This window comes from Aeromonas sp. s7(2024), assembly GCF_040907825.1.
GTDB lineage: Bacteria > Pseudomonadota > Gammaproteobacteria > Enterobacterales > Aeromonadaceae > Aeromonas > Aeromonas veronii.
Map to the genome: position 1 here is coordinate 111792 of NZ_JBFOCM010000037.1, position 54605 is coordinate 166396.

Consider the following 54605-nt stretch of genomic DNA (forward strand, 5'->3'; position numbering starts at 1 on the left):
TAGTAGAGGCGCAGATCCTCTTCGGCAGCCGCATCGACGATGAGCGGGAGCCCGTGGGTCTTGGCCACCTCGGCGGCCTCTGCCACCGACAGAATGCTCTTCTGCACGCAGTGGTGGGATTTGATGTAGAGGATGGCTGCTGTGTTGGCATTGATGGCAGCGGCCAGCTGGGAAGGGGAGCACTCGTTGGCGTAACCGGCTTCTACTACTTTGCCGCCACCCAGATTGACCATGGTACCGACCGGGGCGCCGAAGTTGACGTTATGCCCCTTGGGCAGCACGATTTCACTCGGCACCTCATGGTGATGGGCATGCAGGTGCTCGAGGCGATAGGGATCGCCGCGTACTATCATGGCGGCGACTGACTGGGCGATGCCGGCGCTGGCACAGGAGACCACCACCGCATCTTCCACATCCAGTAAACCAGCCAGATAGGCGCCGGTCTTGTTGACCAGATCCTTGACCTCGAAGTAGTGGCCCAGGCCAAAATTGACCGCATCGACCACCTCCTGCTCGGGGGTGGAGACGCCGAGTATGGTCATGCGCCCGGAGGCGTTGATCACCGGTTTGAGCTGATATTTCTCATAAACAGAAGGCATGGTGTGATTTCCCATAGTGAGTCAGAACCAGTTCGCCACCGACCAGGGCGGCGAGAGGCTGCAGTTGTTGGTCACCGCTGCGGGACTGGGCTTCGGTATCCATAAACAGGGTCGGGCCGCTGGCGACCTCGAACAGGGTCAGATCGGCATCGGCTCCCACCTCGAGCCACCCCTTGCCGGAAAGGCGCAGGGCATCGGCCGCTTGATGGGTGACGCAGGCGAGCACCTGCTCCAGCGTCATGCCGATGGCGAGAAATTTCGACATCACGTGGGCCAAACTGTAGACCGGCCCCTTGATGCGGTTCTTGCAGTAGATGTCTGAGCTGATGGTGCGGGGCAGGATCCCCTGCCGGATAGCCAGCTCCGCCACCTCGAAGCTGAAGCTGGCGCCGCCGTGGCCGATGTCGAGCAAGAGCCCCCGCTGCATCGCCTCGCGCACCGCGACCCGCAGCTCGCCAGCCGAGGTCAGGATGCGGTTCGGTTTGCCATTGAAGCAGTGGGTCAGCAGATCGCCATCCCCCAGCAGGGCAACTATCTCGTCCAGATCCGGCGGCGTGTTGCCCACGTGCACCATCAGCGGTAGCTGGCCGTGGGTCTGTTGCAGCGCCTTGGCCATGCGCAGCGGTTGTAGACCGTTTTCTCCGACCACGCTGCCGCTCATCCGCGCCTTGATGCCGACAATAAAGTCGGGGTGGCGGCGAATGGCTGCCGAGGCAAGATCCATATCCAGATCCCGGCTATCAGCCAGTTCGTTCTGGCGTAGCAGACCGATGCGGGAGATGTTGAGCAGGGCATGCACCCGGGTCTTGCAGCCCGCAGCGATCTGCTGGAAGTCATCCACATCGTCGGCTCCGGTGCTGCCGGCGTCGATGACGGTGGTGACGCCGGACTCTACGCCCACCTTGTCCGGCTCATCGTGATAGATGGGGGAGGCGGGGTAGCAGTGGGTGTGGCCATCGATCCAGCCAGCGCTCACATGCACCCGGCCGCTGAGATCCAGGATCTGCCGCGCCGTTGCCGTCTCCGGCAGGGAGCCGATGGCGGCGATTTTGCCCTCCCTGATGGCGATATCGACGAGCTGGCCATCTCCCAGCCGCCCCGCTTTGATGATGATGTCGTACATGCTGATAACCTCTGGCGAGCCGCCCCGCAGGGCGGCTGGTACTTACACAAGGGCGACCGGGAAGAAGGTACCCAGCAGCATGGCTCCCAGAATGGCACCGCCGGTGATGGGCTTGTCCCACACGTAGAACAGCAGCGCACCCAGCAGGGAACCGATACCGATGGGGATGGAAGCGCCCATGGCGGAGAGGATGATGAGGGGGCCGAGGAAGCGGCCAGAGCTGTTGCCAGCACCCATCATCACGTCAGCACCGTAAGTGGAGTTGCTCTGGTTGATGGTGAACTTGCGCGCCAGAATGATGACGTAGCCGATAGCCAGACCAATCCCCATGCCGGTTGCCAGCGAGGCGCCGAAGTTCTCCACCGGATAGACGATGCCGGCTCCCAGCAGCAGGGCTGGCACACCGAGGCCGACCCCGGTCTGGATTGCTCCGCCGATATCCAGAATCCCCACCAGGGATCCCTCGATGATGCGGGCGAACAGGAAGCTGGCACCGAACGCGGCTACCGCGCCGTAGGCACCCGTGTCCATTCCGGCTTTCAGCATGGCGACGAAGGCTACCTCGTTGAAGGCACCAACCCCGTACAGATAGAACATATGGGTACCTGCAAAGACCCCGGCCGAGAGCAGGCCGACGAAGATGGGGAATGACCAGTCGGCGTACCAGAAGTTGTTTTTCAGTTTCTCATCCATGGTGTGACCCCTTATTTGCCGCTCAGCAGGTTATGGACGTTTTCCAGCCAGAGGGGGACACCCATATGGAAGGATTCAATCAGTTTCATGTCGAAGCCGCGGAAGAAGCCGCTCAGCACGAACAGCAGGACGATGGCAGCCATCATCACCTTGGTGACATGGTTCCAGCCGCTCTCTTCCACGCCCTTGCCGATCAGGATGCCGAGCACCAGGCCCGGTACCGCGTTGCCCATGATGAGCTGTGCCAGACCGCCGAAGATGGTGGCCCAGAAACCGGATTTCTTGCCCGCCTCGATGGCAGCTAGCCAGAAGATCACCGGCATGACGGTGTTGACCAGCAGGTTGGCGGCCGGTACCAGCACCTTGACCGCAGTGACCTGCAGGGCGGCCGGGACAGCAGCCGCCGTACTGTTGAGGAAGGCGACCACGATGGCACCTATGATGCCGCCAGCGATGGCCATCTTTTTCGGGTCGTGCAGAGTGGTGGCGAGATCCCGATTTTTGAACAGCAGTGCCGCCGTGGCCCAGTGCGGGATGATGCGGTGATCCACATCCTGGGTGAAGGCGCCTGCCGCCACGGTCGAGGCCCAGGCGTTGAAGAAGAAGCCCAGACCAAACGAGAAGTGGGAAGCGGGATCCCCTTCACAGGAGTTAAGTTCGCCCAGGGTGCGGAAGGCACCCATGCCCTGTACGGTCGGGGCGTGGAACATCCGCGCCGCGCCGGCCCCCACCCCGACGCCAACCAGGCCGCCAATGATGAGTGACTTGATAAAAATGATTAGAAACATCCAACGTATCCTTCTTGTGGGGTTGTGCCTGCGCAGGCATCACACCTGGGTGAATGTCACCTTGGCGACATCCAGACTGGTGACCTGAACCTTGATCTCCAGCTGGACGCGGTATTCGCGGCGCTGGCGCGGCAGGAAGAAGAACAGGAACTTCTCCACCCGGACCGACTCCTCGGCTTTGAGCACCTGTACATCGACCGGCTCAATACGCAGCAGTACCTGCTGGTTGTCCTTGAGCAGTGTGGGTTGCACCTGGCTGAGGGCGGAGGCAAACGCCTGCTGGCGGGTCGTCCCCTTGCCGTTGACGATGACCTGGGTGGTGAAGTTCTCTTTCATCAGGCGCGTCCGTGCTTCTTGGCGAAGGCTTCGACCAGCTTCTGACCCAGCTCTTCCTTGTCCATGAAACCGAAGCCCAGCACCACGCACCCTTCGTTGATGGCGGTGACGCCCTCTTCAACAGAGCGCATGCCGTAGCGGCACTTGTAGCCGTATTTGGTCTGGGCGGTGATCGCCCCGGCGCCGCCGCTGCCGCAGAAGGAGATGCCGAGATCCGCCTGCTCCTTGTTCATCACGTCGCCGAGCTTCATGTCAGCGGCCATGCCGGGGATGATGGTCACGTTGGCCCCGGCAGCTTCCGCGCCTGCGCCCACTTTCTGACCCTTGCCGAGACGGTCTCCAATCACGAGTTTGATGGCTGTCATATCGATTTCTCCTTGAGTTACGGGTTCTGCACCGAGCTGAGTTCGTTTTCTTTGGCGACTTCAAAATGGACGGACAAGAGGTGTGCCTCCTCATAAGCAAGCTGATCCAGCCAGCTGACGACCTGTTCGGCGAGACGCAGTGAGAGGGGGGAGATCTCTTCAAACAGGCTGAGGTCAACTTCTGGCAGGGGCTCGCCGCTGTGGGAGCGCCACACCATGGCTTTGACATGGGAGGCCAGCATCTGCCGTTGCACCTCGTTGGGGATGATGCCCTGTTCGGCCAGCAGGGGATAAATGCGCGCGAGGATATGATCGGTCTGGCGCAGCAACTCCGGGCTGTTCGGGGTCAGGGTCTGGTCGTGAGTCTCTGTTTGCAATGTCTGCTCTCCAAGGCTGGCAGAAGGTATGGCGTTACCCTAAGCCTGCGCGTCGATGTGGAGGAGGCAGCGTTTTTCCGATTCGAAGCGGAAATTCCTGAGGAAATGGCCCCAAAGTGATCGTTTGGATACTGAAAAGGTAAAAAGAGTGCTTATTGAAGCTGGTTTTGTGTGATCGGTAGCGCACAAATCGGGGGGCGGGGGCAGGGCAAGCGTTGCGGGAAACTGTGAGTCATCTCACGGTAAGAGACGTTGCCGAGAGGGCAGATATGGAAAAGGGCGGTTTCCCGCCCTTCTCATAACAAGGAGTGACGCTAGCTGGCCGATGTGGCGCTCGAGCTGGCTGTTCTCTGCTGATAGCGCAGGTCTTCTTCTATGGTGACCACCACTTCCAGCGGCTTGCCGGAGCGGAATACCGAGATGGTCAGCTTGGTGCCGGGGCGGCTCTCGACAATCTTGTCCATGGCGCTGCGTACGCCACTGATGGCTTCTCCGTTGATCTTGAGCAGCACATCCCCTCGCTGCAGGCCGCCTTTGGCCGCCGGGCCGTTGGGATCCAGACTCTCCACCACCAGACCACGCAGGTCGCCGAGGTTCATCATCCGCGCGACTATGGGGTTGATCTCGACACTGGAGATCCCGAGGTAGCCGCGGATCACCCGGCCGTTGGCGATCAGCTCATCCATGATCCGTTTGGCCAGCCGGTAGGGGATGGCGAAGCTGATGCCGTAGCTCTCCTGATTGCCGTTGAGGTGATAGGTGGCGGTGTTGATACCCACCAGATCGCCACGGCCGTTGACCAGTGCTCCCCCCGAGTTGCCCTCGTTGATGGCGGCATCGGTCTGCAGCAGATCCTGACGGCCATTGCTGTCGGGCCCCATGCTGGAGAGGCCGGTGCGGCCGGTCGCACTGATGATGCCTTGGGTGATGGTCTGGCCGACGTTGTAGGGGTTGCCGATGGCGAGCACCACATCTCCCACTTCTGGCAGTCGCTCAGGATCTTGCGGGATCACCGGCAGGTTGTCTGACTCGATATAGAGCACGGCGAGGTCGGTGAGCTGATCGGTTCCGACCAGCTCGGCACTGAAGACCCTGCCATCCTGCAACGCGACGATGATCTGGTCGGCATCGGCGATGACGTGGTAGTTGGTCAGTACATAGCCGCGCTGGTTCATGATGACGCCGGAACCCAGCCCTTGCGGGCGCAGTTCCCCCTGATTGCCCTGATTGGGGGCAAAGCTGCGGGTGTAGATGTTGACGACGGCAGGGCCTGCCCGATGGGCGGCATAGGAGAAACTCAGTTCACGGGCATTGGTGATGATGCCGGGCAGTTGGGCACCACCGCGAAAATGGGGAAACAGCAGCAACAGCAGCGCCGCGACGGTCAATCCAAAACCGACAGACTTGCCCAAGTAACTGACTAAAGGGGGGATTTTCATGTCATTCTCATCCGTACAGGCTGCGCGCAGAGAATAACACTATCGATGGATAAAAATCACCCGCGGTGAAGGCCGCGGGTGATAGAGGGGTTGGCGAACAACTTGAGCGTTAGCGGATCACCAGATAGAGCGAGGAGTCACCGCGCTGGATGTTGAGTGCCAGCACGTCAGGCTTGTTCTTGAGCGCCTTGGTCAGCTCGCCCAGGGTGTTGATGCGCAGGCGGTTGACCCCGATGATGATGTCACCCTTCTGCAGGCCGGAAGCGGCTGCCGGAGAGCGAGGATCAATATCGGCCACCGCGACACCGGAGACCGGGTCGGTAGTGGTGCTCAGCTTGGCCCCTTCCAGTGCCGGATGCAGCGCACTAGCGCGTACTTCGCTGTCATCGGCCTGCTTCAGGGTCACCTTGGCTGTTTGTGACTTGCCATCGCGGATCAGTCCCAGCTCGACCTGCTTGCCAGCGCCCATGGTAGCGATCTTGGCACGCAGCTCACCGAAGGAGCGAACCGGTTTGCCATCGATGCTGACGATGATATCGCCGGCCTTGATGCCCGCCTTGTCGGCCGCCGAATCAGGCATGACCTGATTGACGAAGGCACCATCCTTCTTGTTGTAACCGAAGGTTTTGGCGATGTCGGAGGTGAGCTCGGTGCCGGTAATCCCCAGCTGGCCGCGACGCACTTCACCGTACTTGACGATCTGCTCGGTCAGATCCCGCACCATGTTGGAAGGGATGGCAAAGCCGATGCCAATGTTGCCGCCGTTCGGGCCCAGAATCGCGGTGTTGATACCGATCAGCTCGCCACGCAGGTTGAGCAGGGCGCCGCCGGAGTTACCGGAGTTGATGGCCGCATCGGTCTGGATGAAGTTCTCCAGATTCTCGATGTTGAGGCCGCTGCGACCCAGCGCACTGACAATACCGGAGGTGACGGTCTGGCCCAGACCAAACGGGTTGCCGATGGCCAGCGCATAGTCACCTACCCGCAGCTCGTCGGAGTCGGCGAACTTGATCTGTACCAGGTCCTCGGCCTTGATTTGCAGCAGGGCGATGTCGGACTGCTTGTCTTCACCAATCTTCTTGGCCGCATATTCACGACCATCCTTCAGGTTGACCTTGATCTCGTCCGCCTCGTGAACCACGTGGGCGTTGGTGATCACGTAACCCTTCTTGGCATCGACGATGACACCGGAGCCGAGTGCCTGGAATGGCTGCTCGCTCACCTGTTCATCGGGCATGTTGGGGCCGAAGAAGAACTTGAACTGTTCCGGCAGACGCTGACGGGTAATTTTTTTGCCAGAAACCGAGATATTGACCACCGCCGGGGTGACCTGTTCGAGAACAGGCGCCAGGCTTGGCATCTCCTGATTTGAACCTAACAGGGAAGGCAGTGCAGCCTGAGCAGGGGCCGCAGACATGGCGATACCGACACTGAGGGCTAGCACACTGAGCATGGAAAGAGGTTTACGCATATGAAAAACAGCTCCCAGAAAAAGTTGCATTGCAATCGTCAAGGTCAGACCACGGGACTGGCCAATTAGTTCCGCGAGGAACTAGTTTGGTTGCTTGAGCAGTCCGGAAGAGGCGCCAGCATAGTCGCGAGGCGGAACGCCCGGCTCTTCTGCCACATTGGCAGGGGCTTCTTCTACCAATGACTCGCGGAACAGCGGTTCCTGCGCCTTGGCCAGGAATTTGCTCTGCTCGGCCATGTGGCGATAGAGGGTCTGATACTGCTCGGCCAGTTGCTCCATCAGGGCGGCGCTGTCGGCGAAGTGGGTGTTGATTTGGCCCTGATAACTCTCGAGCTCCTTGTGGGCCTTCTTCAGTTCCTGTTCGAGACGGCCAGCATCGCGGCTACGCACCGAAAAACGGCCGAGAACGATACCGATAATCAAGGCCGCGACAGCCAGCAGGATCCCAGTTAACAGACTCATAGATGCTCCTTGTTACAGCTAAAACAGAGTGGGTTTATGCGGTCGTCATAACCGCCATGCCTTGATGGCACTATACCGTGCGTCCTGAGGCCGTGATACCATTTTGTCCTCGATTCAGGGACTTGGAGAGGCGCTCAAGGATGACACCGCAGCAAAAATACCAGCAGGATCTGCTGCGCCCCGGCTTTGTGGCCGACCCCGCGCAGGGGATGGCCATTAGCAGGCTGGAGCGACTGTATCAGGATTTGCTACGGCGCCCGACTCCGACCAGATCTCGAGGGCTGCTGGGTTGGCTGCAAAAGCCCAAGCCGCCGGAGCCCGTCCTCGGTATCTATATGTGGGGCGGAGTGGGCCGAGGCAAGACCTGGCTGATGGATACTTTTTTCGACAGCCTGCCTGGGACGCGCAAGATGCGCAGCCATTTCCACCGCTTCATGCACCGCATTCACGATGAACTGCAGGGGTTGAGCGGGCAGTCCGATCCCCTCAAGCTGGTGGCCAGCAAGCTTGCCAGCGAGACAGACATCATCTGTTTCGACGAATTTTTTGTCTCCGACATCACCGATGCCATGTTGCTGGGAACGCTGTTTCAGGAGCTGTTTGGTCACGGTGTCGTGCTGGTCGCCACTTCAAATATTCCGCCGCAGGATCTTTATCGCAACGGGCTGCAGCGAGCCCGTTTTCTGCCTGCTATCGAGCTGATCGAGCGCCATTGTGAGGTACTTAACGTGGATGGTGGTATCGACTATCGCCTGCGTACGCTGGAACAAGCCGAGATTTATCACTGCCCGCTGGATTTGCAGGCAAAAGCCAATCTTGACCACTATTTTCAGCAATTAACCGGCGGACACACGGCTTGCGAGGGGACGTTCGAGGTCAATCATCGTCAGCTGAGGTCGCTCGGGATGGGGGAAGGGGTGCTCTATATGGAGTTTGAGCAACTTTGCTGTACTCCCCGCTCCCAGAACGACTATATCGAGCTGGCCAGACTGTTCCATACCGTTCTGCTGGCCAATGTGCAGCCAATGGGCACAGGCACGGATGACGCGGCTCGTCGCTTCATTGCCATGGTCGATGAGTTCTACGAACGGCACGTCAAACTCATCATGTCGGCGGCTGTTCCCATGACAGAACTCTACGGCGAAGGGCTGCTGAATTTCGAATTCCAACGCTGTCTTTCACGGCTTCAGGAAATGCAATCGCACGAATACCTTGCCAGAGTGCACCTTCCTTAGTCACAATACCGCGCCTGCCAGTCGGATGGGCATCTGCGGCAGGTAGGGCCGGGCGACATTTGCTGGTTTCATGGCAGTGAAATTAGCAGGTGATATTTAAGGCAACTTCACTTATAATCGCCCGGCCCACGTTACAGCTGTCGATAAGACAGCAACACTTTAAGCTTTACTTGTATTCGAAGGGGTACAGGTAGGCCATCGTTTGTTGTTTGTGGGAGAGCCCCCATAAGCAATTGGGTCTGTAACAGGTAATTGGGTTTAACTTAATGAAAACTTTCGTTGCCAAGCCAGAAACCGTAAAACGTGACTGGTACATTGTGGACGCAGAAGGTAAAACTCTGGGTCGTATCGCAACCGAGATCGCTGCTCGTCTGCGTGGTAAGCACAAAGCTGAGTACACTCCGCACGTTGACACCGGTGATTACATCATCGTTGTAAACGCTGAGAAGGTACACGTAACCGGTAAGAAATTTACCGACAAAATGTACCACGCTCACTCCGGTTTCCCGGGTGGTATCAAGTCAATCAGCTTCGACAAGCTGATTCAGCGTAAACCGGAAATGGTAATCGAAGCAGCCGTCAAAGGCATGCTGCCGAAAGGTCCTCTGGGCCGTGCCATGTTCCGTAAACTGAAAGTTTACGCAGGCGCCGAGCATGCTCATGCTGCTCAGCAACCTCAAGTACTGGATATCTAATCGGGAACTGGCAACATGGCAGAAAATCAATACTACGGTACCGGCCGTCGCAAAAGCTCCACTGCTCGCGTATTTATCAAAGCGGGTAGCGGCAAGATCGTAATCAACCAGCGCTCCCTGGAGCAGTACTTCGGCCGTCCGACTGCCCGCATGGTAGTTCGTCAGCCGCTGGAACTGGTTGAGATGACCGAGAAACTGGACCTGTACATCACCGTTAACGGTGGTGGCATCTCCGGTCAAGCTGGTGCGATCCGCCACGGTATCACTCGTGCTCTGATGCAGTACGACGAAACCCTGCGTTCCGAACTGCGTAAAGCTGGCTTTGTTACTCGTGATGCCCGTAAGGTTGAGCGTAAGAAAGTTGGTCTGCACAAAGCTCGTAAGCGTCCGCAGTACTCCAAGCGTTAATTCGCTTTTGGTACTCACTCTTTCGAGTGTCAAAAAAGCCTGGCAACCGCCAGGCTTTTTTTATTGGTAATATTACCGACATCAATGCTAACCACGCGTCACAAAAGACAAAAAATTGTTTCTTTATTGTTTTCATTGCTCACCGCTCTTTCTTGTCAAGTTGTTATCTTTTCTTTAAAATTTCCCCTGTTTTCTGTGGCAATTGTAAATCCAGCTTCCGCCGCTGTTGTCACGGGAAAAATGGGGAACAGGGACACTATAAGAATGTGCGGAGTCCACATGGGAGAGTTTTTGGATGAGCAATGCGCCAGTTGATACCGGTCGCCGCAGATTTCTTACCTGGTCAACGGTTGCCGTTGGTGGGGTAGGAGCTGCGTTTACCGCAGTGCCGTTTATAAAGTCATGGAATCCGAGCGCCAAGGCCAAAGCAGCCGGTGCGCCGGTTGAAGTCGATATCAGCAAGTTGGAACCGGGTCAGCTCATCCGTGTCGAGTGGCGAGGCAAGCCAGTCTGGGTGGTGAAACGCACCAAACAGACGCTGGATGCCTTGGCTGCACATGATGACAAGCTGCGGGATCCCTCATCTGAAGAGCCGCAGCAGCCTGACTATGCCCATAACGGGTACAGATCGATCAAGCCAGAAATTTTTGTCGCGGTCGGTATTTGCACCCACTTGGGGTGTTCACCTTCCTATCTGCCTGACAGCTTTGGCGAGCAGGTGCAGGGCGTTACGTCCGGCTTCTTCTGCCCGTGCCATGGCTCCAAGTTCGACATGGCCGGCCGTGTGTTCCAGGGGGTGCCTGCACCGCTGAACCTGGTCATTCCGCCCTATCAATTCATTAATGACACCACCATCCTGGTCGGTGCCGATGGCAAGGAGGCCTGACCATGTTGAGTAAACTGATGGGCTGGATCGATTATCGATTCCCGCTCACGGCCATGTACAACGACCACATGGCCAAGTATCCGGCACCGAAGAACCTGAACTTCTGGTACTTCTTCGGCTCGTTGGCCATGCTGGTGCTGGTTAACCAGATCATCACCGGTATCTGGTTGACCATGAACTACAACCCCTCTGCGGAAGGTGCGTTTGCCTCCGTGGAGTACATCATGCGCGATGTGGAGTACGGCTGGCTGCTGCGTTACATGCACTCAACCGGTGCGTCTGCATTCTTCATCGTGGTCTATATGCACATGTTCCGCGGCATGATCTATGGCTCTTATCAGAAGCCTCGTGAGCTGCTGTGGATCTTCGGCATGCTGATCTTCCTGGTGCTGATGGCGGAAGCCTTTATGGGCTACTTGCTGCCTTGGGGTCAGATGTCATTCTGGGGGGCCCAGGTCATCATCTCGCTGTTTGGCGCCATTCCGGTCATCGGTGACGATCTGACCCTGTGGATCCGTGGTGACTACGTGATCTCCGGTGCGACCCTTAATCGCTTCTTCGCGCTGCACGTCATCGCGTTGCCGCTGGTGCTGGTGATGCTAGTTGCCATGCACATTCTGGCGCTGCACGAAGTGGGCTCCAACAACCCGGACGGTATCGACATCAAGAAGCACAAGGACGAAAACGGCTGGCCGCTGGATGCGGTGGCGTTCCACCCTTATTTCACCGTCAAGGACATGATCGGTGTGGCGGGCTTCCTGTTCTTCTTCTGCGCCATCATTTTCTTCAAGCCGGATATGTGGGGTTACTTCCTCGAGAAGCCGAACTTTGAAGTGGCCAACGGCCTGAAGACTCCTGCTCACATCGCGCCTGTGTGGTATTTCACCCCCTTCTACGCGATTCTGCGTGCGGTACCTGACAAGCTGCTTGGCGTCATCATGATGGGCCTCTCTATTGTGGTGTTGTTCCTGCTGCCTTGGCTGGATCGCTGCAAGGTGCGTTCTGTTCGCTATCGCAGCAAGCTGCACAAGCTTAACATCGCCCAGTTCGTGGTCTGCTTTATCATCCTGGGGGTGCTGGGTGTACTGCCGTCGACGCCGACCCTGACGCTGGTTGCCCAGATTTGTACCTTGGGTTATTTCGGTTTCTTCGTGCTGTTGTTCTTCTACAGCAAAAACGAACGCACCAAGCCGCTGCCGGAGAGGGTTACATTTAAATGAAAAAAATAATATTTGCAGTGCTGACCCTGCTGCCATCACTGGTGTTTGCCAATGCTGGGGCCGTGCATCTGGACAAAGCCAATTATGATCTGAGCGACAAGGCATCCCTGCAACGTGGAGCTGCCACCTTCATGAACTATTGTGCAGGCTGCCACTCTACCCAGTATCAACGCTACAACAGGGTTGCTGCCGATCTGGAGATCCCCGAGGAGTTGATGAAGGAGAACCTGATTTTCACCGGCGCAAAGGTCGGTGACCTGATGAAGAGCGCCATGTCAGAGAAGGATGCCGCCAAGTGGTTTGGTGCGCCGCCCCCCGATCTGACACTGGTTGCCCGGGTGCGCGGTGCAGACTGGATCTACACCTATCTGCGTTCCTTCTACGTGGATGAGACCCGTCCGTTCGGGGTGAATAACGCAGTGTTCCCGTCCGTGGGCATGCCCCATGTGCTGGAGCCGTTGCAGGGAACCCCCCGTGCCGAGTTCGCTACTCACACGGTCGACGGAGTGGAAACCCAGCAGGTTGTCAGCATCAAATCTGACGGTAATGGTGAAATGGATGACGAAGAGTATGATCAGACGGTACTGGATCTGGTAAACTTCTTGGTCTACTCGGCTGAACCGGTACAACAGGAGCGTGAACGCATGGGCTTCTGGGTGCTTGGTTTCATCGTGATCTTCTTCATCTTCACTGTGCTGTTGAAGAAGGAATTCTGGCGCGACGTTCACTAAGCGACCAGATCCGGGTAATATAATGCACGGCAATGAAGACCAAGATGCTTCATTGCCGTTTCTGCTTTTTAATGACGGGAGGGTTCAATGGCTGTAGCTGCCAATAAGCGTTCGGTAATGACGCTGTTTTCCGGTGCCAACGATATGTTCAGCCATCAGGTGCGTATTGTCCTGGCGGAGAAGGGTGTTAGCGTGGATATCTGCCAGGTTGATCCAGCCAATCTGCCGGATGAGCTGGCCGAGCTGAACCCGTACAACTCTGTACCGACCCTGGTTGATCGTGAGCTGGCACTCTACACCTCGCGCATCATCATGGAGTATCTGGACGAGCGCTTCCCGCATCCGCCCCTGATGCCTGTTTACCCGGTTGCCCGCGGTAACAGCCGTCTGATGATGCACCGCATCGAGCTGGACTGGTACTCCCTGGCCGACAAGATCATGGCCGGTACCGATGCTGAAGCAGCACGCAACGAACTGCGTGACAACCTGCTGGCCATCGCGCCGATCTTCGGTGAAATGCCCTATTTCATGAGCGAAGAGTTCGGTCTGGTGGATTGCTACATGGCACCGCTGCTGTGGCGTCTGCCGAGCCTTGGCATCGACCTGACCGGTCGTGGCGCCAAAGAGCTGAAGGCCTACATGGTTCGTCTGTTCGAGCGTGAGTCCTTCCAGGCTTCCCTGACCGAAGCCGAACGCGAGATCCGTGCTGGCGTATGAGCATGGAACCGACAATGACACCGAGCCGCCCGTACTTGTTACGGGCGTTCTTTGACTGGTTGCTGGACAACGATCTGACCCCTCATCTGGTGGTCAACGTCAACATTCCCCATGTGATGGTGCCGATGCAGTTTGCTCAGGACGGGCAAATTGTGCTGAATATCGCGCCCCGAGCCGTGATGCAATTTCACATGGATAACGAGGCCATCAGTTTCAGTGCCCGCTTTGGCGGCGTCTCCCAGCAGGTTTATATCCCGATGGCGGCAGTGCTGGCTATCCATGCCCGGGAGAACGGCGTGGGCACCATGTTCCCGCCCGAGCCGGGTTACGATATCTGGCTGGAGCAGGCTGAAGCGCCGGTGGAGCCTGAGCCGGAACCGCCGCGTCCAAGCGGTCGTCCGACCCTGAAGGTGATCAAATAAAAAACGCAGCCGATTGGCTGCGTTTTTTTATGTGCGGTCGGGCTTAGTTCTGGGCGAATTCGAAGGCCTTGATCACGCGCTTCACGCCGGTGACATGGCGGGCGATGTTGACTGCCTGCTCTCCCTCCTGGCGAGTCACCAGACCAATCAGGAACACCTCGCCGTTCTCGGTGACCACCTTGACCTTGGTGCTGTCGAAGTTCTTGGTGCCGAACATGTCGGCTTTCACCTTGGAGGTGATCCAGGAGTCATTGCTGCGGGTGGTGAAACTGGCAGGTTGGCCGATGCGCAATTCGTTGTAGACGTGGCGGACCCCTTCGATGCGACTGACAATTTTGCCCGCCTCAATCTTGTAAACGTCAGAAGGTGTCTGGCCGACCAGCAGGACGCGGCCATTGTTGCTGTAGACGCTGATCTTGCTGGCTGCGCTGAGGGGTTTGTTGTCGGCCAGCAGATTGGCCGCTTTCAGCTCGATGGTCTGGTCATCCCACTGCGCGCCCAGGGTTCGGCGATCGCCAGAGGCCTTGGCAGTCCCTGCGGCGCCGCCAACAACCAGGGCTGCGCAGCCTTGCAGCAGCAGGGTGCTAACCAGCAGACCGAGCAGGATAGTGTGCTTTTTCATGGTTTCAATCTTCCTGTTGCGGGAAAAGTGTCTGGTCGATGAGATCACACAGGCAGTGCAGGGTCAACAGGTTCACTTCCAGAATGCGAGGGCGACGGGCGGAGGGAACACGGATCTCCACATCGTTTGGGCCGAGCAGACCTGCCATTTCGCCACCGTCACCCCCGCTCAGCACCACTATGGTCATGTCGCGGGAGAGGGCAGCCTCGGCGGCCTTGATCAGGCTGCGGCTGTGGCCGGAGGTGGTGATGACCACCAGAATGTCGCCAGGCTGGCCCAGCGCGCGGATCTGCTTGGAGTAGACCTCTTCAAAACCGTGGTCGGTGGCGATGGCGCTGATGGTTGCCATGTCCGGGGTCAGGGCCATGCCGGGCAGGGAGGGGCGCTGGGTCTCGTAGCAGTTGACCAGCTCGGAGATAAACAGTTGCGCCAGTGCGGCAGAAGGACCGTTACCGCATGCCAGCACCTTGTGGCCATTGAGCAGGCAGATGGTGATCATCTGGGCTGCAGTATGGATGGCATCCGGCAACGCCTCGGCGGCGGCTATCTTGGTCTGGATGCTTTCGGTGTAGTTCTCTTTGATGCGGTCAGTCATAGGGTCCTCTTAAAATGCGTTCTGGATCCAGGCTGGTTGGTCGCCCTCGAACGCAATCACATCGAATCGGCAGGCCTGATTGGCCTCGTTGATGGCATGTTGCTTCAAATAGTGGCGCGCTGCCAGCATGATCTTGTGCTGTTTGCTGCGGGTGACCGAGCTGGCGGCCCCGCCATGGCTGCCGGTGGCCCGGTAGCGCACCTCAACAAACACCAGGGTCTGGCCCTGGTGCATGATGAGATCAATTTCACCGCCACGACAGCGGTAGTTGCGAGCTACCGGTTGCAGGCCCCGAGCCTGCAACCAGCGTTCAGCGACTTGTTCAAAGTGCTGTCCCTTGCTCGTTGGTGAGGGGAACAGGTTCGGCAACTGCTGGCGTATCCGTTTCCATAGTTCCTTCATTGGAGGGCTCCTCCAGTTGCTGAACGGCGTTCTCGTCGACCAGTTTGCCGTTCTGGTAAGTACCCCAGCTCAGCATCCGCACGATATTGCCCTGGGCATCCACGCTCAGCTGACCGCTCATGCCGGCCTGCTGCATGCCACCCACCTTGCGCATCTGCTGCAGGTTCTCAGCCAGGCTGACGGCATCGTAGCCCATGGCAAACAGACGCAACAGGTCACCCTGAGTCTGCGGCCAGAGCAGGGCGATTTGCTCGCGCTGTTTCTCGTAGCCACCCAGCAGCAGCGGCATATCGGCGATATGCATGCCGTTGAGCTCGGAGGCGACCTCGGTTGCGGCGCTGTCGTAGCCACGGGAGCTGGTGTAGATGGGCAGGCTGCCCATCGGATTGACCGAGATATCAACGTAGGGCTTGATCATCCGGGTTTCCAGGCTGTTGGCCACCACATAAACGGCATCGATGCTGCGCGGTGCGGCATCAGAGAGTTGCACCACTTCACCAGCTCGGGCGGTAGAACGGCCGCTCAGGGCATTCTTGACCATCCCCTGCACTTCGTTGCGGGCACCGAAGGTGGCAACGACCGGCTTATCCTGGCTCAGGGTGGCCCAGCTCTGCTCGAACGCTTTGATACTGCTGTAACCGATCCGCCCCTGAGCGGCAATCAGCAGCGGTTTGCGGTAGCCCTGGGTGTAGAGGTACTGGGCTGCCTGCGCGGCATCTGCGGCGGCAGAGAGGGAGAAGTAGTAGGTGGTGTCGTTGACGACCGGCTTGTCCAGCTCGTTGAGCGCCAGTACCGGCACGGTCGGATTGGCCTTGAGCAGCTCCTCGACCCGGTCTTTCAGCAGCGGGCCGATGATCATGTCCGCCCCTTCCTGAATCGCCTGCTTGTAAAGCTCGCCGGTCGACTTGCTCTGGGTGTCGTAGAAGTTCAGAGTGAATTGCCCCTGATTTTCCTTATAAGACATCAGCATACCGTTACGGATGGCGGCACCCTGCGGCTCCAGATTGCCGGAGAGGGGCAGCAGCACAGCGATCTGTTGCACCGAGGTGCTGGCAGTGGCCGCCAGATCGCCCAATCCTGCCGGCATATCCTTCTGGGCTGGATGGTTGGGGAAGTCGCGCTTCCAGCCTGCCAGCTGGCGGGCCAGCAAGTTCGGCTGGGCGCCAAACTCGTTGACCAGTGCCGCCAGTCGTAGCCAGCCGGTGGTCACATCAGGGGCCGGAGCCTCTTCCAGCGCTTGCAGGGTGGAGGGGGTCATGCTTTTGAGTAACGACCAGATCTGCTGATGGTTGGTCGCCTGCTCGCTCTGATTGAGGTAGGGCTCCAGTGCAATCAACGACTTGGCTGCGCCAAACTTGTTGTTGATGTCGAGCTGCAGCACTACGCGCTGGCGATACCAATCCTTCTGGGTATCGGCATCCAGCGCCACCTCGGGTTTGCCTTCCAGCAGGATCAGCGCCTGATTGGCGTGGCCTTGCGCCAGCAACAGATGGGCTTGCAGCAGTTGCAACTGCGCCTTCTGAACGGGATCCTTGGCCTGCTTCTGCAATTGCTGGAACAGTGCCGAGGCCGGTTTGGCCTGGCCCAGCGCCAGATAGCTGCGTGCCGCCAGCATCTGCCAAGTAAAGGCTTCGGCCGGCTTGGCCGGGTCCACCTGCTCAAGATACCACTGGGCATTCTTGGTCAGATTGGAGAACGCTGAGGGCATGCCTGACTGCCCTGACGGTTGATTGGGCTCCGACGCACAGGCGGCGAGCAGTACTGCCGCGAGTATGATGCCGAAGAGTCGTGATACACTTAGCTGCTTTGTAACCCGGTTCAAGTTCATTCCCCGACCAGTGTTGAAGTTCCCCATAGTGTAAACGGGCCAATATGGCGACACAATTGTCGGGGCACTCGGAGATCCCATGAGTGACATCCCAACCCTGTATATAGTCCCCACTCCGATCGGCAATCTGGCGGACATCACCCAGCGTGCATTGGACATTTTACGCAGTGTCGATCTGGTGGCAGCTGAAGATACCCGTCATACCGGTATCCTGCTCAGCCACTACCAAATCTCGGTGCCGACCTTCGCCCTGCACGATCACAACGAGCAGCAGAAAGCCGATGTGCTGATCGGCCGGATCAAAGAGGGTAAGAGTGTTGCGCTGGTCTCCGATGCCGGCACCCCGCTCATCAGCGACCCCGGTTATCACTTGGTCACCCGCTGTCGTGAAGCCGGGGTCAAAGTGGTGCCGCTGCCTGGGCCCTGTGCCGCCATTACCGCCCTGAGCGCGGCCGGTCTGCCCACTGATCGCTTTGCCTTTGAAGGCTTCCTGCCCGCTAAGAGCAAGGGGCGTGACGATCGCCTGCAAGCCGTTATCGAAGATACCCGTTCGCTGGTGTTTTACGAATCTCCGCGCCGTGTGCAGGATACAGTGGAAGCGATTGCTCGCATTCTCGGTGAGCGTCAGGTGGTAGTTTGCCGCGAGTTGACCAAGACCTTCGAGTCGATCCACGGTCTGCCAGCCTCTGAAATGCTGGCCTGGCTTGGTGAAGATGACAACCGCTGCCGCGGCGAGATCGTGCTGGTGGTTGCCGGTGCCAGTAAAGAGGAAGAGGAGCTGCCGGCCGAGGCGATCCGCACTCTGGGTCTGCTGGTTGCCGAGCTGCCGCTCAAAAAAGCAGCAGCGCTAACCGCCGAGATCCACGGCGTGAAGAAGAATGCCCTCTACAAGTACGGTCTCGAGCACTATTGAGCCGATGAAATAGTCTGGCAGACTGCTTTTTGACCTGTGCAATCCCTTGTATCGACAATTAGTCAGCCTGTAAACGGGGGCCAAAGCGCGATAAATGGCTGTAAACGGGAATTGCCGGTTTACCCCGTGCGTATCGCAAGGCTATAATTCGCGCCTCGGAGTTGGCTGGGCAATCGCTGCTTCGTCGTTGTGTCCCTCGGGACAGACGGGCGGAGGGGAGGAAAGTCCGGGCTTCACAGGGCAGGGTGCCAGGTAACGCCTGGGGGGCGTGAGCCTACGACCAGTGCAACAGAGAGCAGACCGCCGATGGCCCGCAAGGGATCAGGTAAGGGTGAAAGGGTGCGGTAAGAGCGCACCGCGCGACTGGCAACAGTTCGTGGCACGGTAAACTCCACCCGAAGCAAGACCAAATAGGCCCCTATTGGCGCGGCCCGCGTTGGGGGCGGGTAGGTTGCTTGAGCCAGCGAGCGATTGCTGGCCTAGAGGAATGATTGCTACCCGGGGAAACCCGGTACAGAACCCGGCTTACAGGCCGACTCCGACCTCATTCCGCGTGAACCGTCACGCTAAAATCCCGGTGCCTAACGGCACCGGGATTTTTATTATTCACGCCGAGATGCACCGCATGGCGGCTTTCTGGAATTTGTAATAAAGTTCTCACCCTTTTTGGTCGATATACGTCGGCTGGACTGTCTGTATCTATCACACTGCTGGCCTGATGAGCGACCCTGTGGCAATAAGGCGAGATGAAATGGTTAAGGTGGATTATTAATGTCATCAAGCAGCGCAATGCTCACACCTTCCCGGCTGCTTAGCGCAGAACGTGGCAGAACCCTGCCTCATTATGATCTGTTGGGTGTCGAGCGGCTTAATCACGCCCGCTTGAAGCAGGTCAATGGCCAGTTGAGCACATTTTCCCTGCAAGCTGCGAGTTGTATGGCCCAGCTGTTCAATAGTGCGGAGTGCGAACTGAATTATGGCGAGTTCGCCTTTTCCGGTCCGGCAGAGATAGATGACGCTCATATCTGGGTCGAAGCGAGAAGTCCGCTTGAACCACAGCGCGCCGTCTATTTCTCGATCGCACCTTTGGTCATCTATCGTCTTGCGGTCCTCTTTTTCGGCGGCACCTTGCAGCAAAAAGAGGAGCATGTTCAGTCTGGCAAAGGGTTGACCGATACCGAACAGCGGCTGTTATTGCGGCTTTGCCAGTATCAGGTTGATATCTGGTGTGCTTGTCTGGGGTTGGGGGATTTGAAGTGGCAGTTGCATGTCGTGCCGCGTGATTCCATCGCCCACCGTCAGCTCTGGACCACACAGGCAACCCTGCAGGCAGGTAACTGCACGCATCACTGGCAGATGTGGCTGCTTCCCCCCGAAGAGTCCATTTCTCAGGTCAGTCATTCCCTGCCGGAAGGTCAGCTGGAACAGGCTCTGACTCATGTCCCGGTTCGTCTGCGGGTGGTGATGGGCCAATTGTCCATGACGCTGGCAGACCTTGAGTGTCTCAAGGTGGGTGATGTGCTGTCACTCGATTTGCCTGAGGTGGTGCCAGCATTGATTGGCAGCCGTCCCTGCTTCAGTGGACGAATCGCAGAACACAAAGGCAGCCTGGTCTATCAGGTTGCGACGGTTGTAGAGGAGTAAATTGAATCATGAGCGAGCACAATATGAATGATCCGCTGGATCTGGATGGACTGGATCAACTGTTTGGTGACGACATCAGTATGCCTAGCGCCGCAGACTACTTGGCCCCCACCAGTAGCAGCAAACAACGGGATCTCTCCTTCTTTCGCCAGATCCCGGTCAAGGTGACGCTGGAAGTGGCCAGTACCGAAGTGCCGCTCGGCGATTTGATGCGCGTCGAGGAGGGGGCTGTCATTGAGCTGGACAAGCTGGCAGGTGAACCGCTGGATGTGCGGGTGAATGGCCGTCTGCTTGCCAAGGGCGAAGTCGTCGTCGTGAATGGCAAATATGGTCTGCGCCTGGTTGATGTCATCGATACCAACCTGCTGGGTGGCATGGACGACTGATGCGCTATCTGCTGCTGACGCTGCTGTTATTTTCGCTGCCCGGCTGGGGGGCGGACATGACCCTGTTCTCGGTATCGCCAGGCGCTTCAGGGGGCGAGGACTACAACATCAAGTTGCAGATCCTCTTCTTCATGACCCTGTTGGGTCTGCTTCCGACCTTGTTACTGATGATGACCAGTTTTACCCGGATCATCATCGTGCTGGCCATATTGAGACAGGCACTTGGCCTGCAGCAGAGCCCTCCCAACCGGGTGCTGATCGGCATCAGCCTCATCCTGACTGTGGTGATTATGCGTCCGGTCTGGACGGACATGTATCAGAATGCCTTTGTCCCTTATGACCAGAATGAAATAACCCTGTCAGAGGGGATCGCCAAGGCAGAAAAACCCCTGCGCAAATTCATGCTGGCCCAGACCCGTGAGCCGGATCTGGAGCAGATGCTGCGCATCTCTGGCGAACCAACAACGGTCGCCAAAGAGGATGTGCCTTTCGGGGTGCTGTTGCCTGCGTTTGTATTGAGTGAGTTGAATACCGCATTTCAGATTGGCTTTATGCTGTTCATTCCCTTTCTGGTGATCGATTTGGTGGTCGCCAGCGTCTTGATGGCGATGGGGATGATGATGCTCTCCCCGCTGATCATCTCGTTACCCTTCAAACTGATGGTGTTTGTGCTGGTCGATGGCTGGTCGATGACCGTCGGCACCTTGGCCGCCAGCTTTGGTGGGGGAGGCTGATATGACCCCTGAGCAGAGCGTTGCCCTGGTTGGTGGCGCGGTCAATCTGGTGGTGACCATGGTCTCGGTGCTGATTGTACCGGGCCTGATCGTAGGTTTGGTGGTCAGTATTTTTCAGGCGGCCACCCAGATCCAGGAGCAGACGCTCAGTTTTCTTCCCCGTTTTATCGTGACTCTGATGACCCTTATCTTTACGGGTAACTGGCTGTTGTCGCAGATCACCACTTTGTTTCAGGATCTTTTTCTTAAAATCCCCGGGTTTATCGGATGAATTCGCTGCTGTCCCTCAGTGCTGCTGACCTGACCGCATGGTTGGGACAGTGGTGGTGGCCGTTTATCCGGATCGGCATGGCATTCTGGGTGATGCCGGTCTTTGGGGATACCCGGGTGCCTGCGCAAGTTCGCCTGATGCTGGCGTTCATCATCAGCCTGCTGCTCGCCCCCATGATGAAGGATATGCCGGTTGTCGATCCTTTTAGTGCCGGTGCGCTGGTCCTGGCGGTGGAGCAGCTGCTGTTTGGTTTGCTGTTTGGTCTGTGTGTCCAGTTGCTCTATATGGTGATGACCACTGCGGGGCAGATCCTCTCCATGCAGATGGGGCTCGCGATGGCGGTGATGAATGATCCGGTCAACGGGGATTCTGCCCCCATCATCAGTCAGGTCATGATGGTGTTTTGCGCCTTGCTCTTTCTGGGGCTGAATGGCCACCTGGTGGTACTGGATATTCTGGTGCAGAGTCTGCGTAGCTGGCCGCCGGGTTCATCTCTGGATCTGATCGATATGAAAGGTGTGATCGGGTTGTTTGGCTGGTCTATCGGTGCCGCCCTGTTGCTGACGTTGCCTGCCGTTGTTGCCATGTTGATGGTTAACCTGACCTTCGGGGTGATGAACCGGACCGCCCCTTCGCTCAATATATTCTCCCTCGGTTTTCCCATGACCCTGTTGCTCGGGTTGCTCACCATGGCGCTCTCCATCAGTGGTGTGCCCTCCCGTTATCTGGATTTGGTGACCCATGTGCTTGAACAGCTGCGAGGCTTGACCCCGGCATGAGTCAGAACAGCGCACAGGACAAAACCGAAGAGGCCTCCAGCCAGAAACGCCAGAAAGCGAGAGATGAGGGGCAGATCGCCCGCTCAAAAGAGCTCAGTTCTGCCGGTTTGCTGCTGCTTGGCGGGTTGGTGATGCAGTGGATGGTGCCGGGGTTTGGCCAGTTCTTTGCCGAGTTGATGAAGCGTCCGCAGCGTTTTGACTGGCAAGGTGCCCGTGACCCGCAGATGATGATCCATTGGTTGGGTGAAGCGCTCATAAACATGCTGTGGGTGCTGCTGCCCCTGTTTGGTTTTCTGGCTCTGATGCTGGTGTTGCTCGGCATAGTGCCGGGCGGTATGGCGCTGACCTGGAAAAAGCTGCTACCCAGTGGCGAGAAGATGAACCCTTTGAAGGGGTTGGGGCGGATGTTCTCCAAGAACAGCCTGATGGAGTTGCTGAAGTCACTGCTCAAGGTGACGCTGATCGGCGGCACGCTGGCGTTGATGTTAAATCATCAATGGCCTTCCTTGTTGATGATGAACCGGATGCCCCCTCAGGCGGCCCTCGAACAGGCGCTACGGATCCTCTCCCAGGCATTTATTCTGCTGGGGAGCGTACAGATGCTGATTGCCGTGCTGGATGTGCCCTATCAGCGCTGGTCGCTTAACAAGCAACTCAGGATGACCAAACAAGAGGTCAAGGATGAGCACAAGAACAGCGAAGGGCGTCCCGAGATCAAGGCCAAAATCCGCCAGGTACAGGGAATGCTTGCTCGTGCGCGTATTGAGCAGCGGGTACCGCAGGCAGATGTGATTATCGTTAACCCGACCCATTATGCGGTGGCCATAAAATATGATGCGACTCGTGCCAATGCCCCTTTCGTGATTGCCAAAGGGGTCGACAGTATGGCCGAGCGGATCCGTCAGGTTGCCAAGCAGCATGACAAAATGGTGATGAGCTTGCCCGAGTTGACGCGAGCCATCTATCACTCGACCAAGGTGGATCAGGAAGTCCCCGCAGGGCTGTACACGGCAGTTGCCTATGTATTGAACCATGTATTGCAGTTAAGGGCGTATGAGGCAGGCAAGGGGAGGAAACCGACCCCTCTTGCCCCGTTATATGTACCGCCCGAGTTACGTCAACCTGAGAGGTAAGTTGTGAACTGGCGTGTATTCACCCAATCCTATACCGCAATTCCGCTGATGTTATTGGCCATTCTGGCCATGATGATCCTGCCTCTGCCCGGTTGGCTGCTGGATGCGCTCTTTACCTTCAACATCGTGTTGGCGGTTCTGGTGTTGCTGGTATCCGTCTCGGCCCGCAGACCACTCGATTTCTCGGTATTCCCAACCGTGTTGCTGGTGGCCACCTTGATGCGACTGTCGCTGAACGTGGCCTCTACCCGGGTGGTGTTGCTGCACGGTCACGAAGGGCATGAAGCAGCCGGTAAGGTCATCCAGGCATTCGGTGAAGTCGTGATCGGTGGCAACTATGTCGTCGGTCTGGTGGTCTTCGTGATCTTGATGATCATCAACTTTGTGGTGATCACCAAGGGTGGTGAGCGGATTTCGGAAGTATCCGCCCGCTTCACTCTGGATGCTATGCCCGGCAAGCAGATGGCCATCGATGCCGACTTGAATGCCGGCACCATGGATCAGCATCAGGCCAGGGCTCGCCGTGAGGAGATCGCACGAGAAGCAGACTTCTATGGTGCAATGGATGGTGCTTCCAAGTTCGTTCGTGGTGACGCGATAGCTGGCATGTTGGTGCTGATCATCAACCTGGTGGGTGGGTTGGCCATCGGTATCTTCCAGCATGCCTTGCCCGTCGCGGAGGCCTTCCAGCGCTATGCACTGCTGACCATTGGTGATGGTCTGGTTGCCCAGATCCCGTCCCTGCTGATGTCGACTGCTGCGGCTATTATCGTGACTCGGGTCAGCGATGAGGGTGAGATGGCTGATCAGGTAGGTCAGCAGATCCTGGCATCGCCTCGCGTTATCTATACCTCTGCAACCATCATGCTGATCCTGGGTCTGGTGCCCGGGATGCCGATGCTCGCATTCCTCAGTTTCGCAGCTGTACTGGCCTGGACTGGCTGGAGTGTCAGCAAACGAGCCGTCAATGTGCCGGATCTGGATGCAGCGCAAGAGCTGACTCGTCAAATGATTCAGCCTGAACAGCAGGCACTGGAGTGGCAGGATTTGCCGCCAGTCGATACAGTCGCTATCGAGCTTGGTTATCGTCTGGTGCCATTGGCTGAAACGGATAAAGGGGCTGAACTGCTTGCACGAGTGCGCGGGATCCGCAAAACCCTCTCCGAGCAGTACGGTTTTCTGCTCCCCGAGATTCGGGTGCGCGACAATCTGCAGTTGCAGCCGGATCAGTACCGGATCAAGTTGTCCGGTGTCGCGTTGGCGATGGGGAACGTGGATTGCCAGCGCTTGATGGCCATCAGCAGTGGTGAGACTTATGGCGCGCTAGATGGCGAGTTGACCCAGGACCCGGCCTACGGCATGAGTGCGGTCTGGATCTCCCCGGAGCAAAAGGCCAAGGCCCTTAATCTTGGTTACTCGGTGGTAGATTCGGCCACCGTGATTGCCACTCACGCCAGCAAGCTGTTGCGTGAACAACTTGATGCACTGTTTGGTCACGATGAAGTGGGCAAACTGGGCCAATATCTCGCCAGTCAGTCACCCCGGTTGGCTGAAGAGCTCAATCTGGCGCTTACCCAGATGCAGCAATTGAGAGTGTTTCGGCAACTGCTAAAGGACCAGGTCAGTCTTACCGATATACGAACCGTTGCCACGACGCTGCTGGATGCGAGCGAGTTGACCAAAGACCCTGTCTTGCTGGCATCCGATGTGCGCTGTGCCTTGAAGCGCCAGATTGTGCGGCAGGCTATTGGTAATCGCGATGTGTTGGCCACCTTTACGCTGGATGAGCGCCTTGAGCAGACCTTGCTGGCTGCAATGAATCAGTCACAACAGCAGGGCAAAATCCAGCTGGACAGCTTTCCGGTTGATCCACAATTGCTGGCCCAATTGCAGCAAAATATGCCGTTGGTGAAGGAGCAGTTGCAGCAGTTGGGACATGCCCCCGTATTGGTTGTTATGCCGCAACTGAGACCGCTTATGGCCCGTTATGCCCGGTCATTTGCAAAAGGCCTCAAAGTGCTTTCCTACAATGAGATACCTGAAGAGCTACGGGTGGAGGTAATTGGTACACTTGGTTAATTACTGTTGGATAAATATCCTGAAGGGAAGTGTTTTTTCCGCCCCTGCTTGAATTGCCGTATGAATACTATATGATGTGGCGAAAATTGACGCAGCAATGTGTGAAAGTTAAATAACAAAAACAATATTAATTGTGTTGCCACACGCTTAGCCCATCAGGCTGGGCGTGTTATCACATTGTAAGGGCAAACTGAACTGAAAAGTCAGGACGCAAAGCCTCCGGTCTAACAGCAGGAAAGCTAATGACAGCGGGGTTACCAAGGTGAGTTTGGATACAATTCCGTTACCATCTAGATACAAATTGCACTTTTGTAAGTGCGAATTTGTATTTCTCCTTTGTGTCTGATAATTCAGCTCTATTGATTGTTCTATCCACAATCACAGGTGTCGGACGTCTATGTCTTCGGGATTACCAATAAATACAACAATCGGGTTGTGTGGCGATAGCTTGGCTGGGCCCCATATATTATTGATTCAGCCGCTAATAGTTGCCGAAAATGAGGTTGAAAAAATCCTATCCAAGGAAGGCATCAGGGTATCAAGCGTTAATTCTGTTAAACAATCAAAGGGCATTATTGCTGATGGTAATGTCAATTTGATCCTGCTCGATATGGATGCTATGACCGAGCTTGGGCCGCGTATTCTGCGTGAATTCGAAGGACTTGATTGTGTCATCATGGTCAATGAGCACCAGGCCACCATTGCTGCGGAAGCTATGTGTGCCGGGGCTGTTGACTATATTGTCAAACCCTTCTGCCCCCAGCAATTGCTCGATGCTGTCCGTGGTGCTCTACGCCTTCGTCAGGCGATCCCCAATCTTATCGCTGTGTCGCCCATGAGCCTGCAGGTCTTGCAACTGGCCCGACGAGCAGCCAAAACCTCTGCCACCATTCTGATCGGTGGTGAGTCAGGAACCGGTAAAGAACGGTTGGCCCGTTATATTCACGAAATGTCTGCCAGAACGGAAAAACCATTTCTGGCGATTAATTGTGCAGCAATTCCTGAGGCAATGCTTGAGTCAATTCTTTTTGGCCACAATAAAGGTGCATTTACCGGTGCTGTTTCTGCCCAGCCCGGAAAATTTGAGTTGGCTCAGGGGGGGACCCTGTTGCTGGATGAAATATCAGAGCTTCCTTTGAACCTGCAGGCTAAATTATTACGGGTGCTGCAAGAAAAAGAAGTTGAGCGACTTGGCAGCAATCAAACGATTGCTCTTGATGTTCGAATCATTGCCGCCAGCAATAAAGATCTGCGCAAACTGGTTGCATGTGGGCTATTTCGTGAAGACCTTTTCTATCGTCTTGATGTATTGCCAATGAATTGGCCTGCATTACGTGAACGTCCTGAGGATATTATTCCGCTGGCCAACTACTTTATTGAGCGTTATGCGTCCCAACAGGGCTATCGCCTGAGTGAACGTGCCTGTCAGTTGTTGCTGTCATATGAATGGCCAGGAAATGTACGAGAGCTGGATAATGTCATTCAACGGTCATTAATAATGGCGCGTGGTTTGCATATACAGTCCGTCGATTTGATGTTGCCAAATTGTATTCTTCCCGAAGAAACAGTCGCAGCAGACACGTGGCATGCTCCCGAGGGGTTAAGTGAAACCAGGCGGCATGCCGAGTTCCAATTTGTATTAGAGACCTTGCGCCGCTTTCGTGGCCATCGTACCCGCACAGCCGATGCACTGGGCATGACAACCCGGGCATTGCGCTACAAGCTTGCGGCGATGCGTGAGCAAGGCATTGATATTGAACAGCAGATTCAAGCAGAGGGATAAAGAGTGAAGATTCAGATGATGTCATCACAGGTGACGCTACTGCAGCAGATGCAGGAGATGCAGCGTGTCGCAAGTCAGACCCCTTCTATCGAATCCAATGATCTGTCGGGAGCATCATTTACCGATGCCATGCGGGATGTGGTCGGGCGTGTCAATGAACAGCAGAATGTCGCGTCAAAATTAATGGCATCGGTTGATGCTGGGCAGAGCGATGATCTGGTGGGCGCCATGGTGGCGAGTCAAAAAGCCGGCTTGAGTTTTTCAGCCTTGATGCAGGTTCGCAACAAGCTGATGACCGGTTTTGACGACATTATGCGCATGCCGCTCTGAGGTAACAGATGACTGAACTGGTAACGTCTCCTCAGGGGGCAGCCCCTGATTCGCTCAAAATCAGGCTACAAGAGGGATTACGCAACTGGCGTACCCTCTCCCGTGACAACAAATCGATCCTGACCATTGCTCTGCTGGCTGCCATTGTGGCAGGCACCATAGTCGTTATCCTGTGGACCTCCAGCAAAAACTATGTACCCCTGTATGGCAAACAGGAGCTATACGATACCGCCAACATCATGGAGATGCTGGAGAAAGAGCAGGTGCCTTTCCGTCTGGAAAAGAGTACTGGTCAGGTACTGGTTCCTGAAAACCAGCTTGCTCATGTCCGGATGGCGCTTGCTGCACGAGGGGTGCGTGCAGCCATGCCGTCTGGTCTGGAAGGGCTGGACAACGTAACCGGACTGGGTACCAGCGAATTTATGGAAGGGGCGCGTTATCGTCATGCCCTGGAAGGGGAGCTGGCCCGTACCATCATAGCCCTCGATGCCGTGCGCAGTGCCCGCGTTCATCTGGCTATTCCGAAACGCACGTTGTTCGTGGGGCGCGATGAGGAGAAACCCAGCGCATCGGTAATGCTCGATATGCAACCGGGCCAATCCATCGAAGCGGGTCAGGTCGAGGCGATTGCCAACCTGGTAGCAGGTAGTATCTCCGGAATGAAGCCCGGTGCCGTCACTGTGGTTGATCAATCCGGCCAGTTGCTCAGCGCAGAGCTGGGGGACAAGGTCGGTTTTGGCAAGCAGAGCGTTCAACAGATGGAGTATGTCCGCAAGCTGGAACAATACATTCGTCAGCGTGCCAATGACATGCTCTATCCCATGCTGGGCAGCACCAATTTCAAGGTGCAGATTGCGGCAGACGTTAACTTCAACGCTGTCGAAGAGACCCAGCAGCAGCTCGATCCGCAAGGTGTGGTGACTCGCGAGTCCAACAAGTCAGACAAGACCATCGATGCGTTGGCGATGGGGATCCCGGGGGCGTTATCCAACCGCCCGCCTGAAACGGCGGCAAAAGATGAAAAGGCTGGTGCTGACAAAGGCAATGCCAATACCGCGACACAACAGAATGACACTCGTACCGAGCGTCAGGAAGTCAGCAAGCAGTACGAAAACAGTCGCACCATAGTGCACACCCGTTACCAGCAGGGACGTCTGGAACGAATTAACGTATCCATTCTGCTTAACCAGCAGATTGCTCCGAAAGGTGGCTGGAGTGCCGAGCAATTGGAACAGATCCGTCAGATGGTAGAGCGTGCAGTCGGTTTCGATGAGTCACGTGGCGATCAAATTAGTCTGCAGGCCTTCGATTTCAATGGTGCAGTACAAGTAGCCGCTCCCGAATCCAGTTGGTGGGAGACCCCTTACTGGCAAGACTCCCTGCGTTATCTGGTCGGTGGTTTGCTTGGCCTGACACTGGTCTTCTTCGGTATTCGGCCGTTGGTGAAACATCTGGTTCGCACCCAACAGCAGCCGGATATGGAAATGAGTGAGACTGAGGAAGATCTGGAGCCCACTGTCGGATTGTCCATGCGCAGGGATGACGATGATCCCCAGCTGACGTCTGCACTTTCAAATAGTCTGATCCGTACTGACAACAAGATGGAGCCCCAGTTCTCGTCACTCGATATGGAGTCGTTGCCGGAACCGGGATCCGAGCTGGAGGTTCAGCTCAAGCATTTGCAGTTGCTGGTTGAAAAAGATACCGCCCGGGTGGCGGAGGTTGTCAGAGCATGGGTGAGTGGCAATGAACAGCGTTAACTTGAATCAGAGTGCCGTTGATATCGATATCGACAACCTCGAGAAGGCCGCCATCTTGTTGCTGAGCATGGGGACCGAGTCTGCTGCCAAGGTAATGCAAAAGCTCTCCCGTGACGAGGTGCAGCGTTTGATTTCCAAGATGGCCTCTCTCTCTGGCGTCAGCTCGATGGAAGCCAAGTGGACGTTGCAGCAGTTCTTCAATCACTACCGTGAGCAGAGCGGAATTGGCAGTGCCTCACGGGAGTATCTGGAACAGACGCTGGATCTTGCTCTGGGGCAACGACTCTCCCGTAGTTTGCTCGACAGTCTGTACGGCGATGTGATGAGCCAGGATATCCAGCGCCTGCAGTGGGTGCCTGCCGATGTGCTTGCCCGTTTCTTCCGCAACGAGCATCCCCAGATGCAGGCTGTGCTGCTGGCCTTCCTGCCGCCCCAGACCGCATCAGCCGTGCTTGATGCCTTGCCCGGCTCGGTGCATGACGATTTGCTGGTGCGCGTCGCCAGTCTCAGCAGTGTCAGTGAACATGTGCTGGGCGAACTCAGGCTGACACTGGATCGCTGTCTCACCTACGTTGCAGATCAATCCGGTGCCAAGGTAAACGGGGTGCGCCAGGTAGCCGATATTCTCAACCGTTATCAGGGGGACAAGGAGCAGATGCTCTCCCTGTTGCGCGAACACGACGGTGACATGGCGCTGGAGATCGAGAAGAACATGTTTGATTTCATGGCGTTGCGCCGTCAGAGCGACGACACCTTGCAACGTTTGGTGCAGGAGCTGCCCAGCGAATTGCTGGCATTGGCTCTCAAGAACACCGAAACCAGCTTCCGCAAGGTGGTGTTGGGTGCCATGCCGAAGCGGATGGCTCAGGCGCTGGACGATCAGATCCAGAACCAGGGCAGTGTCTCTTTGCGCAAGGTCGAGCAGGCAAGGGAAGAGGTCATGCAACTGGTCCGCGAGTTGGTGGAGCAGGGCGAGATCGAGTTTCAGCTGTTCGAAGAGCCCACCGTCAGTTAACAGGAGGTATTCATGAGTCACAATGTGCGCAAATTGATGCCTGGGGCGACCCGTCTGTATCGTTTCCCTGCGCTCGGTCAGAGTGGGGAAGAGGCCCGGAGTCAGCAAGAACAGTTTGAATTCGGCTATCAGCAGGGGCTGGAGCAAGGTCATGACGAAGGTTATCAGGCCGGCTATCAGCAAGGGCTGACCAGCGGCCTGCAGGAAGGCGAGAGCACCGGTTTGCAACAAGGGCAAACTCGCGGGTTTGCTCAGGGCCTTTCGGAGGGACGCGCTGCCTTCGAACAGGCAATGGTGCCGTTTGCCAAGCTGCAAGAGCAGTGGGAGTCACTGAGCCGGGCCCGGATGGCCGAGCAGAAAGAGCTGATTGCCCAGCTGGTAGCGCAGGTTGCTAAACGAGTCATCATGGCGGAGTTTACCCTCAATCCGCAGCAGGTGATGAATCAGGTCGAGCAGGCGTTGGCTACCTTGCCGAGTGAGTCGGAAGAGCTGGTGATCTACCTCAACGAGGGAGACCGGCAGCGACTCGCCGAGCAGGGGGTGACTCGCTGCGAAGGGTGGCCATTGCAAGTTGATGCAGCACTTGGGGTAGGCGATGCCCGTATCGAAACGCGCGCTGCCGTCGTCGAGGTAAGCACCAGCTCCCGTCTGGCAACCTGCATCGAACAGCTCAACAGCTCGCTGGACGTGCCGCAAGATGCATGAAGCCTTGCAGCAGGCACTGACCAGTGCGCTGGATAATCTTGATGAACTGCCCGCGTTTCGTCGTTTTGGCCGGTTGGTGCGAGTGACCGGCTTGACTCTCGAGGTTGTCGGCTGTCAACTGGTGATGGGGCAGCGTTGTCGTGTCAGCACGGCAAGTGGAGCTCCTCTGTCGGCCGAGGTGGTCGGTTTTAACCGGGATATCTCTTACCTGATGCCGCTGCAGCCGATGAGTGGCCTCTTCGCGGGGGCTCAGGTCGAACCGATCGATGGAGAAGAAACTGTTCGGCTTGGTCGTCATCTGCTGGGGCGGGTACTCGATGGACTGCTGCAGCCCCTCGACGGGCAGCCGTTACCCGATGTTGGTGACAGTGTCCCCCTGTTTGCTCTTCCCCCCAATCCGCTATTGCGAACCCCGGTACGTGAACCGCTGGATGTCGGTATCCGCGCCATCAATGGCCTGCTGACGGTTGGCAAGGGCCAGCGTTTGGGGCTGTTCGCCGGCTCGGGGGTCGGCAAGAGTATGTTGCTGGGCATGATGACCCGCAATACCGCAGCCCGGATTGTGGTGGTGGGACTGATTGGTGAGCGGGGCCGTGAGGTGCGCGAATTCATCGAACACAGTCTGGGGGCCGATGGTCTGGCTCGCGCCGTGGTCATTGCGGCGCCAGCGGATCAATCTCCCCTGATGCGGTTGCGAGCGGCCCAGCTATGCCACCGGATTGCCGAGTATTTCCGTGAGCAGGGGCAGGATGTGCTGCTGCTGATGGATTCGCTGACCCGCTATGCCCAGGCACAGCGGGAAATTGCGCTGGCTATCGGTGAACCTCCTGCCACCAGAGGGTATCCACCCTCGGTATTCAGCATGCTGACCCAGCTGGTGGAGCGAGCCGGTAACGGCACGCATCCGGATGGCAGTCTGAGTGCTTTCTACACCGTGCTGGCGGAAGGGGATGACCAGCAGGATCCGGTGGTCGATGCGGCGCGCGCCATTCTCGATGGCCATATCGTGTTGACCCGTCGTCTTGCGGAAGAGGGCCACTATCCTGCCATCGATATCGGTGCCTCGGTGAGTCGGGTCATGCCACAAGTCGTGCCTGCCGAATGGCAAAAGCTGGCGGTCACCTTGCGCCAGCTGTGGGGACGCTATCAGCAGGTGCGTGAACTGCTGCCACTGGGTGGTTATCAACCCGGGGCCGATCCGCAGATGGATGAAGCTGTTCAGCGTTATCCGGGGATTGCGGCATTTCTGCAGCAAGGCTTGCATGAAGAGATGGCTTTTGAACAGGTGATGGTTGGTCTCAAGCAGGTGCTGGGGCAGGGATAAGGATTCGTTATGCTGAAGTCTTATCTGGGGTTGCAACAGGAAGAGCTGGAAAATCTTGGCGCCGAGCGTCGACGCTTGCGGGAGCTGGCGTTGCGGGAAGAGCAGCGAGCACACAAATTGCAGGAAGTGATCTCCTCGCTGCGGCCCGGTTCCGACAAGTTTCACCCTTTGCTATGGCAAAACAAGCAACAGATGGATGGCCAGTTGCGCCGTTTGCTCTCCCATCAGGTGCAGCAATCTGCGCTGGCCAGACTGGATCTGGAGCGCCACGAAGGGGAACTTGTCCGGCAGTTCGGGCGGGTCAAGGGGCTGGAGCTATTGCTGGCACGACGTGATGATGTTGCTCGCCAGCAGCAGGAGAGGCGGGATCAGCTACAGCTGGACGAGCTGGCGAGTTTGCGTCACCTGACCCGCAAAGAGTAAGGCGGAAGGTTAATCCGTAATGCTGTCCGGGTCGCGATAACCTGAATCTTGTCCCAACAGCGAATGAATCGTCTCCATCTGACCTGCCAGCAGGCGGCCATTGAGATCATTCTGGCGCAGACACTGATGCAGCAGCTGTTCAAGCTGTTGCCATTGATTGGCTACCGTGGTGCGCAGGGGAAGTGGCAGCTTGGCTATCAGGGTGGCCATCCCCTTCTCATCTGGTTTGAGGCCCAATGTCTGCAGCTGCTGGCAGCGTAACTTTGCCTGTTGTGTCACCTTGGCCATCAGTGCTGTCTGCTGCTCGTTATGGGCTTGCAGGCCATCGACATCATGGCTTGCCAGCAGTGAATGTTGGCGCAGCAACAGGGCGGTGAGTTCGGTATAGTGGCCGTAATCCTGCTGGATCCCGAGGATCAATGCCTTGACGGTGGCCTTGGTATCCACGCTCATCGGCGATGCATATCCAGAATGGCCTGACCCAGCGCATCCAGATCGATCTCCAGCTTGCCTTCACTGATGGCTTTGCGGATCTCGTTGACCTTGTCCATGTCGACGTCGGATGTGGTGGCCAGCTGGCTGCGGGCGTTGGCTACTGACTGCGCTGTGCTGCTGATCCGTGCTTCGGATGACTGTGCGGACCTGGTTTCCGGCTTGGTCGTTACATCCGGTTTGCGGCCAGGCTGGTTTTGAATATAGAGCGAGTCAGTACGGGTAATTTTCATAACATAAATTCCTGATGGTCTGTTTATGACAAGCGACCCAAGGCTTGTCGAACTTGAATCAAATTGCGATCTTGGTTCAAAAACGGGTTTCAACTTCCCCTATATCAGTCACCCATGCCTGTATCTGCTTGCCAGAGCTAAGATTTTTCACTCTGATCCCGTCGCCTATTCCGCCATTATCGAGGGCCTCCCCTCTGGTTGTGGCGGAGAACTCACCTTTCCCTGCGCGGATCAGTACCCCTTCCCCCTGTTTGACCGCCCAACTCTTTTGTAAGTCCAGCTCACCGATGAGTTGTCCGCTTCTCAGATGCCGGTTGCTTTTATGGCCCAGCAGGGAGTGATTGCTCGGGGTGAACCCGCGCTGTATGCGGCTGACATCCAACTCTTTCTCCACCAGATCGCTGGCGCTGATGCCCTGACCTTTTGCGATATCCCGTGCAGCAACCCAGACCGGCAACAGTAGCGAGACCTCTACCCGCCCGCGCACTTGCCAGGCGGGATCTGTGCATTCGATGAGATAGGGGCGTCGTCCCCAGGGTTGCCGATACTGGCCACCTGCTTGTAACGAGAGGGAATGTGAGGGACAGGGAGGAAGGTGCTCGGCGGAAGGGGCAAGCCAGACCCGAAACTCCCCTGAGGCTGCGGGCCATCCCTGCTGGGTGATGTAGTCATCAAGACTCTGGCGGGCATCTTGTTCAAGCAACTGTTCAAGCATGGCGCTTTGCACCTGCGGGGCACCGTGCGCGAATGCGCTCAGCAGTAGCCAGAGGATGCCGCTCCATTTCCACACGGGAAGTCGCACTTCCTCATTTTTCATCTGCTTGCGGCGGATGGTGCATGGTAACCGCTTGAAACTAGGTATCTTCATGGTTGGCATGAGTCTTGATAAGGGTAACCCCGGTCTGAGTGAACGATAAAGGATGAAGCATGAGTATCTCATTTGACAGCGCCCTCGGCGTACACCCTTATGCCCTCGATGTCAGGGCGGAGCGGGCGCGTATTCTGGCGGGAAATCTGGCCAACGTGGATACACCGGGCTACCTGGCTCGGGATGTCGATTATAAGACGATTCTGGGCCGTGTCGCGCAGCAAGTTGCTGCGGGCGAGGAGAGTCAGGCCATCAGCCAGGGCGCCATGCGTGACGATATGCGTCACCCCCTCTATCGCATTCCTTATCAGGTCTCCATGGATGGCAATACCGCCGAATTGGGGGTTGAGCAGGGCAAATTTGCCAACAACGCCACCGATTTCCAGACCAGTCTCACTTTCCTCAATATGAAGATTACCGGGATCGCCAAGGCGATCGAGGGCCGTTAACCATGTCGTTTAACAAGATTTATGACATCGCCGGCAGTGCCATGCGAGCCCAGACCGTGCGGCTGGATACCGTTGCCTCCAACCTGGCCAACGTGGATAGCGCGGCCGCCAGTGAAGACGCCGCGTTTCGAGCCATCAAGCCGGTTTTTTCCACTCTCTATCAGAAGATTCAGGATGCCGATGGCCTCGGCGCTGCATCGGTGCAAGTGGCGGGTATCGTGCAGTCCGACCGTCAGGTAGAGAAACGGCTGGAGCCGACCAACCCGATGGCCGATCAGGATGGTTTTGTCTACTACTCCAACGTCAACGTGGTGGAAGAGATGGCTGACATGATGAGCGCCTCTCGTGGTTTTGAAACCTCGGTGGAGGTGATCAACCGCATTAACAGCATGCAACAGGGGCTGTTGCGTCTTGGTCAGGGAGTCTAAGTCATGAGTTTGCCACAGATCAGTAGCCTGGATACGGCGCGCGGTACAACACAGACCAATACCGATCCCAAGATCGCCAGCAATGGCAGCGGTGCTGCTCAGGATGTGCAAGCCAACCAAAATGGTGGCATGCAACTGCGCAATGAATTTCTGCAGATGATGGTGGCGCAGATCCAGAACCAGGATCCCACCAACCCGCTTGATGGTGCCCAGTACGTGGCTCAGCTTGCCCAGTTCAGCATGGTTGAAGGGGTCGAAGGGCTGAAGAAGCTCCAGCTCCAGAGCAATACCAAGATGGATACCCAGCAGGTGTTGCAGAGTACCGCTTTGGTCGACAAAGAGGTCATGGTGCCTAGCAAAACCCTCAAGCAGCAGCAAGAGCACAAAATCCGCGGTCAGATAGAGTTGCAAGGTGCGGCGGAACAGGTGGATCTCAAGGTATATGACCAGCATGGCGTGCTGGTAGCGAGCAAGAGCTGGGGTGACAGCAAGGCGGGTGGGCTGGATTATGAATTGCCCCCTCTTCCAGCCGGGGAGTACCGCTTTGAGGTCAAGGCCTCGGCAGGCAAGACCCTGGTGGGGGCCAAAAATTATGTGGCGAGCAAGGTGGAACGTGTTGCCTTGCCCGGTACGGGAGAAATCATGCTGCAGGTTGCCGGTGTGGGCGATGTCCCGCTCTTCAGTGCAATCCAGTTCGGCAAATCAGCGTAATCAGAGAGGAGCGACACTGTGTCTTTCAGTATCGGATTGAGCGGCCTGCGCGCCGTAAACCAGGAATTGAGCGTTATCAGTAACAACGTTGCTAACGCCAGTACCGCAGGCTTCAAATCCAGCCGTGCCGAGTTTGCTGCCATCTATGGTGGTGGTCAGGCTGGCGGTGTCGAGATGAACAACGTCTCCCAGAACTTTGATCGCAACGGTGATGTGATGCGCACCGGGCGCGGGTTGGATCTGGCGATTTCTGGCAGTGGTTTCTTCGTGCTGAAAGATGGCAGCGGACAAACCTCCTACACCAGAGCGGGCATGTTCCAGCGTGATAGCGGTAACTACCTGACCACGGCGAGTGGTACCCGTCTGCAGGGTTATACCACGGATGACGCCGGCAAACTGCAATCCGGTGTGGTCGGGGATATTCAGGTCAAGGCGGGCAGCCTGCCAGCCAAGCCATCAGACAAGCTGGAGTTTGTGGCAAACCTGAAGGCTAATGCCACAGAGATTGATACCAAACCACCTTACGATTTTGATCCTAAGAAATCGGAAACTTTCAGTTATTCACAGTCCAGTAAGGTTTATGACTCTCTGGGCACAGAACATACCTTGACCCAGTATTTTGTCAAAACAGCCCCTAATGAGTGGGATGTGCATTACTCCTTCAACGGTAAACGGGAGGATGGGGTAGTTAATAAGATGGTATTCAATAAAAACGGTACATTGGAGTCAAAACCATTTCCTAATCTCGTTCTGAAGCCGGATGGCGCTACAGAAATATCACTTAAGCTGGACATGGGGCGTGTCAGCCAGTATGCCTCTGACTTCAACGCAACTCGCAACCAATCCAACGGTTATACCGCAGGTGACCTGACCGGTGTACGGGTTGATGCCGATGGCGGTGTCTATGCCACCTTTACCAACGGTCAGAGCCTGTTGCAGGGCCAGGTCGTGATGGCGAACTTCACCAATCCCAATGGTCTGCTGCAGACCAACAACACCACTTGGCAACAGTCGTTCAGTTCCGGCCAGCCGGTATTGGGCGCACCGGGAACCGGCACCATGGGCAAGCTGACCGCCGGGGCCTATGAGAGCTCAAACGTGGATCTGACCGGTGAACTGGTAAGCCTGATGACTTCTCAGCGTAACTATCAGGCCAACGCCAAGACCATCAGTTCCGCTGACAAGATGACCCAGGTTCTGTTCAATTCCTTCTAAGGGTAACCCGTGGAAAAGCTTATCTACACCGCCATGTCCGGGGCGCAGCATACCCTGATGGCCCAGCAAATCCGGGCCAATAACCTGGCCAACGTCAATACCGCCGGTTTTCGGGCTGACTTTGAGCGGGTTTCTGCTTATGCCCTGACGGGCGATGGTTACCAGAGCCGGGTAATGGCCCGAGAAGAGATGGCAGGTACCAACTTCAAAGCTGGCCCTCTGATGCAGACCGGTCGCAAGCTGGATGTGGCGATTCGTGGCGAGGGTTTTCTGGCGGTGCAGACGCCTGATGGCAAAGAGGCTTATACCCGCGCTGGTAATCTGGAGGCCGATGCCGACGGGCTGTTGACCCTCAATGGTCGGCCGGTGCTGGGGGAGGGTGGCGAGCTGGTGCTGCCCGCTTATCGTGACATCAGTTTCGGCAAGGATGGCACCCTGAGCATCACTCCTCCGGGTGGTGGCGCCCGGCTCGATGTTGGCCGCCTGAAGCTGGTCAATCCTGATCCGGCTGAGCTGGTAAAAGGCCACGATGGCCTGTTCCGGATGCGCCAGGGGGGGGATGCCGAAAGTAGCGAGCAGGTGGTAATGGCATCCGGCTTTCTGGAAGGGGCCAACGTCAATGCCGTGGAAGAGCTGGTCAGCAGTATGTCATTGACCCGCAATTTCGAACTGCAGGTCAAGTTGATGAAAGCGGCGGATGATCAGGCTCGTCAAGGGGCCAAATTGATTTCCGGTCAGGGTTGAGATTGACGGTATCGGGCTGATGTCCGGTATCTGGCCACTCCTTTATGGATTGGGCTTGATGAACAAGGTGGAATAACAATGCACGCAGCATTATGGGTCAGTAAAACAGGTCTGTCGGCACAAGATGCCAAGATGGCCAGTATCTCCAACAACCTGGCTAACGTGAACACGGTCGGTTTCAAGCGCGATCGAGTGGCGTTTGAAGATCTCTTTTATCAGGTGCAGCGCCAGCCGGGTGCTCAGCAAGATCAGCAGAATCTGGCGCCTATCGGCATTCAGATGGGTAATGGTGTGCGGGTGGTGGGTACCCAAAAAGTTTTTACTGAGGGAAAATTCGAGAATACCAACCAGGAGCTGGATATGGCGGTGGTTGGTGCCGGTTTCTTCGGCGTCGAGCGCCCGGATGGTGAGACGGCCTATACCCGTAATGGCCAATGGCATCGCAATGCCGAGGGGCTGCTGGTTAACGCGGATGGTTTGCCCATGGTGCCGCAGATCCAGATCCCCGATAACGCCACCAAGATCTCCATTGGTACGGATGGTACCGTCAGTGCATCTTTGCCCGGTCAGCAAGAGAACGTCGAGCTGGGCCGTATCACCCTGACCAACTTCTCCAACCCGGCCGGTCTGGAAGCGCTTGGTGGCAACCTCTACCGTGCAACCGGCGCGTCCGGTGAGCCCATTGAAGGTGTACCGGGTGAAGAGGCGATGGGGGCTGTCAAGCAATTCACGCTGGAGAGCTCCAACGTGAACGTGGTCGAGGAGATGGTCGACATGATCACGACTCAGCGGGCTTACGAGATGAATGCCAAGGTGGTCTCTTCCGCCGACCAGATGCTCAAGTTTGTCACTCAGGCACTGTAATGATGAAGTCGATGCTGCGTTATATCTGGTTGGTATTGTTGCTGGGCGGCTGTGCCACCTATGAGCTGCAGGCACCCGAGCCGGGTGACGAGAAATGGGCACCATCCCGTCCCAAGGTGACCGCGACTGCGCAGGGCGAAGATGGTGGCCTCTATCGTGGCAACTACATGATGACCCTTTTTCAGGATCGGCGTGCTTACCGTGTTGGTGACATTCTCACCGTGGTGCTGGAAGAGCGTACCCAGTCGAGCAAGAAAGCCAATACCAGCATGAGCAAAAACAGCAGCATGAATGTGCCGGCACCCTCTATTGGCGGTAAACTGCGCCCCGACTGGGGGGCCGCCCTCAGTGCGGATCGGGATTTTGATGGCGGTGCGACCTCCAGCCAGCAAAATACCCTGGCAGGTTCCATAACCGTGACTGTCGCGGAAGTGATGCCCAACGGTGTGTTGGGGATCCGCGGTGAAAAGTGGATCCGCCTCAATCAGGGGGATGAGTATATCCGCTTGGGCGGTATGGTGCGGGTCGAGGATATTGATCAGAGCAACCGTATCTCGTCCCAGCGCATTGCCGATGCCCGCATCACCTATGCCGGTCGTGGAGCCCTTGCAGACAGTAACCAGATGGGGTGGCTGGGCCGCTTCTTTAGCTCGGCGTTTGCGCCATTTTGAGGAATCACATGAACAGATGGTTTATCGCCCTGCTGTGTCTCTGCTTGCCCTGGGTTAGTCAGGCTGCCGCACCGGCCAAACGAGCCTTGCTGGATATTGCCGATGTGCAGGGGCTGAGAACCAACCAGCTGGTGGGTTATGGTCTGGTGGTCGGTCTCTCCGGGACCGGTGACAAAAGCCAGGTCAAATTTACCGGCCAATCCATGGCCAACATGCTCAAGCAGTTTGGCGTGCAGTTACCGGACGATCTCGATCCCAAGCTCAAGAACGTGGCAGCCGTTTCGGTCCAAGCCACGCTACCAGCCTTGGCTGGCAAGGGGCAGTTGCTCGATGTAACCGTGACTTCCATTGGTGATGCCAAGAGTCTGCGTGGCGGTTCTCTGTTGCTGACCCCCCTGCGTGGTATCGACGGTGAAGTCTATGCCGTGGCGCAGGGCAATCTGGTTGTCGCCGGGGTGAAAGCGGAAGGGCAATCCGGTTCATCGGTCACGATTAACGTGCCGACAGCCGGGATTATCCCCAATGGCGCCACCATCGAGCGAGAGGTGGTAAGCAATTTTGCCGAAAAGCCGGAAGTGACTCTCAATCTGCACCAACCCAACTTCAAGACCGCGCGCAATGTGGAGCGAGCCATCAACCATCAGCTGGGGCCGGTTGCCCGCGCGGTGAGTGCCGGGCGGGTTCAGGTTGCTGCTCCCAGGGACGAGAGTCAGCGCATCGCGTTTATGGCACTGTTGGAAGATATAAAGGTGGATCCGGGTCAGGAGCGGCCGAAGGTGGTCTTCAACAGTCGAACCGGTACTGTGGTGATGGGGCAGGGGGTCAAGGTTCACAAAGCTGCCGTCAGTCATGGCAGTCTGACGGTGACCATTGGCGAGAGTCAGACGGTCAGTCAGCCCAACGCCTTCTCCAATGGGCAGACCACCACGACCCCCAACTCCAAGATCCAGGTCGATCGGGAACGTAACAACATGTTTGTCTGGCCGGATGGCACTTCCTTGGAAGTGATCGTCAAGGCTGTCAATTCACTCGGGGCAACCCCCGATGATGTCATGGCCATCTTGCAAGCGCTCAATGAGGCTGGCGCCCTCGAAGGTGAGCTGGTGGTTATCTAAGGACTATCATGACCAGAATTAGCTCGGATCCCGGTTTTTATCAGGATCTCAATGAATTGCAGCAAATCAAAAGCAACCCGGATCAGCGTGCCGCGCTGGATGCTGCAGCCGGTCAGTTTGAAGTCAGTTTTCTGCAAACCGTGCTCAAACATATGCGCTCGGCGACGGATGCCCTGCAGGATGAGGACGACAAGATTATCAAGGGGCAATCCCTCTATCGCGATATGTATGACAGCCAGTTGGCGATGAGCATGGTCAAACGTGGTGGCATCGGTCTGCGGGAGCAGATGGTCAACCAGCTGGCTCCGTCATTAAAGAATCCGGACGGGGTGGTCGCTTCAGAGCAGCAGACCCTGGCTGCGTTCAGCCAGCCTCTCAACTCGGTAAAAATGAAGAAGGTTGACTGATGTCACTGCTCAATATCGGCGCCAGCGGACTAAATGCAGCCCAGATTGCATTGAACCTGACCGCCCAGAATATCGCGAACGTTAATACCATCGGGTATAGCCGTCAGGAAGCCATGATGGGCAGTCTGTCCGGTTTCGGGCGGTTGGATAATGGTGCCGGTGTCGAGGTGACAGGGGTACGCAGGGTAACGGATGACTATCTGGTTGCTCAACACTGGCGTAGCCGTTCGGCCACCGGTTCTTCTTATGCCTTTCATCAGTACATCAATACGACAGAGCAGTTGCTGGGCAGTGAGTCGATGAATATCGCAAAAGGGCTCGACAGCTTTTTTGCCTCGCTCAGTGCTGCGCTCGACAGTCCGGAAACCCCGGCACAGCGCAGCCAGATCGTCAGCTCGGCTGGGGCGCTCGCCAACCGCTTTACCCAGCTGGACGAGAGCCTGGTTACCCAGGAAAAACAGATCGACGATCAGTTGAGCAGCACTGTTTCCCAAGTGAACAGCTACCTGTCACAACTGGCCGAATTGAATGTCCAGATTGGCGATCAAGCAGCCAAGGGAGTCAATACCTCAGCGCTGGAAGATAGTCGCGAACAGGTTGTTCGTGAGTTGTCGACCTATATGGAAGTGCGGGTAAATCGTCAGAGTGACGGCGCTTTCGCGATCAGCCTGCCGCAAGGACAGCCGCTGGTGTTGGGGGGAAGCAGCAGTACTCTCGCGCTTGCTGGCGATAAACTCAGCCTCGCTTTCGGTGGTCAGACGTTTGAAGTTCCTAAATTGCACGGTGGTTCGCTGGCGGGTGTGATGGATTATCGCACCACAGTATTGCGACCGACCAGAGAGGCGCTGAATCAGATAGCGGGCAAGCTCGCAAAGGATTTCAATGATAAACAGGCCGGTGGTTTTGACCTTCATGGAGTAACCGGGAAACGGCTATTCGCTTTTGACGAAACAAAAGATATCCATGGTAACTACATCAATGCGTTGGGAACATTGCGGGTGGCTGATGGTTTTACCGGAGACGACCTGGCTTTTGCCAAGGCCGGTGGTGGCAAGGGCGATAACCGCAACCTGCAGGACCTGCTGACGATAAAAAATGGCCAATACGATGCCTATAGTGCCCTGCTTGGCAAGATGGCGGTGCAGAGCGGGCAGGCGAAAGCGAGCATGCAGGCCGATGCCAATATGGAAAAACAGATGGCGGCCAAGCTGAGCAGTGTCAGCGGGGTGAATACCGATGAGGAAGGGGTGAAAGTGATGGCTTACACCAAGGCTTATCAGGCCAATGCCAAGGTGATCAGCACCTCGGAACAACTCTTCAATTCCATTCTGAATATGTTCTGAGGAGGGTGACCATGCGCATCAGTACCAACCAGATCCAGCTCAGCATGCTAGACAACTTGCAGCATGGCTTCGGTGAATATGCCCGGCTTGATCGCCAAATCTCCACGCAAAAACGCATTCTTCAGCCCTCTGATGATCCTGTTGGTAGTGTGCAACTGCTGGGCTTGCAGAAAGAGCAGGTGGCAATGGCGCAGTACCAGAAAAATATTGCCAACGCCAAGAGCCAGCTCTCTCAAGGGGAACTGCAGTTTGAAACCATGACCAACATGCTGATGCGGTTGCGGGAGTTGACCCAGACAGCTGCAACAGGCTCTTTGTCGGATGCGGATCGTAAAGCGGTAGCCAGCGAGGTCGCCATTATCAAGGATGGTCTGCTGGATCTGGCCAATGCGCGTAACGAGAGTGGCTCCAGCCTCTTTACCGGTAGCAAGGTTGATCAGACTGCATTGGTAAAGCAGGCGAGTGGTGACTACAGCTACCAGGGGGACAATCTGGTGCGTGAGGTCAGTATTGCAAACGGCGTCACTGTGGGCTTGAACCAGACGGCTGACCAGCTGTTTCTGAAGCCTGACGATTTTTTCAAACGACTCGATAGCATGGTGACGGCAATTAATGACGCAGCACCTGACGCCGTCGATCAAGCCCGAGCCATGCTCGGCCGCAGCCAGATGCTGCAAGATAGTATCAGCCAGGCGGTGAGCACGATTGGTGCCCGGATCAATCTGCTGGATCAGATTGACGAGAGCCATGCCGAGAAAGGTGTCTATAGCAAGGAAGTGAGCAACCAGATAGAGTCGCTGGATTATGCCGAGGCCGCGACCCGACAGGCCCATGTCCTGATGGCATTGCAGGTGCAACAGCAAGCTTTTGCCAAGGTTAATGGCCTTAGCCTGTTCAACTACATGCCGTAACGAGCAGAGGAGTCATGATGCAGATCCAGCAAACCCGTCTTGGGGGCGTTGCCGAGGCGCAGGCAAAGCCCAAGTTGCAGGGCCGCGCAACTGCACAGGCTCACACTCCGGAAAATCGAAAGCAGAACGAGCGCCACCCCAATATTATCCGGATGGACAGATGGGCCCTGATCGGCGCAGCGCAACAGCGCATTGCCCATGCTCAGGGTGGGGAACAGGCACTCAATCAGGTTTGGGGTGAATTGAAGCGGCTGGAACGCCAGTTGGGTCAGCGTGAGCTGGCCAGCAGTGACGTTGCCAACCGCTTAAAAATGCTGGAAGAGAAAGTCACCCAACCAAGAGGCCCTTTGACTGACGAGCTCAAGCCCAGACTTCTTGCGTCACCTCAGGAACTGCGCACCCGGTTCAGTGCCGAGCATCTGGATTTATTAAGCGCCAAAAATAGCACTGAGCGACTGGTGTTTTCTTTCCCCCAAAGCAGTAGTGCGGTGGAGGTGACCATCCCGGCCGGAGCACGAGAGGGGGAGGTCGCAACCATACTCGATCGGGCGCTGCGTAAAGAGCATATCCGGGCTCGGCTGAATGAGTTGGGCAAGCTGGAGCTCTCTGTCGCGGAACCTCATCGTCGCAAACTGGATGAGCCGGTACTGATCCGGGGCGAGGGGATTCGTATCCCGGCAGGCAACCCGATCCCGGTGCAGTTCAAGCCCAGGGCCGGAGCGCTGACTCACATGGCCGAAGGGATTGCCAAAGGGGAGATCCGTCAGGAGCGGCAGCGGCTGCAAAAAGTACTTGGCGAGATTGAGCAATCGGTTCGGGAGTTGAAACAGTTTCGCCAGAAGATGGTGCTGCAACTGGACAAGGTCAAGGCTCGCAGTCAGAACCTGAAACAGGAGGAGCTGGCACAGTTGCAATCCTCTCTGGCCGCCCGCCTCTCACAAGGCGGCTATATGGGCACCATGTCCGGTCTGCTGGCGCAGGCCAACGTCACTCGGCAAGGGGTGGTTGCGTTACTCACTTGATAGCGCTGACCTGTCTCATCGTTAAAAAACCGCACAAGCTGACTTGTGCGGTTTTTTTATCTCTGTGATGCCCTCTTGTGCCTGTGACGAAGCGATCTGCTTGCGAGAACATTGTTGAGTACTGAACGGGGGGGCCAAGAGAAACTGCCGTTCAGCAAAAAAAGATTTAATTTTCACGACGCTGTGGTCGTTCTTCATTGGGGTCAACCCAAACGCTGCCTGTGGCAGCATCTATTTCGAGGAAACGAAAATGAGTCTGTCAATCCACACCAACTTTGCCGCCATGGTCACCCAGAATCAGCTGGCTTCAACCAACAAGCTGGCCAGCACTGCCATGCAGCGTCTGGGTACCGGTATGCGCATCAACTCTGCTGCTGACGATGCCGCTGGTCTGCAAATTGCTACCCGTCTGCAATCCCAGTCCAACAGCCAGAAAGTGGGGATGCGCAACGCCCAGGATGCCATCTCCATGATGCAGACTGCCGAAGGTGCCATGGACGAGATGACCAATATCGTTCAGCGCATGAAGGATCTGGCTACCCAGGCCGCCAACGGTACCAGCAGCGATAAAGATATCGCCGCCATGAACGCCGAATTTGGCGAGCTGACCAAAGAGCTGAAAAATATCGCCGGCAATACCACCTTCGGTGGTGAAAACCTGCTGGATAGCACCAATGGCAAATTTGCCAAGGGTAAGGTGACTTTCCAGATTGGCGGCACTGATAAAGAAACACTTACCGTAGATATTGGTGAAACCCTGAAGAAGGTTGTCGGTGGTGCCGCCATGAGCGCAACAGATACTGCGGCTTTTGCTGCAATGACTAGTCCGGAAAATGACCTGACAACTGCTCAGACTACGCTGCAGGACAAGCAGGGTGAATATGCACCTCTGAAGAAAAAGGAAGATGATGCCAAGCGAATCTATGATGCCGATACGACCAATGCCACTAACAAGAAAACTTGGGAAGATGCAAAAGGATTAGCCGACGCTAAAAATGCGGAAGTAGTTACTGCCCAGATCGCGGTTGAAGACAAGCAGAAAGCGTTGAATACGGTCTCTGCTGCTGCCATGACCGCTGGCTCCGGTTTGGACTCTGGCACCCTGAAATATGGTCTGCAGAGCCAGGAACACGCCCAGAAGGCCATCGGTGAGCTGGAATCCTTTATGCAGGATATCACCAGCGTACGTTCCGCTTTCGGTGCCAATATCAACCGTCTGGAGCACACCGTTAACAACCTCTCCAACATGAAAGAGAACACCGATATCGCCAAGGGCCGTATCATGGATGCCGATTTCGCCACCGAAAGCACCAACATGACCAAGAACCAGATGCTGATGCAAGCTGGCATGTCTGTGCTGGGTCAGGCAAACCAGATGACTGGTATGGTCACCGGTCTGCTGCGTTAATCGCTATAAGGGCCGCTACCTGTGTGGCGGCCTCTTTCCTTTCCCTTGCCGGTTGAAAAGTGCTGGCGAAACAGCCTTTTTCAACAAGCAAGTCTTGCCCTGATACCGAAGGAGTTGATATATGCAGGTCGATCCCGCTTCAGCCGCGATGAATATGGTGACCAATGAGCGCAAGAACATGGACAAGCTGCTCAAGGGGCAGCTAGCCAATGTCAAGGCGCAGCAGAGTTCGCTGTCATCCATTAACTCCAAACTCTCCAGCTTTCAGACTCTGCTGAAAGATTTGAACAAGCCGGCGGCGTTGCAGGCCCAGAAAGCCAGCCTCTCACAAGAGGGGATCATGACGGTCACCAGCAATGGCAAGGCGACCCCGGGGCAATATAACTTTGAGGTCAAGCAACTTGCACAGGCCCATCAGTTCGGGGTGCAACTGGCAGATGAAAAGGCGCTATTGCCAACCACCGGCAAAGTGTCGTTCACCCTTGATGGCAAGGCGTTTGCTATCGACTTGGCGACCTTGCCTGCGGGGGCGACAGCCCAGAGTCTGGTTTCTGCGATAAATGATTCGGCGGATAACCCTGGGGTCAAGGCAAGCCTGATCCGCACGGATGGCAAGGTTAACCTGGTGCTGACCAGCAAAGAGAGCGGAGTAGCCAAGGTGTTTACCCCCACCTATGATGGCGACCCGGCTTCAGCGTTCGGTAAGGCTTTTATCGATGGCAAGGTGATCACCCCGGGTCAGGACTCCATCATCAAGATGGGGGTTGGTGACGGTGCGCTGGAGATCAAGTCGCCGACCAACAAAATTGAAAACGTAGTTGAAGGGCTGACGCTGGATCTCACCAAGGTGCAAAAACCAACCGATGGTCCGATGCAGGTGACAGTGGCTTATGACAATGAAGCCGTCACCGGCTCATTGAAGAAATTTGTTGATAGCTATAACGAACTGCTGGATCTGCTGAACAAAGAGACATCCACCGATATCAAGGCAAAAGGCGTACTGGCTTCTGATGCTACGGTGCGAGGTTTGAAAGGTGCGCTGGCCAACGCGGTTCGCAATCTGCCTGCAGGCATGACCCTGACTCAGCTTGGTATCAAAACCGAGAAGTCGGGCAAGCTGGTGTTTAGTGACTCTGATTTCAAAAAATCGCTTGAGAAGGACCCTGAACTGCTCGGCAAGGCGCTGATGGGGGATGACGGTTTGCTCAAGCGGATGAGCAAGGTGCTCGATCCTTTCTCCAAGACCAATGGTGTGATGGCCACTCGCAAGAGCACATTGGAAGCCAATCAAAAGCGACTTGATGATAAAATGGAGTCGCTGAATAAACGGATGGAATCTGTTTACAAGCGTTACCTCAATCAATTCACCACCATGAACCAGATGATGCAGACCATGGGAGCACTGTAAGCTTTTCCCCTGGATGAACTGGTTTGAACCTGCAATAGCGAGTGACCCATGTTTGAATCTGAAGATGGCTATGATGCCTATCGATTTGCCGCCACAGAAGCCAAGGCCGCGAGTGCCGATCCATATCAGCTGGTGCTGATGTTGATGGATGGCTTGCTTGATGAGATAGCCAGAGCAGAAGGGCATATCTTGGCGAAACAGTTTGAGCGCAAAGGGTTGGCCATCAACAAGTGTCTGCAGATCCTGGGTGGGCTGGACAGTGCGCTTGATATGAATAAGGGGGGCGAACTGGCGGTCAATCTGCATCGTCTTTATGACTACTGCGGTCAAAAATTGTTCGAAATCAGCGTTTCCAACAATGTTGAGGGGTTCGCCGAAGTGCGCAAAATCCTGCAAGAGCTGAAAGAGGGTTGGGAAGCAATGGCGCGTCATCCTCGTTAATGCGGAAGTAGTACTTCCTTCCTCTCCGTTCTTCCTTACCCCCAACATATTGAAATTTCTTGGTTCTCGGTCTGGCCCACTCCTTGCTTGTGGGCTGGTTCATCTTCTTTTTGGGGCTCGTCATGTCAGGTATTGCTCCCGTGTTGCGTGAGACCGAACTGCAGACTCGCCAGCGTCAGTTATTGGGGTTGGGTACGCTCTTGCTGCAACAAGCGCAAGCTGGCCAGTGGGATGCAGTCAGGCTAACCGATGGGCGTTTCGCACAATTTGTCTCTCAAGTTAGCCGCAATCCCCAACTCTGGACTGCGTTGCAACCAGCAAGAGATAAAGCCCGAATTTTGTATCGACAGGCATTGCAACTCTGCGAGCAGGAGACCCAGGTTCGTAAACAGGAGTGGCAGCAGCTTTCTTCGATTCGTGAAGGTTTGACCGCCTACGGTGAGACAGAGCAATGGGATTGATTCAATTTAGCGGTTTTGACGCTGCGTATTCGCCTGATGTCACGGCCTTGAACCGTTTGTCCGGCCAAGCCGGTAGTGAAGGGGAGTTATATCAACCGCTGGATGAGGTGGCGGATCCTCTGGTTGCATTGCCCTTGCCCGAGCTGGCAGCCAGCGATGTTGCGGAAACAGAAAAAGAGATCGAACAGCCGGGGGCGGAAGGCGATCCGGCTGAACAGCTGCAAGCGTTTACCAATATGCCTCCTCTCTTTGTCAGAGTGAGTGATGCCGATCTTGATGGTTTTCGTTTAAGCAACGTTCAAGCCAGAGGCGAGAGTCATAGTGGTGGTGAGCTTGTCAGAGTGGACAGAGAAAAAAGTTGCCAGCCGCTGGTGGATAACAAATTGCCGCCCTCTCTTCGTGCCTTGATGGGGAGTGCGACCACGCTGCCCGAGCAAGAAGTGATGCCGCGTCGTGAAATGGTCTCTGCTGCTGCAGAACAGACGCTCTCTACGTTGCTTGCCAAATCAAATGGGCAAACCGGTGTATTGCCCGGCCGCTTCACCTTGCCGATTATGGCCGCTGGTCTCGATGCTGGAAATGTGCCTGATACCGCTGCGATAGAAAACAGGTTGCCAGATGCTCGCCAGCTGGCAGTCGGCCAACTCGCTGCTGTACCGCCGCGTCCTGCCGACTATCAGTGGGCTCCTGTCCGGTTGTCAGACAACCAGAGCCAGTGGGGACAGCAGCTGGTTAACCTGCTTCAGGACAAGGTTGAACTGCAGGTCAATCAACAGGTGAAACAGGCTCATATCCGGCTGGACCCGCCAGAGCTGGGGCGACTGGAGTTGACCGTCAAGCTCGATGGTGACCGGCTCAATGTCCAGTTGAACGTGACCAATCCGGCGGTGCGTGATGCGATGATCCAGTCGATGGAGCGCTTGCGCATGAGCCTGGCGCCCCATCATGCCGGCGGGGTCGAGGTCAATGTGGGACAGGGCGGCGAACAGGGACAGCAGGAGCGGTGGCAACAGGAGAAGATCCTGGCTGGCCGCCGCCAGTGGCAGGATGATCCGGACTCCCAATGGGATACGGTGCACGACTGGCTCAATACACTGGTCTGATTTTTAACCCGTAATAACGAGGGTGGTTTTACATTATGCGGCGTGTCATGAAGTGGTTGATGATATTCGTCATGGCTCTGTGTCTGTTGGCCATACTGGCCTATGGCGCATGGCTTAAGCGCGATGTGGTCGAAGTCTGGCTCGGATTGGCAGAGCCAAAGCCCGAGCTGAGCAGCACTCCGCTGTTCAAGCCGATGGAGCGCTTTGTCATCAGTCTGGAAGGGGGTGAACAGTCCCATTATCTGGTGCTGGAGCTGGCACTGGTGACCTACAACCCGGCGCAGGTTGCCAAGCTGGATGAACTGACACCACTGATCCGCAATGCCATGGTGCAGTATTTCAGCCACCGCTCCCATGATGACGTAAAAGTCGAGCTGCAGAATATTTCCAAGTTGCAGGTCTCTCTGCGCGACAAACTGGTCACTACGGTACAGGGATATGGCTACAAGCCCTATCTGGATGAAGTGCTGATAACCAAGGTGCTGGTACAGTAGCCACGATATGACTGATTCCGTTTGGGATGCTCAACAAGAGTTTGCCGATACTCCGCAACTTCCTCGCACGGGAGAGCCCGCCATTCTTGCTCGCTATCTGCCCTTGGTGAAGCGAGCTGCCAGCCATCTGCGCAGCCAGGTCAGTGCCTGTTTTGATCAGGAGGACATGGAACAGGTGGGAATGATGGGATTGCTGGAGGCGTGGCGCCGTTATGGCAGCGAGCCAGATGCCCAGTTTGAAAGTTATGCTTTCAAACGGATCCGTGGTGCCATGCTCGATGAGTTGCGCCGTCTGGACTGGCGACCCCGTCAGCTGCGACAGCAGGTGCATGGCCATAATCAGGTGCAGCGTGAACTGCACAATTGTTTGGGCCGACCCCCCTCAGAACAAGAACTTGCTACTGCGCTCGACTGTTCGGTGGATGAGGTGCGTCAGTTGTCCTACGCCAGCCAGGCTGAAGCACTGCAGAGCCTAGAAGAGTGGCTGGAGAATGGCGGCAAGGCGCCAACAACCGAGTCTGATGATGTCGATATGGCGATGACCATCAGCAAGGTGTTGGCCACTCTGGATAAACGCGAGCAGTTATTGCTTTCCCTCTATTACCAGCAAGAGCTCAACATGAAAGAGATCGCGCTGGTGCTGGGATTAACCGAATCCCGGGTTTGTCAGTTGCACAAACAATGCGTACTTCAGCTAAAGCAGCGATTGGTCGACTCCATATAGTAGTGCTTCACCTTTACTGGTGACCCTTCTTGTATCGTGCGGGAACATTCATGCAAAAACAGATTGGCATCGGCGTCATATTAGTGTGCGTGCTGGGTGGCTTCATGATGGCCGGGGGGAACCTCGCCGCCTTGTGGCAGCCAGCCGAACTCATCATCATTATCGGCGCAGCGGTAGGCTCCATGTTTCTTGGCAACTCGAAAGAGGTGATGCATGAAATGTGGCGGCAGATAAAAATGTGCTTCAAAGCCAACAAAGAAGAGAAAGAGGTCTATCGTGAGCTGTTGACTCTGATGCATCAACTGCTTGAAGAGACACGCAATAAGGGGATGAAGGCGCTCGACGAGCATATTGAAAATCCCCAGCAGAGCTCGGTTTTCTTGATGTATCCCCAGATTTCGGAAGATCCCCAACTGCTTGGTTTCATTATCGATAACCTGCGTCTGCTCGGAATGGGCAAGATCACACCCCATGAACTGGATACCGTGCTGGAGCAGGAGATTATGGCCATTGAAGAAGACATGCTCAAGCCTGCTCATGCCTTGCACAAAACCGGCGAGGCCTGCCCGGGCTTCGGCATTCTTGCTGCGGTGATGGGGATCATCATCACCATGCAGCAACTGGACGGCCCACTGAGCAATATCGGTGTCCATGTGGCGGCCGCTCTGGTGGGCACCTTTATCGGTATTTTCCTCTGCTACTGCTTGCTGGAGCCAATTAGCAATGCCATGGAAGAGATGGTCAAGCGCCGTATCGGTTTGTTGATGTGCATCAAGTCGATCCTGATTGCCCAGTTGCGTGGCAAGACACCGCTGCTTGCCGTCGATTCGGGTCGCAAGATCCTGGAGCCTGAAGTCAAACCAAGCTTCCTTGAGCTGGAAGATTGGGTGACCAACAGGGCGATGTAATGCGCAATCACGAACAGATTATCGTCAAGCGCCAGCAGCGTCGTAACAGCGGTCCCAAAGGGGGAGGCGCCTGGAAGGTGGCATTTGCCGACTTCACGTTGGCCATGATGGCGTTCTTCATGGTGCTTTGGATCCTCGCTGTGTCAAATCAGGAGGAGCGGGAAGTCGTTGCCAGCCGCCTGCGGGACTACAGCATCATGGACAGTGAGGCCAACCCGTTTGATATTCGCAACAGCCCCTATCCTGTCGATCTCGGTGGCAACCCCTCTGTGATGGATGAGCTTAACCCCAAGTTCGATCAGCAGGGTCAGCTGATGCCAAAGCATATGGATCGTAATCAGAGCATTTTTTCTGATGGTCCGGGCGGCGGGTATGAAAAGCTGTTGATAGGTAAGCTTGAGGGTGAGGCTCAGATGAAGCAGCTGGCCAGCTTTATCGACCATCTTGCTGAGCAGATGCAGGCGAAGAATAACCTCGAGATTCAAATTGTTCCCCAAGGATTGCGGATCCTGATCCGTGATGACGCGGATCGGGAAATGTATAGCCGCGGCAGTGCCCGTATCAGCCCTTTCTTTCGCCATATGTTGATGGCGCTGGCACCCATATTCCAGCGTATCGAGAATCGGGTCATGATTTCTGGCCATACCGACAGCACACCGTTTGCCGGTGACAATTACAGCAACTGGGAGCTGTCGTCAGACCGCGCCATGATGGCAAGACGGGTGTTGCTGGTGGGTGGCATGCCACCTGAACGGGTCGGGCAGGTTGTCGCGATGGCCGATACCATGCTGGAAGATACCCGGAATCCGCAAAGCAGCCGTAATCGGCGCATTGAATTGCTGGTCATGACAACTCAGGCAGAAACGAATCTGGAGCAACTTTTCAGCTCCCAAACGCAAGCGGCAGCTAGTCATGCCAAGGAGATGATTTCCCATGGACGACCCTGAGATCGAGTTTCCGCTGCATACCTCGCAAAATGATCCACGCAGAAAGGTACCGCGCTGGTATCTGCACGATGGAACTACGCCTTTTGAGTCACAGAGTTGCGGGATTGCGGCCAGATTGCTGATTTCCGGATTGCTGTTTGATAAGAGCATCGGCCGCGCAGTGATCAAAGATATTGGCCCGGGCGGGGTCGGTTTCCTTGCTCCGGCTCGATTTGAATTACCCGAAACGGTGACGCTCTCCCTGTTGCCGCGAATTGCGCTGGATTGCAACATCACTCATCGTCGCGCTATTGGTCGGCAGCTCTGCTTTTATGGTGCTCGCTGGTCATATCCGGAAGAGGTTGATTTGGCTCCTGTACTGAGCCATTGGCGCCACTGTTTCATGGTGCCGCAATCAGCGGCCGCTTCTGCTGAATCCCAAGAGGATCAGGCAAGCGTTCCAGTCTGATCTCGCCTCGACTCATATCAAGCCCCCTGGCAGCTTTCAGCAACAGGGGATCATGCAGACTGTCCAGTGAGACCGCTTTGACAATGGCGGTCGCCCCTTTCTTCCGGTTGGCGGTGGGGGCTTTGCCCTTGCTATAGACGATAGGGCAATGGGTTATCCCTTGCGCGACAGGGAGTTGCCAGGCCGGATTCCAGCGGCTGGCTTCATTCATTGATACGCCTTTTGCCTGAGCCCACGCGGGCAGTGAGCAGCCGTTCGGATGACGGAATATTTGCAAGTCATTGCCGCTGTGCCATGGCGGAAGTTGAAACTGATAGCTGTCAGCCATATCAAGCAGTCTTGCCAGCGCAACAAAGCGCGCGACATAAACGCGTGTTTCAGTCGGAAGTTCCAGTTCCCATATATTACGTGTCCCCGCTTTTAAAACCGCATTGAGTACCCGCCCTTCTCCTGCGTTGTAGGCGGCCATAGCAAGCAGCCAGTCATTGCCAAAGAAGCGATAAAGCCATGCCAGATAGGAAAGGGCAGCCTCTGTCGCCAATGGCAGTGAATAGCGCCCATCAAATTCGCTGGTGATGGGAATGGCAAATCGGGTGGCGGTATCTGGCATCAGCTGCCAAGGGCCTGCGGCGCCAGCAGAAGAGACCACATCCAATCGGTAACTGCTTTCCAGTAAAGGAACAAAGGCAAGCAAGGGCGGCAGTTTGCGTTCGTGAACCTGTCCCGCGATCCAGCGAATAACGGGCTGTGTCTCCGCAAGACGTTGTTGGAGATAAGGGCGCTGCTTCAGTAGGAATTGTTGCTGCTGGCTGACCAAGTCGACCCCTTTTCCCTGGATCGGGATTGGGAAACCAGCTTGCCAGTGATAATTGTGATAAGCATGGCAAGATGTTGATATCATTAACATCCCACTCATTAGCAAAAAAACGAGCCGGGTCATGGGGCAATTGTTGAGCAAGGATCGCGCAATAATAAAAACATGATATATCTCAACAGTTTTTTGAATTTAAGGTCGTCTGATCATGTGTAATCCAGGACGTAGCAAGCATGATAACACGAGTAAAAAAGAGCCCAAATTCGGGTAAAGCGATTCAGAAGTTTTTGCTGTATCTGATACTCGCCAATTTCATTCTGATGGGCTTATACATTGGTTACGCTCAAGAGCTGACATTTGCCACCAATATTCTGCTGACATCCCTGCTGATTATTTACAATCTGTTGCTTTGTCAGTTGGTGTCTCTGCGTGCTCGCCGTTCGAAAGATGGTTACATCATCTATCCAGTGATATGTGTCAGTATTTTGCTCTGTGCAGTGGTATTGTTCCGTTTCATCATATCGCCCAGATAGTGACCGCTCACCGACTTGCTGCTTATTAATCACTTTCTGTTTTTTCAGCAATAACTCTTGGAAAATCAACCTACTCAATCCGCAGCATGCAATTGCTGCGTCAATATGTTCCCTCTGTCCCATCTCCTTGCTTGAAAAGCCCCCTGCACGTCCTTAAACTTCAAGGTGGGGAAAAGTGGATCAAAGTGGTTTTTAGAGGGGCAATCTGCCTGCTCACTCACCTTCAGGGACTGCAATTTGTTGCGTGGCGCTCATGCCATCAGCCTGGACAGTAAAGGGCGGCTGGCAATTCCGACCAAATTCCGTGATTGGCTGCGCGACGAAAGCGACGGCCAGCTGGTCTGCACCATCGATATTGCCCATCCCTGTCTGCTGCTTTATCCCCTGAATGAATGGGAAGAGGTCGAGCGCAAGCTCAAGACTCTCTCCAGCATGAATCCGCAAGAGCGCCGTTTGCAGCGTCTGCTGCTGGGACATGCAACCGAATGCGAGCTGGATGGCAATGGCCGTCTGCTGCTCAGTCAGCCACTGCGCAACCATGCGGGGCTGGACAAGAAAATCATGCTGGTGGGCCAGCTCAACAAGTTTGAGTTGTGGGATGAAGCCCGCTGGCAACAACAGGTCAATGACGACATCTTGGGTCTGCCCGGGGACGATTGGGCAAGCTCACCACGACTACAGGATTTCTCTTTATAAATGACCCAAGCCGCTGAACACATCACAGTGCTGCTGCACGAAGCCGTTGAAGGT

The 54605-nt window shown here is 56.1% G+C and carries 65 protein-coding genes, 1 other RNA gene and 1 riboswitch (2 of these 67 cut by a window edge); of the genes, 48 read left to right on the forward strand and 18 right to left on the reverse strand.

Going from position 1 to position 54605, the window contains the following annotated elements:
* The 10 genes from AB5Y73_RS17110 to AB5Y73_RS17155 form a co-directional block, all read right to left on the reverse strand.
* Positions 1-599: the 5' portion of a DgaE family pyridoxal phosphate-dependent ammonia lyase gene (locus AB5Y73_RS17110; RefSeq protein ID WP_118854502.1), read on the reverse strand. It extends 517 nt beyond the left edge of the window; the window shows 599 of its 1116 coding nt (coding positions 1-599); it begins with the start codon at positions 597-599; the stop codon falls past the left edge of the window.
* Positions 583-1722 carry an amidohydrolase/deacetylase family metallohydrolase gene (locus AB5Y73_RS17115; protein ID WP_118854503.1) on the reverse strand — a complete coding sequence of 380 codons (1140 nt, stop codon included), beginning with the start codon at positions 1720-1722 and terminating at the stop codon, positions 583-585. Before AB5Y73_RS17115 ends, AB5Y73_RS17110 begins: the two co-directional genes overlap by 17 nt.
* Positions 1723-1764: 42 nt before the next feature.
* Positions 1765-2415, reverse strand: coding sequence for a DUF4310 family protein (locus AB5Y73_RS17120; RefSeq protein ID WP_107684352.1), 651 nt, complete (start codon positions 2413-2415; stop codon positions 1765-1767).
* Between the two features lie 11 nt (positions 2416-2426).
* The gene (locus tag AB5Y73_RS17125; protein WP_005341754.1) at positions 2427-3203 is read right to left on the reverse strand and encodes a DUF4311 domain-containing protein; all 777 of its coding nucleotides are present in this window, start codon (positions 3201-3203) and stop codon (positions 2427-2429) included.
* Positions 3204-3242: 39 nt separating this feature from the next.
* Positions 3243-3539: a DUF4312 family protein gene (locus tag AB5Y73_RS17130; RefSeq protein ID WP_019444839.1), complete on the reverse strand. Its 297-nt coding sequence runs from the start codon at positions 3537-3539 to the stop codon at positions 3243-3245.
* Complete coding sequence (locus AB5Y73_RS17135) at positions 3539-3904, reverse strand: SFCGS family glycine-rich protein (RefSeq protein WP_005355141.1); 366 nt, start codon at positions 3902-3904, stop codon at positions 3539-3541. Before AB5Y73_RS17135 ends, AB5Y73_RS17130 begins: the two co-directional genes overlap by 1 nt.
* Before the next feature lie 17 nt (positions 3905-3921).
* The gene (locus AB5Y73_RS17140; RefSeq protein ID WP_005355140.1) at positions 3922-4281 is read right to left on the reverse strand and encodes a transcriptional regulator; all 360 of its coding nucleotides are present in this window, start codon (positions 4279-4281) and stop codon (positions 3922-3924) included.
* Between the two features lie 314 nt (positions 4282-4595).
* Complete coding sequence (gene degS, locus AB5Y73_RS17145) at positions 4596-5720, reverse strand: outer membrane-stress sensor serine endopeptidase DegS (RefSeq protein ID WP_058057526.1); 1125 nt, start codon at positions 5718-5720, stop codon at positions 4596-4598.
* Between the two features lie 109 nt (positions 5721-5829).
* On the reverse strand, positions 5830-7191 hold the full coding sequence (locus tag AB5Y73_RS17150) for a Do family serine endopeptidase (protein WP_005336295.1): 1362 nt from the start codon (positions 7189-7191) through the stop codon (positions 5830-5832).
* Between the two features lie 81 nt (positions 7192-7272).
* The gene (locus tag AB5Y73_RS17155; RefSeq protein WP_005356646.1) at positions 7273-7653 is read right to left on the reverse strand and encodes a YhcB family protein; all 381 of its coding nucleotides are present in this window, start codon (positions 7651-7653) and stop codon (positions 7273-7275) included.
* Between the two features lie 140 nt (positions 7654-7793).
* Between AB5Y73_RS17155 and zapE the strand changes: the two genes are divergently transcribed.
* The 8 genes from zapE (at position 7794) to AB5Y73_RS17195 (ending at position 13967) form a co-directional block, all read left to right on the forward strand.
* Positions 7794-8888, forward strand: a complete 1095-nt coding sequence (gene zapE / locus AB5Y73_RS17160) for a cell division protein ZapE (RefSeq protein ID WP_118854504.1) — start codon at positions 7794-7796, stop codon at positions 8886-8888.
* 266 nt (positions 8889-9154) lie between these two features.
* On the forward strand, positions 9155-9583 hold the full coding sequence (gene rplM, locus AB5Y73_RS17165; RefSeq protein ID WP_005336289.1) for a 50S ribosomal protein L13: 429 nt from the start codon (positions 9155-9157) through the stop codon (positions 9581-9583).
* Positions 9584-9598: 15 nt separating this feature from the next.
* On the forward strand, positions 9599-9991 hold the full coding sequence (gene rpsI / locus AB5Y73_RS17170; RefSeq protein WP_005336286.1) for a 30S ribosomal protein S9: 393 nt from the start codon (positions 9599-9601) through the stop codon (positions 9989-9991).
* A 295-nt stretch (positions 9992-10286) separates the two neighbouring features.
* Positions 10287-10877, forward strand: a complete 591-nt coding sequence (gene petA / locus AB5Y73_RS17175) for a ubiquinol-cytochrome c reductase iron-sulfur subunit (protein WP_040068840.1) — start codon at positions 10287-10289, stop codon at positions 10875-10877.
* A 2-nt stretch (positions 10878-10879) separates the two neighbouring features.
* Positions 10880-12097, forward strand: coding sequence for a cytochrome bc complex cytochrome b subunit (locus AB5Y73_RS17180; protein ID WP_040068842.1), 1218 nt, complete (start codon positions 10880-10882; stop codon positions 12095-12097).
* On the forward strand, positions 12094-12828 hold the full coding sequence (locus AB5Y73_RS17185) for a cytochrome c1 (RefSeq protein ID WP_110303993.1): 735 nt from the start codon (positions 12094-12096) through the stop codon (positions 12826-12828). Before AB5Y73_RS17180 ends, AB5Y73_RS17185 begins: the two co-directional genes overlap by 4 nt.
* Before the next feature lie 87 nt (positions 12829-12915).
* Positions 12916-13545 (forward strand): stringent starvation protein SspA, encoded by a 630-nt coding sequence (gene sspA, locus AB5Y73_RS17190; RefSeq protein ID WP_005336279.1) that lies wholly within the window; start codon positions 12916-12918, stop codon positions 13543-13545.
* Positions 13542-13967, forward strand: a complete 426-nt coding sequence (locus AB5Y73_RS17195; RefSeq protein WP_005336278.1) for a ClpXP protease specificity-enhancing factor — start codon at positions 13542-13544, stop codon at positions 13965-13967. The genes sspA and AB5Y73_RS17195 overlap by 4 nt, the downstream gene beginning before the upstream one ends.
* Before the next feature lie 43 nt (positions 13968-14010).
* On the opposite strand, the gene dolP is transcribed toward AB5Y73_RS17195, so the two are convergent.
* From dolP to AB5Y73_RS17215, 4 genes are read right to left on the reverse strand one after another with little or no spacing between them, the layout of a single operon-like run.
* The gene (dolP, locus tag AB5Y73_RS17200; protein WP_005336277.1) at positions 14011-14589 is read right to left on the reverse strand and encodes a division/outer membrane stress-associated lipid-binding lipoprotein; all 579 of its coding nucleotides are present in this window, start codon (positions 14587-14589) and stop codon (positions 14011-14013) included.
* A 4-nt stretch (positions 14590-14593) separates the two neighbouring features.
* A complete protein-coding gene (locus AB5Y73_RS17205; protein ID WP_118854505.1) occupies positions 14594-15184 on the reverse strand; it encodes an SIS domain-containing protein in 591 nt (196 codons plus the stop codon).
* 9 nt (positions 15185-15193) lie between these two features.
* Positions 15194-15586: a YraN family protein gene (locus AB5Y73_RS17210; RefSeq protein ID WP_118854506.1), complete on the reverse strand. Its 393-nt coding sequence runs from the start codon at positions 15584-15586 to the stop codon at positions 15194-15196.
* Entirely contained in the window at positions 15507-17294 is a 1788-nt protein-coding gene (locus tag AB5Y73_RS17215) for a penicillin-binding protein activator (RefSeq protein ID WP_234829624.1), read from the reverse strand. The genes AB5Y73_RS17210 and AB5Y73_RS17215 overlap by 80 nt, the downstream gene beginning before the upstream one ends.
* A 199-nt stretch (positions 17295-17493) precedes the next feature.
* On the opposite strand from AB5Y73_RS17215, the gene rsmI reads away from it, so the two are divergent.
* The 16 genes from rsmI to lfiJ all read left to right on the forward strand — a co-directional run bounded on the left by rsmI (position 17494) and on the right by lfiJ (position 32693).
* Complete coding sequence (gene rsmI / locus AB5Y73_RS17220) at positions 17494-18327, forward strand: 16S rRNA (cytidine(1402)-2'-O)-methyltransferase (protein ID WP_118854508.1); 834 nt, start codon at positions 17494-17496, stop codon at positions 18325-18327.
* Positions 18328-18484: 157 nt separating this feature from the next.
* Positions 18485-18871, forward strand: an RNA gene (rnpB, locus tag AB5Y73_RS17225) — RNase P RNA component class A.
* A 227-nt stretch (positions 18872-19098) separates the two neighbouring features.
* The gene (lfiM, locus tag AB5Y73_RS17230) at positions 19099-19971 is read left to right on the forward strand and encodes a lateral flagellar motor switch protein LfiM (protein ID WP_181497028.1); all 873 of its coding nucleotides are present in this window, start codon (positions 19099-19101) and stop codon (positions 19969-19971) included.
* Positions 19972-19979: 8 nt separating this feature from the next.
* Positions 19980-20357, forward strand: a complete 378-nt coding sequence (gene lfiN / locus AB5Y73_RS17235) for a lateral flagellar motor switch protein LfiN (RefSeq protein WP_019444828.1) — start codon at positions 19980-19982, stop codon at positions 20355-20357.
* Complete coding sequence (gene fliP, locus AB5Y73_RS17240) at positions 20357-21091, forward strand: flagellar type III secretion system pore protein FliP (RefSeq protein ID WP_005336248.1); 735 nt, start codon at positions 20357-20359, stop codon at positions 21089-21091. The genes lfiN and fliP overlap by 1 nt, the downstream gene beginning before the upstream one ends.
* Position 21092: 1 nt before the next feature.
* The gene (gene fliQ / locus AB5Y73_RS17245; RefSeq protein WP_005336246.1) at positions 21093-21362 is read left to right on the forward strand and encodes a flagellar biosynthesis protein FliQ; all 270 of its coding nucleotides are present in this window, start codon (positions 21093-21095) and stop codon (positions 21360-21362) included.
* A complete protein-coding gene (gene lfiR, locus AB5Y73_RS17250) occupies positions 21359-22141 on the forward strand; it encodes a lateral flagellar biosynthetic protein LfiR (protein WP_005336245.1) in 783 nt (260 codons plus the stop codon). Before fliQ ends, lfiR begins: the two co-directional genes overlap by 4 nt.
* Positions 22138-23274, forward strand: coding sequence for a flagellar biosynthesis protein FlhB (gene flhB, locus AB5Y73_RS17255; RefSeq protein WP_118854509.1), 1137 nt, complete (start codon positions 22138-22140; stop codon positions 23272-23274). Before lfiR ends, flhB begins: the two co-directional genes overlap by 4 nt.
* A gap of 3 nt (positions 23275-23277) precedes the next feature.
* Positions 23278-25353, forward strand: a complete 2076-nt coding sequence (gene lfhA / locus AB5Y73_RS17260; protein ID WP_118854510.1) for a lateral flagellar biosynthesis protein LfhA — start codon at positions 23278-23280, stop codon at positions 25351-25353.
* A 174-nt stretch (positions 25354-25527) separates the two neighbouring features.
* Positions 25528-25615: riboswitch (cyclic di-GMP riboswitch) on the forward strand.
* Between the two features lie 135 nt (positions 25616-25750).
* The gene (lafK, locus tag AB5Y73_RS17265) at positions 25751-27136 is read left to right on the forward strand and encodes a lateral flagellar response regulator transcription factor LafK (protein WP_103251692.1); all 1386 of its coding nucleotides are present in this window, start codon (positions 25751-25753) and stop codon (positions 27134-27136) included.
* Positions 27137-27139: 3 nt separating this feature from the next.
* Positions 27140-27466, forward strand: coding sequence for a lateral flagellar hook-basal body complex protein LfiE (gene lfiE / locus AB5Y73_RS17270; RefSeq protein ID WP_005336241.1), 327 nt, complete (start codon positions 27140-27142; stop codon positions 27464-27466).
* 17 nt (positions 27467-27483) lie between these two features.
* Positions 27484-29226: a lateral flagellar M-ring protein FliFL gene (fliFL, locus tag AB5Y73_RS17275; protein ID WP_181497715.1), complete on the forward strand. Its 1743-nt coding sequence runs from the start codon at positions 27484-27486 to the stop codon at positions 29224-29226.
* Positions 29213-30241 (forward strand): lateral flagellar motor switch protein FliGL, encoded by a 1029-nt coding sequence (gene fliGL, locus AB5Y73_RS17280; RefSeq protein WP_005336238.1) that lies wholly within the window; start codon positions 29213-29215, stop codon positions 30239-30241. Before fliFL ends, fliGL begins: the two co-directional genes overlap by 14 nt.
* Before the next feature lie 12 nt (positions 30242-30253).
* Positions 30254-30946, forward strand: a complete 693-nt coding sequence (gene lfiH, locus AB5Y73_RS17285; RefSeq protein ID WP_005336232.1) for a lateral flagellar assembly protein FliH — start codon at positions 30254-30256, stop codon at positions 30944-30946.
* The gene (gene lfiI / locus AB5Y73_RS17290; protein WP_103251690.1) at positions 30939-32270 is read left to right on the forward strand and encodes a lateral flagellar FliI-like assembly ATPase LfiI; all 1332 of its coding nucleotides are present in this window, start codon (positions 30939-30941) and stop codon (positions 32268-32270) included. Before lfiH ends, lfiI begins: the two co-directional genes overlap by 8 nt.
* A 9-nt stretch (positions 32271-32279) precedes the next feature.
* Entirely contained in the window at positions 32280-32693 is a 414-nt protein-coding gene (gene lfiJ, locus AB5Y73_RS17295) for a lateral flagellar protein LfiJ (RefSeq protein ID WP_005336226.1), read from the forward strand.
* Positions 32694-32702: 9 nt separating this feature from the next.
* On the opposite strand, the gene AB5Y73_RS17300 is transcribed toward lfiJ, so the two are convergent.
* The 3 genes from AB5Y73_RS17300 to flgA all read right to left on the reverse strand — a co-directional run bounded on the left by AB5Y73_RS17300 (position 32703) and on the right by flgA (position 34295).
* Complete coding sequence (locus tag AB5Y73_RS17300) at positions 32703-33146, reverse strand: flagellar protein FlgN (protein WP_279499383.1); 444 nt, start codon at positions 33144-33146, stop codon at positions 32703-32705.
* Positions 33143-33418 (reverse strand): flagellar biosynthesis anti-sigma factor FlgM, encoded by a 276-nt coding sequence (gene flgM, locus AB5Y73_RS17305; protein ID WP_005336222.1) that lies wholly within the window; start codon positions 33416-33418, stop codon positions 33143-33145. The genes AB5Y73_RS17300 and flgM overlap by 4 nt, the downstream gene beginning before the upstream one ends.
* Positions 33419-33494: 76 nt before the next feature.
* On the reverse strand, positions 33495-34295 hold the full coding sequence (gene flgA / locus AB5Y73_RS17310) for a flagellar basal body P-ring formation chaperone FlgA (protein ID WP_279499384.1): 801 nt from the start codon (positions 34293-34295) through the stop codon (positions 33495-33497).
* Positions 34296-34345: 50 nt separating this feature from the next.
* Between flgA and lfgB the strand changes: the two genes are divergently transcribed.
* The 22 genes from lfgB to AB5Y73_RS17420 all read left to right on the forward strand — a co-directional run bounded on the left by lfgB (position 34346) and on the right by AB5Y73_RS17420 (position 52508).
* The gene (gene lfgB / locus AB5Y73_RS17315) at positions 34346-34735 is read left to right on the forward strand and encodes a lateral flagellar basal body rod protein LfgB (protein WP_019444816.1); all 390 of its coding nucleotides are present in this window, start codon (positions 34346-34348) and stop codon (positions 34733-34735) included.
* 2 nt (positions 34736-34737) lie between these two features.
* On the forward strand, positions 34738-35163 hold the full coding sequence (gene flgCL, locus AB5Y73_RS17320) for a lateral flagellar basal body rod protein FlgCL (RefSeq protein WP_040068871.1): 426 nt from the start codon (positions 34738-34740) through the stop codon (positions 35161-35163).
* Between the two features lie 3 nt (positions 35164-35166).
* Entirely contained in the window at positions 35167-35874 is a 708-nt protein-coding gene (locus tag AB5Y73_RS17325) for a flagellar hook assembly protein FlgD (RefSeq protein WP_279499385.1), read from the forward strand.
* An 18-nt stretch (positions 35875-35892) separates the two neighbouring features.
* Complete coding sequence (gene flgEL, locus AB5Y73_RS17330; RefSeq protein ID WP_265781767.1) at positions 35893-37089, forward strand: lateral flagellar hook protein FlgEL; 1197 nt, start codon at positions 35893-35895, stop codon at positions 37087-37089.
* A gap of 9 nt (positions 37090-37098) precedes the next feature.
* The gene (gene lfgF, locus AB5Y73_RS17335) at positions 37099-37833 is read left to right on the forward strand and encodes a lateral flagellar basal-body rod protein LfgF (RefSeq protein WP_265781768.1); all 735 of its coding nucleotides are present in this window, start codon (positions 37099-37101) and stop codon (positions 37831-37833) included.
* A gap of 78 nt (positions 37834-37911) precedes the next feature.
* A complete protein-coding gene (gene lfgG, locus AB5Y73_RS17340) occupies positions 37912-38697 on the forward strand; it encodes a lateral flagellar basal-body rod protein LfgG (RefSeq protein WP_265781769.1) in 786 nt (261 codons plus the stop codon).
* A complete protein-coding gene (gene flgH / locus AB5Y73_RS17345; protein ID WP_040068881.1) occupies positions 38697-39368 on the forward strand; it encodes a flagellar basal body L-ring protein FlgH in 672 nt (223 codons plus the stop codon). Before lfgG ends, flgH begins: the two co-directional genes overlap by 1 nt.
* A gap of 8 nt (positions 39369-39376) precedes the next feature.
* Positions 39377-40483 carry a lateral flagellar basal body P-ring FlgIL gene (gene fgIL / locus AB5Y73_RS17350; RefSeq protein WP_047438683.1) on the forward strand — a complete coding sequence of 369 codons (1107 nt, stop codon included), beginning with the start codon at positions 39377-39379 and terminating at the stop codon, positions 40481-40483.
* 8 nt (positions 40484-40491) lie between these two features.
* Positions 40492-40890 (forward strand): rod-binding protein, encoded by a 399-nt coding sequence (locus AB5Y73_RS17355; protein WP_019444809.1) that lies wholly within the window; start codon positions 40492-40494, stop codon positions 40888-40890.
* Positions 40890-42233 (forward strand): lateral flagellar hook-associated protein LfgK, encoded by a 1344-nt coding sequence (lfgK, locus tag AB5Y73_RS17360; protein WP_047438681.1) that lies wholly within the window; start codon positions 40890-40892, stop codon positions 42231-42233. Before AB5Y73_RS17355 ends, lfgK begins: the two co-directional genes overlap by 1 nt.
* A gap of 11 nt (positions 42234-42244) precedes the next feature.
* Positions 42245-43144 carry a lateral flagellar hook-associated protein LfgL gene (lfgL, locus tag AB5Y73_RS17365; RefSeq protein WP_201905132.1) on the forward strand — a complete coding sequence of 300 codons (900 nt, stop codon included), beginning with the start codon at positions 42245-42247 and terminating at the stop codon, positions 43142-43144.
* Between the two features lie 14 nt (positions 43145-43158).
* Entirely contained in the window at positions 43159-44166 is a 1008-nt protein-coding gene (locus AB5Y73_RS17370) for a hypothetical protein (protein WP_234829625.1), read from the forward strand.
* Positions 44167-44416: 250 nt separating this feature from the next.
* Positions 44417-45574, forward strand: coding sequence for a flagellin (locus tag AB5Y73_RS17375; RefSeq protein WP_088868315.1), 1158 nt, complete (start codon positions 44417-44419; stop codon positions 45572-45574).
* A gap of 121 nt (positions 45575-45695) precedes the next feature.
* Positions 45696-46982, forward strand: a complete 1287-nt coding sequence (gene lafB / locus AB5Y73_RS17380) for a lateral flagellar capping protein LafB (RefSeq protein WP_201907820.1) — start codon at positions 45696-45698, stop codon at positions 46980-46982.
* 48 nt (positions 46983-47030) lie between these two features.
* Entirely contained in the window at positions 47031-47423 is a 393-nt protein-coding gene (gene lafC / locus AB5Y73_RS17385; protein ID WP_005336195.1) for a lateral flagellar export chaperone LafC, read from the forward strand.
* 59 nt (positions 47424-47482) lie between these two features.
* A complete protein-coding gene (locus tag AB5Y73_RS17390; protein WP_231560925.1) occupies positions 47483-47884 on the forward strand; it encodes a LafX in 402 nt (133 codons plus the stop codon).
* A gap of 47 nt (positions 47885-47931) precedes the next feature.
* Positions 47932-48987: a flagellar hook-length control protein FliK gene (locus tag AB5Y73_RS17395; protein WP_320661223.1), complete on the forward strand. Its 1056-nt coding sequence runs from the start codon at positions 47932-47934 to the stop codon at positions 48985-48987.
* Positions 48988-49058: 71 nt separating this feature from the next.
* Positions 49059-49481, forward strand: coding sequence for a lateral flagellar basal body-associated protein LafF (gene lafF / locus AB5Y73_RS17400; RefSeq protein WP_269428984.1), 423 nt, complete (start codon positions 49059-49061; stop codon positions 49479-49481).
* 7 nt (positions 49482-49488) lie between these two features.
* Positions 49489-50205 carry a lateral flagellar system RNA polymerase sigma factor LafS gene (gene lafS, locus AB5Y73_RS17405; protein WP_106843499.1) on the forward strand — a complete coding sequence of 239 codons (717 nt, stop codon included), beginning with the start codon at positions 49489-49491 and terminating at the stop codon, positions 50203-50205.
* Between the two features lie 50 nt (positions 50206-50255).
* Complete coding sequence (lafT, locus tag AB5Y73_RS17410; RefSeq protein ID WP_019444796.1) at positions 50256-51113, forward strand: lateral flagellar motor stator protein LafT; 858 nt, start codon at positions 50256-50258, stop codon at positions 51111-51113.
* The gene (gene lafU / locus AB5Y73_RS17415; RefSeq protein WP_106843500.1) at positions 51113-52060 is read left to right on the forward strand and encodes a lateral flagellar motor protein LafU; all 948 of its coding nucleotides are present in this window, start codon (positions 51113-51115) and stop codon (positions 52058-52060) included. Before lafT ends, lafU begins: the two co-directional genes overlap by 1 nt.
* Positions 52047-52508 carry a hypothetical protein gene (locus AB5Y73_RS17420; protein ID WP_106843501.1) on the forward strand — a complete coding sequence of 154 codons (462 nt, stop codon included), beginning with the start codon at positions 52047-52049 and terminating at the stop codon, positions 52506-52508. The genes lafU and AB5Y73_RS17420 overlap by 14 nt, the downstream gene beginning before the upstream one ends.
* Here the strand turns inward: AB5Y73_RS17420 and AB5Y73_RS17425 are convergent.
* On the reverse strand, positions 52441-53415 hold the full coding sequence (locus tag AB5Y73_RS17425) for a lytic transglycosylase domain-containing protein (protein ID WP_234829626.1): 975 nt from the start codon (positions 53413-53415) through the stop codon (positions 52441-52443). The two genes, AB5Y73_RS17420 and AB5Y73_RS17425, sit on opposite strands and share 68 nt — an antisense overlap.
* A gap of 677 nt (positions 53416-54092) precedes the next feature.
* Between AB5Y73_RS17425 and mraZ the strand changes: the two genes are divergently transcribed.
* Together mraZ and rsmH are read left to right on the forward strand one after the other, a co-directional pair.
* Positions 54093-54551 carry a division/cell wall cluster transcriptional repressor MraZ gene (mraZ, locus tag AB5Y73_RS17430; RefSeq protein WP_013723406.1) on the forward strand — a complete coding sequence of 153 codons (459 nt, stop codon included), beginning with the start codon at positions 54093-54095 and terminating at the stop codon, positions 54549-54551.
* Positions 54552-54605 carry the 5' end (the start) of a 16S rRNA (cytosine(1402)-N(4))-methyltransferase RsmH gene (gene rsmH / locus AB5Y73_RS17435; protein WP_181497033.1) on the forward strand. 885 nt of this gene lie beyond the right edge of the window, so the window shows 54 of its 939 coding nt (coding positions 1-54); its start codon is at positions 54552-54554; its stop codon lies off the right edge, out of view.

Bases quoted from the DNA above. Each gene is read 5' to 3' on its own strand.
- AB5Y73_RS17115 (WP_118854503.1), bottom strand. From the start codon at position 1,722: ATGTACGACATCATCATCAAAGCGGGGCGGCTGGGAGATGGCCAGCTC.
- AB5Y73_RS17120 (WP_107684352.1), bottom strand. From the start codon at position 2,415: ATGGATGAGAAACTGAAAAACAACTTCTGGTACGCCGACTGGTCATTC.
- AB5Y73_RS17125 (WP_005341754.1), bottom strand. From the start codon at position 3,203: ATGTTTCTAATCATTTTTATCAAGTCACTCATCATTGGCGGCCTGGTT.
- AB5Y73_RS17130 (WP_019444839.1), bottom strand. From the start codon at position 3,539: ATGAAAGAGAACTTCACCACCCAGGTCATCGTCAACGGCAAGGGGACG.
- AB5Y73_RS17135 (WP_005355141.1), bottom strand. From the start codon at position 3,904: ATGACAGCCATCAAACTCGTGATTGGAGACCGTCTCGGCAAGGGTCAG.
- degS (WP_058057526.1), bottom strand. From the start codon at position 5,720: ATGAAAATCCCCCCTTTAGTCAGTTACTTGGGCAAGTCTGTCGGTTTT.
- AB5Y73_RS17150 (WP_005336295.1), bottom strand. From the start codon at position 7,191: ATGCGTAAACCTCTTTCCATGCTCAGTGTGCTAGCCCTCAGTGTCGGT.
- AB5Y73_RS17155 (WP_005356646.1), bottom strand. From the start codon at position 7,653: ATGAGTCTGTTAACTGGGATCCTGCTGGCTGTCGCGGCCTTGATTATC.
- zapE (WP_118854504.1), top strand. From the start codon at position 7,794: ATGACACCGCAGCAAAAATACCAGCAGGATCTGCTGCGCCCCGGCTTT.
- rplM (WP_005336289.1), top strand. From the start codon at position 9,155: ATGAAAACTTTCGTTGCCAAGCCAGAAACCGTAAAACGTGACTGGTAC.
- rpsI (WP_005336286.1), top strand. From the start codon at position 9,599: ATGGCAGAAAATCAATACTACGGTACCGGCCGTCGCAAAAGCTCCACT.
- petA (WP_040068840.1), top strand. From the start codon at position 10,287: ATGAGCAATGCGCCAGTTGATACCGGTCGCCGCAGATTTCTTACCTGG.
- AB5Y73_RS17180 (WP_040068842.1), top strand. From the start codon at position 10,880: ATGTTGAGTAAACTGATGGGCTGGATCGATTATCGATTCCCGCTCACG.
- AB5Y73_RS17185 (WP_110303993.1), top strand. From the start codon at position 12,094: ATGAAAAAAATAATATTTGCAGTGCTGACCCTGCTGCCATCACTGGTG.
- sspA (WP_005336279.1), top strand. From the start codon at position 12,916: ATGGCTGTAGCTGCCAATAAGCGTTCGGTAATGACGCTGTTTTCCGGT.
- AB5Y73_RS17195 (WP_005336278.1), top strand. From the start codon at position 13,542: ATGAGCATGGAACCGACAATGACACCGAGCCGCCCGTACTTGTTACGG.
- dolP (WP_005336277.1), bottom strand. From the start codon at position 14,589: ATGAAAAAGCACACTATCCTGCTCGGTCTGCTGGTTAGCACCCTGCTG.
- AB5Y73_RS17205 (WP_118854505.1), bottom strand. From the start codon at position 15,184: ATGACTGACCGCATCAAAGAGAACTACACCGAAAGCATCCAGACCAAG.
- AB5Y73_RS17210 (WP_118854506.1), bottom strand. From the start codon at position 15,586: ATGAAGGAACTATGGAAACGGATACGCCAGCAGTTGCCGAACCTGTTC.
- AB5Y73_RS17215 (WP_234829624.1), bottom strand. From the start codon at position 17,294: ATGCCCTCAGCGTTCTCCAATCTGACCAAGAATGCCCAGTGGTATCTT.
- rsmI (WP_118854508.1), top strand. From the start codon at position 17,494: ATGAGTGACATCCCAACCCTGTATATAGTCCCCACTCCGATCGGCAAT.
- lfiM (WP_181497028.1), top strand. From the start codon at position 19,099: ATGTCATCAAGCAGCGCAATGCTCACACCTTCCCGGCTGCTTAGCGCA.
- lfiN (WP_019444828.1), top strand. From the start codon at position 19,980: ATGAGCGAGCACAATATGAATGATCCGCTGGATCTGGATGGACTGGAT.
- fliP (WP_005336248.1), top strand. From the start codon at position 20,357: ATGCGCTATCTGCTGCTGACGCTGCTGTTATTTTCGCTGCCCGGCTGG.
- fliQ (WP_005336246.1), top strand. From the start codon at position 21,093: ATGACCCCTGAGCAGAGCGTTGCCCTGGTTGGTGGCGCGGTCAATCTG.
- lfiR (WP_005336245.1), top strand. From the start codon at position 21,359: ATGAATTCGCTGCTGTCCCTCAGTGCTGCTGACCTGACCGCATGGTTG.
- flhB (WP_118854509.1), top strand. From the start codon at position 22,138: ATGAGTCAGAACAGCGCACAGGACAAAACCGAAGAGGCCTCCAGCCAG.
- lafK (WP_103251692.1), top strand. From the start codon at position 25,751: ATGTCTTCGGGATTACCAATAAATACAACAATCGGGTTGTGTGGCGAT.
- fliGL (WP_005336238.1), top strand. From the start codon at position 29,213: ATGAACAGCGTTAACTTGAATCAGAGTGCCGTTGATATCGATATCGAC.
- lfiH (WP_005336232.1), top strand. From the start codon at position 30,254: ATGAGTCACAATGTGCGCAAATTGATGCCTGGGGCGACCCGTCTGTAT.
- lfiI (WP_103251690.1), top strand. From the start codon at position 30,939: ATGCATGAAGCCTTGCAGCAGGCACTGACCAGTGCGCTGGATAATCTT.
- lfiJ (WP_005336226.1), top strand. From the start codon at position 32,280: ATGCTGAAGTCTTATCTGGGGTTGCAACAGGAAGAGCTGGAAAATCTT.
- AB5Y73_RS17300 (WP_279499383.1), bottom strand. From the start codon at position 33,146: ATGAGCGTGGATACCAAGGCCACCGTCAAGGCATTGATCCTCGGGATC.
- flgM (WP_005336222.1), bottom strand. From the start codon at position 33,418: ATGAAAATTACCCGTACTGACTCGCTCTATATTCAAAACCAGCCTGGC.
- flgA (WP_279499384.1), bottom strand. From the start codon at position 34,295: ATGCCAACCATGAAGATACCTAGTTTCAAGCGGTTACCATGCACCATC.
- lfgB (WP_019444816.1), top strand. From the start codon at position 34,346: ATGAGTATCTCATTTGACAGCGCCCTCGGCGTACACCCTTATGCCCTC.
- flgCL (WP_040068871.1), top strand. From the start codon at position 34,738: ATGTCGTTTAACAAGATTTATGACATCGCCGGCAGTGCCATGCGAGCC.
- AB5Y73_RS17325 (WP_279499385.1), top strand. From the start codon at position 35,167: ATGAGTTTGCCACAGATCAGTAGCCTGGATACGGCGCGCGGTACAACA.
- lfgG (WP_265781769.1), top strand. From the start codon at position 37,912: ATGCACGCAGCATTATGGGTCAGTAAAACAGGTCTGTCGGCACAAGAT.
- flgH (WP_040068881.1), top strand. From the start codon at position 38,697: ATGATGAAGTCGATGCTGCGTTATATCTGGTTGGTATTGTTGCTGGGC.
- fgIL (WP_047438683.1), top strand. From the start codon at position 39,377: ATGAACAGATGGTTTATCGCCCTGCTGTGTCTCTGCTTGCCCTGGGTT.
- AB5Y73_RS17355 (WP_019444809.1), top strand. From the start codon at position 40,492: ATGACCAGAATTAGCTCGGATCCCGGTTTTTATCAGGATCTCAATGAA.
- lfgK (WP_047438681.1), top strand. From the start codon at position 40,890: ATGTCACTGCTCAATATCGGCGCCAGCGGACTAAATGCAGCCCAGATT.
- lfgL (WP_201905132.1), top strand. From the start codon at position 42,245: ATGCGCATCAGTACCAACCAGATCCAGCTCAGCATGCTAGACAACTTG.
- AB5Y73_RS17370 (WP_234829625.1), top strand. From the start codon at position 43,159: ATGATGCAGATCCAGCAAACCCGTCTTGGGGGCGTTGCCGAGGCGCAG.
- AB5Y73_RS17375 (WP_088868315.1), top strand. From the start codon at position 44,417: ATGAGTCTGTCAATCCACACCAACTTTGCCGCCATGGTCACCCAGAAT.
- lafB (WP_201907820.1), top strand. From the start codon at position 45,696: ATGCAGGTCGATCCCGCTTCAGCCGCGATGAATATGGTGACCAATGAG.
- lafC (WP_005336195.1), top strand. From the start codon at position 47,031: ATGTTTGAATCTGAAGATGGCTATGATGCCTATCGATTTGCCGCCACA.
- lafF (WP_269428984.1), top strand. From the start codon at position 49,059: ATGGCTCTGTGTCTGTTGGCCATACTGGCCTATGGCGCATGGCTTAAG.
- lafS (WP_106843499.1), top strand. From the start codon at position 49,489: ATGACTGATTCCGTTTGGGATGCTCAACAAGAGTTTGCCGATACTCCG.
- lafT (WP_019444796.1), top strand. From the start codon at position 50,256: ATGCAAAAACAGATTGGCATCGGCGTCATATTAGTGTGCGTGCTGGGT.
- lafU (WP_106843500.1), top strand. From the start codon at position 51,113: ATGCGCAATCACGAACAGATTATCGTCAAGCGCCAGCAGCGTCGTAAC.
- AB5Y73_RS17420 (WP_106843501.1), top strand. From the start codon at position 52,047: ATGGACGACCCTGAGATCGAGTTTCCGCTGCATACCTCGCAAAATGAT.
- AB5Y73_RS17425 (WP_234829626.1), bottom strand. From the start codon at position 53,415: ATGTTAATGATATCAACATCTTGCCATGCTTATCACAATTATCACTGG.